Annotated in this window: 59 protein-coding genes; 42 read left to right on the forward strand and 17 right to left on the reverse strand. The window is 70.2% G+C overall.

The annotated features are described in order from the left end of the window. Positions 1-59 precede the first annotated feature (59 nt). On the reverse strand, positions 60-1,964 hold the full coding sequence (locus ACPYOG_RS05525) for a BglG family transcription antiterminator (RefSeq protein ID WP_481293249.1): 1,905 nt from the start codon (positions 1,962-1,964) through the stop codon (positions 60-62). Positions 1,965-2,133: 169 nt separating this feature from the next. Here ACPYOG_RS05525 and ACPYOG_RS05530 point away from each other — a divergent pair, with 169 nt between their 5' ends. The 10 genes from ACPYOG_RS05530 to ACPYOG_RS05575 all read left to right on the forward strand — a co-directional run bounded on the left by ACPYOG_RS05530 (position 2,134) and on the right by ACPYOG_RS05575 (position 11,143). Continuing rightward, a complete protein-coding gene (locus ACPYOG_RS05530; RefSeq protein ID WP_481293250.1) occupies positions 2,134-2,442 on the forward strand; it encodes a PTS sugar transporter subunit IIB in 309 nt (102 codons plus the stop codon). Positions 2,443-2,508: 66 nt separating this feature from the next. Further along, positions 2,509-2,775, forward strand: coding sequence for an HPr family phosphocarrier protein (locus tag ACPYOG_RS05535; protein ID WP_481293251.1), 267 nt, complete (start codon positions 2,509-2,511; stop codon positions 2,773-2,775). A 2-nt stretch (positions 2,776-2,777) separates the two neighbouring features. Next, a complete protein-coding gene (gene ptsP / locus ACPYOG_RS05540) occupies positions 2,778-4,571 on the forward strand; it encodes a phosphoenolpyruvate--protein phosphotransferase (RefSeq protein ID WP_481293252.1) in 1,794 nt (597 codons plus the stop codon). Further along, the gene (locus tag ACPYOG_RS05545) at positions 4,568-6,181 is read left to right on the forward strand and encodes a PTS mannitol transporter subunit IIBC (RefSeq protein WP_481293253.1); all 1,614 of its coding nucleotides are present in this window, start codon (positions 4,568-4,570) and stop codon (positions 6,179-6,181) included. The genes ptsP and ACPYOG_RS05545 overlap by 4 nt, the downstream gene beginning before the upstream one ends. After that, complete coding sequence (locus ACPYOG_RS05550; RefSeq protein ID WP_481293254.1) at positions 6,178-6,615, forward strand: PTS mannitol transporter subunit IIA; 438 nt, start codon at positions 6,178-6,180, stop codon at positions 6,613-6,615. The genes ACPYOG_RS05545 and ACPYOG_RS05550 overlap by 4 nt, the downstream gene beginning before the upstream one ends. Positions 6,616-6,655: 40 nt before the next feature. After that, a complete protein-coding gene (locus ACPYOG_RS05555; protein WP_481293255.1) occupies positions 6,656-7,828 on the forward strand; it encodes a mannitol-1-phosphate 5-dehydrogenase in 1,173 nt (390 codons plus the stop codon). Positions 7,829-7,925: 97 nt separating this feature from the next. Beyond that, on the forward strand, positions 7,926-9,041 hold the full coding sequence (locus tag ACPYOG_RS05560; RefSeq protein WP_481293256.1) for a type III polyketide synthase: 1,116 nt from the start codon (positions 7,926-7,928) through the stop codon (positions 9,039-9,041). Positions 9,042-9,073: 32 nt separating this feature from the next. Beyond that, on the forward strand, positions 9,074-9,601 hold the full coding sequence (locus tag ACPYOG_RS05565; RefSeq protein WP_481293257.1) for an isoprenylcysteine carboxyl methyltransferase family protein: 528 nt from the start codon (positions 9,074-9,076) through the stop codon (positions 9,599-9,601). After that, positions 9,598-10,638, forward strand: a complete 1,041-nt coding sequence (locus ACPYOG_RS05570; protein WP_481293258.1) for an NAD(P)/FAD-dependent oxidoreductase — start codon at positions 9,598-9,600, stop codon at positions 10,636-10,638. The genes ACPYOG_RS05565 and ACPYOG_RS05570 overlap by 4 nt, the downstream gene beginning before the upstream one ends. Positions 10,639-10,807: 169 nt before the next feature. Next, positions 10,808-11,143 (forward strand): ParB family protein, encoded by a 336-nt coding sequence (locus ACPYOG_RS05575; protein WP_481293259.1) that lies wholly within the window; start codon positions 10,808-10,810, stop codon positions 11,141-11,143. A gap of 107 nt (positions 11,144-11,250) precedes the next feature. On the opposite strand, the gene ACPYOG_RS05580 is transcribed toward ACPYOG_RS05575, so the two are convergent. Together ACPYOG_RS05580 and ACPYOG_RS05585 are read right to left on the reverse strand one after the other, a co-directional pair. After that, the gene (locus tag ACPYOG_RS05580) at positions 11,251-12,687 is read right to left on the reverse strand and encodes a chaplin family protein (RefSeq protein ID WP_481293260.1); all 1,437 of its coding nucleotides are present in this window, start codon (positions 12,685-12,687) and stop codon (positions 11,251-11,253) included. Between the two features lie 91 nt (positions 12,688-12,778). Beyond that, positions 12,779-13,705, reverse strand: a complete 927-nt coding sequence (locus ACPYOG_RS05585) for a hypothetical protein (protein ID WP_481293261.1) — start codon at positions 13,703-13,705, stop codon at positions 12,779-12,781. Between the two features lie 116 nt (positions 13,706-13,821). Here ACPYOG_RS05585 and ACPYOG_RS05590 point away from each other — a divergent pair, with 116 nt between their 5' ends. Then, entirely contained in the window at positions 13,822-14,184 is a 363-nt protein-coding gene (locus tag ACPYOG_RS05590; protein WP_481293262.1) for a nuclear transport factor 2 family protein, read from the forward strand. Positions 14,185-14,214: 30 nt separating this feature from the next. Here the strand turns inward: ACPYOG_RS05590 and crcB are convergent, their stop codons facing one another. Genes crcB through ACPYOG_RS05605 form a run of 3 tightly spaced genes read right to left on the reverse strand, consistent with a single transcriptional unit; the run spans position 14,215 to position 15,559 of the window. After that, positions 14,215-14,592 (reverse strand): fluoride efflux transporter CrcB, encoded by a 378-nt coding sequence (gene crcB / locus ACPYOG_RS05595; RefSeq protein ID WP_090035456.1) that lies wholly within the window; start codon positions 14,590-14,592, stop codon positions 14,215-14,217. Continuing rightward, positions 14,589-15,008, reverse strand: a complete 420-nt coding sequence (locus tag ACPYOG_RS05600) for a fluoride efflux transporter FluC (RefSeq protein ID WP_481293263.1) — start codon at positions 15,006-15,008, stop codon at positions 14,589-14,591. Before ACPYOG_RS05600 ends, crcB begins: the two co-directional genes overlap by 4 nt. Positions 15,009-15,034: 26 nt before the next feature. After that, entirely contained in the window at positions 15,035-15,559 is a 525-nt protein-coding gene (locus ACPYOG_RS05605) for a universal stress protein (RefSeq protein WP_481293264.1), read from the reverse strand. An 87-nt stretch (positions 15,560-15,646) separates the two neighbouring features. Between ACPYOG_RS05605 and ACPYOG_RS05610 the strand changes: the two genes are divergently transcribed. The 4 genes from ACPYOG_RS05610 to ACPYOG_RS05625 all read left to right on the forward strand — a co-directional run bounded on the left by ACPYOG_RS05610 (position 15,647) and on the right by ACPYOG_RS05625 (position 18,160). Then, positions 15,647-16,075 carry a phage holin family protein gene (locus tag ACPYOG_RS05610; RefSeq protein WP_481293265.1) on the forward strand — a complete coding sequence of 143 codons (429 nt, stop codon included), beginning with the start codon at positions 15,647-15,649 and terminating at the stop codon, positions 16,073-16,075. Then, positions 16,072-16,350: a hypothetical protein gene (locus ACPYOG_RS05615; RefSeq protein WP_481293266.1), complete on the forward strand. Its 279-nt coding sequence runs from the start codon at positions 16,072-16,074 to the stop codon at positions 16,348-16,350. Before ACPYOG_RS05610 ends, ACPYOG_RS05615 begins: the two co-directional genes overlap by 4 nt. Continuing rightward, complete coding sequence (locus tag ACPYOG_RS05620; protein WP_481293267.1) at positions 16,340-17,386, forward strand: YihY/virulence factor BrkB family protein; 1,047 nt, start codon at positions 16,340-16,342, stop codon at positions 17,384-17,386. The genes ACPYOG_RS05615 and ACPYOG_RS05620 overlap by 11 nt, the downstream gene beginning before the upstream one ends. Positions 17,387-17,503: 117 nt before the next feature. Further along, entirely contained in the window at positions 17,504-18,160 is a 657-nt protein-coding gene (locus ACPYOG_RS05625; RefSeq protein ID WP_481293268.1) for an NUDIX domain-containing protein, read from the forward strand. A gap of 7 nt (positions 18,161-18,167) precedes the next feature. Here the strand turns inward: ACPYOG_RS05625 and ACPYOG_RS05630 are convergent, their stop codons facing one another. Then, positions 18,168-19,220 (reverse strand): hypothetical protein, encoded by a 1,053-nt coding sequence (locus ACPYOG_RS05630; RefSeq protein ID WP_481293269.1) that lies wholly within the window; start codon positions 19,218-19,220, stop codon positions 18,168-18,170. A 236-nt stretch (positions 19,221-19,456) separates the two neighbouring features. Here ACPYOG_RS05630 and ACPYOG_RS05635 point away from each other — a divergent pair, with 236 nt between their 5' ends. From ACPYOG_RS05635 to ACPYOG_RS05660, 6 genes are all read left to right on the forward strand, one after another. Continuing rightward, positions 19,457-20,098, forward strand: coding sequence for a hypothetical protein (locus ACPYOG_RS05635; RefSeq protein ID WP_481293270.1), 642 nt, complete (start codon positions 19,457-19,459; stop codon positions 20,096-20,098). Positions 20,099-20,180: 82 nt separating this feature from the next. Further along, positions 20,181-20,918, forward strand: coding sequence for a YcnI family copper-binding membrane protein (locus ACPYOG_RS05640; RefSeq protein WP_481293271.1), 738 nt, complete (start codon positions 20,181-20,183; stop codon positions 20,916-20,918). After that, on the forward strand, positions 20,915-21,607 hold the full coding sequence (locus ACPYOG_RS05645) for a copper resistance CopC family protein (RefSeq protein ID WP_481293272.1): 693 nt from the start codon (positions 20,915-20,917) through the stop codon (positions 21,605-21,607). The genes ACPYOG_RS05640 and ACPYOG_RS05645 overlap by 4 nt, the downstream gene beginning before the upstream one ends. Before the next feature lie 84 nt (positions 21,608-21,691). Beyond that, on the forward strand, positions 21,692-21,835 hold the full coding sequence (locus tag ACPYOG_RS05650) for a hypothetical protein (RefSeq protein WP_481293273.1): 144 nt from the start codon (positions 21,692-21,694) through the stop codon (positions 21,833-21,835). A 129-nt stretch (positions 21,836-21,964) separates the two neighbouring features. After that, a complete protein-coding gene (locus tag ACPYOG_RS05655) occupies positions 21,965-23,158 on the forward strand; it encodes a MarP family serine protease (RefSeq protein WP_481293274.1) in 1,194 nt (397 codons plus the stop codon). 40 nt (positions 23,159-23,198) lie between these two features. Continuing rightward, entirely contained in the window at positions 23,199-24,218 is a 1,020-nt protein-coding gene (locus tag ACPYOG_RS05660; RefSeq protein WP_481293275.1) for an NADPH:quinone reductase, read from the forward strand. On the opposite strand, the gene ACPYOG_RS05665 is transcribed toward ACPYOG_RS05660, so the two are convergent. Then, the gene (locus tag ACPYOG_RS05665; protein WP_481293276.1) at positions 24,202-25,449 is read right to left on the reverse strand and encodes an MFS transporter; all 1,248 of its coding nucleotides are present in this window, start codon (positions 25,447-25,449) and stop codon (positions 24,202-24,204) included. The genes ACPYOG_RS05660 and ACPYOG_RS05665 overlap by 17 nt on opposite strands. Positions 25,450-25,537: 88 nt before the next feature. On the opposite strand from ACPYOG_RS05665, the gene ACPYOG_RS05670 reads away from it, so the two are divergent. From ACPYOG_RS05670 to ACPYOG_RS05690, 5 genes are all read left to right on the forward strand, one after another. Next, a complete protein-coding gene (locus ACPYOG_RS05670; protein WP_481293277.1) occupies positions 25,538-26,083 on the forward strand; it encodes a TetR/AcrR family transcriptional regulator in 546 nt (181 codons plus the stop codon). Positions 26,084-26,113: 30 nt separating this feature from the next. After that, positions 26,114-26,854, forward strand: coding sequence for an AzlC family ABC transporter permease (locus ACPYOG_RS05675; RefSeq protein ID WP_481293278.1), 741 nt, complete (start codon positions 26,114-26,116; stop codon positions 26,852-26,854). After that, a complete protein-coding gene (locus ACPYOG_RS05680) occupies positions 26,851-27,156 on the forward strand; it encodes an AzlD domain-containing protein (RefSeq protein WP_090035476.1) in 306 nt (101 codons plus the stop codon). Before ACPYOG_RS05675 ends, ACPYOG_RS05680 begins: the two co-directional genes overlap by 4 nt. Positions 27,157-27,224: 68 nt before the next feature. Then, a complete protein-coding gene (locus ACPYOG_RS05685; RefSeq protein WP_481293305.1) occupies positions 27,225-28,154 on the forward strand; it encodes a S1C family serine protease in 930 nt (309 codons plus the stop codon). Positions 28,155-28,275: 121 nt separating this feature from the next. Then, positions 28,276-28,689: a hypothetical protein gene (locus ACPYOG_RS05690; protein WP_481293279.1), complete on the forward strand. Its 414-nt coding sequence runs from the start codon at positions 28,276-28,278 to the stop codon at positions 28,687-28,689. Between the two features lie 184 nt (positions 28,690-28,873). On the opposite strand, the gene ACPYOG_RS05695 is transcribed toward ACPYOG_RS05690, so the two are convergent. From ACPYOG_RS05695 to ACPYOG_RS05710, 4 genes are all read right to left on the reverse strand, one after another. Continuing rightward, the gene (locus tag ACPYOG_RS05695) at positions 28,874-29,971 is read right to left on the reverse strand and encodes a substrate-binding domain-containing protein (protein WP_481293280.1); all 1,098 of its coding nucleotides are present in this window, start codon (positions 29,969-29,971) and stop codon (positions 28,874-28,876) included. Between the two features lie 47 nt (positions 29,972-30,018). After that, complete coding sequence (gene mmsB / locus ACPYOG_RS05700) at positions 30,019-31,359, reverse strand: multiple monosaccharide ABC transporter permease (protein WP_481293281.1); 1,341 nt, start codon at positions 31,357-31,359, stop codon at positions 30,019-30,021. Positions 31,360-31,361: 2 nt separating this feature from the next. Next, on the reverse strand, positions 31,362-32,909 hold the full coding sequence (gene mmsA, locus ACPYOG_RS05705) for a multiple monosaccharide ABC transporter ATP-binding protein (RefSeq protein WP_481293282.1): 1,548 nt from the start codon (positions 32,907-32,909) through the stop codon (positions 31,362-31,364). Positions 32,910-33,056: 147 nt separating this feature from the next. Next, positions 33,057-34,244 (reverse strand): ROK family transcriptional regulator, encoded by a 1,188-nt coding sequence (locus tag ACPYOG_RS05710; RefSeq protein ID WP_481293283.1) that lies wholly within the window; start codon positions 34,242-34,244, stop codon positions 33,057-33,059. 126 nt (positions 34,245-34,370) lie between these two features. On the opposite strand from ACPYOG_RS05710, the gene ACPYOG_RS05715 reads away from it, so the two are divergent. Both ACPYOG_RS05715 and ACPYOG_RS05720 read left to right on the forward strand, forming a co-directional pair. After that, on the forward strand, positions 34,371-35,186 hold the full coding sequence (locus ACPYOG_RS05715; RefSeq protein WP_481293284.1) for a shikimate 5-dehydrogenase: 816 nt from the start codon (positions 34,371-34,373) through the stop codon (positions 35,184-35,186). 153 nt (positions 35,187-35,339) lie between these two features. Then, a complete protein-coding gene (locus ACPYOG_RS05720; RefSeq protein WP_481293285.1) occupies positions 35,340-35,801 on the forward strand; it encodes a MarR family winged helix-turn-helix transcriptional regulator in 462 nt (153 codons plus the stop codon). A gap of 10 nt (positions 35,802-35,811) precedes the next feature. Here ACPYOG_RS05720 and ACPYOG_RS05725 read toward each other — a convergent pair whose 3' ends face one another. Beyond that, positions 35,812-36,036: a hypothetical protein gene (locus tag ACPYOG_RS05725; protein WP_481293286.1), complete on the reverse strand. Its 225-nt coding sequence runs from the start codon at positions 36,034-36,036 to the stop codon at positions 35,812-35,814. Positions 36,037-36,128: 92 nt separating this feature from the next. Between ACPYOG_RS05725 and ACPYOG_RS05730 the strand changes: the two genes are divergently transcribed. From ACPYOG_RS05730 to ACPYOG_RS05740, 3 genes are all read left to right on the forward strand, one after another. Beyond that, positions 36,129-36,527 carry a MerR family transcriptional regulator gene (locus ACPYOG_RS05730; RefSeq protein WP_481293287.1) on the forward strand — a complete coding sequence of 133 codons (399 nt, stop codon included), beginning with the start codon at positions 36,129-36,131 and terminating at the stop codon, positions 36,525-36,527. Positions 36,528-36,662: 135 nt separating this feature from the next. Beyond that, a complete protein-coding gene (locus tag ACPYOG_RS05735; protein ID WP_481293288.1) occupies positions 36,663-36,920 on the forward strand; it encodes a hypothetical protein in 258 nt (85 codons plus the stop codon). 60 nt (positions 36,921-36,980) lie between these two features. Beyond that, a complete protein-coding gene (locus tag ACPYOG_RS05740) occupies positions 36,981-37,541 on the forward strand; it encodes a dihydrofolate reductase family protein (RefSeq protein ID WP_481293289.1) in 561 nt (186 codons plus the stop codon). Positions 37,542-37,548: 7 nt separating this feature from the next. Here ACPYOG_RS05740 and ACPYOG_RS05745 read toward each other — a convergent pair whose 3' ends face one another. After that, on the reverse strand, positions 37,549-38,481 hold the full coding sequence (locus ACPYOG_RS05745; protein ID WP_481293290.1) for a hypothetical protein: 933 nt from the start codon (positions 38,479-38,481) through the stop codon (positions 37,549-37,551). Between the two features lie 152 nt (positions 38,482-38,633). Between ACPYOG_RS05745 and ACPYOG_RS05750 the strand changes: the two genes are divergently transcribed. The 3 genes from ACPYOG_RS05750 to ACPYOG_RS05760 are packed head-to-tail and all read left to right on the forward strand — an operon-like array spanning position 38,634 to position 40,503. Then, positions 38,634-39,515, forward strand: a complete 882-nt coding sequence (locus ACPYOG_RS05750; protein WP_481293291.1) for a hypothetical protein — start codon at positions 38,634-38,636, stop codon at positions 39,513-39,515. Further along, the gene (locus tag ACPYOG_RS05755; RefSeq protein WP_481293292.1) at positions 39,512-39,928 is read left to right on the forward strand and encodes a phage holin family protein; all 417 of its coding nucleotides are present in this window, start codon (positions 39,512-39,514) and stop codon (positions 39,926-39,928) included. Before ACPYOG_RS05750 ends, ACPYOG_RS05755 begins: the two co-directional genes overlap by 4 nt. Further along, positions 39,925-40,503, forward strand: coding sequence for a DUF3618 domain-containing protein (locus ACPYOG_RS05760; RefSeq protein WP_481293293.1), 579 nt, complete (start codon positions 39,925-39,927; stop codon positions 40,501-40,503). Before ACPYOG_RS05755 ends, ACPYOG_RS05760 begins: the two co-directional genes overlap by 4 nt. Positions 40,504-40,612: 109 nt before the next feature. Here ACPYOG_RS05760 and ACPYOG_RS05765 read toward each other — a convergent pair whose 3' ends face one another. After that, positions 40,613-41,932, reverse strand: coding sequence for a GGDEF domain-containing protein (locus ACPYOG_RS05765; protein ID WP_481293294.1), 1,320 nt, complete (start codon positions 41,930-41,932; stop codon positions 40,613-40,615). A gap of 161 nt (positions 41,933-42,093) precedes the next feature. On the opposite strand from ACPYOG_RS05765, the gene ACPYOG_RS05770 reads away from it, so the two are divergent. From ACPYOG_RS05770 to ACPYOG_RS05790, 5 genes are all read left to right on the forward strand, one after another. After that, positions 42,094-43,473, forward strand: a complete 1,380-nt coding sequence (locus ACPYOG_RS05770; RefSeq protein WP_481293295.1) for a ferredoxin reductase family protein — start codon at positions 42,094-42,096, stop codon at positions 43,471-43,473. Further along, on the forward strand, positions 43,470-43,985 hold the full coding sequence (locus tag ACPYOG_RS05775) for an FMN-binding protein (protein ID WP_481293296.1): 516 nt from the start codon (positions 43,470-43,472) through the stop codon (positions 43,983-43,985). The genes ACPYOG_RS05770 and ACPYOG_RS05775 overlap by 4 nt, the downstream gene beginning before the upstream one ends. Further along, positions 43,982-44,734, forward strand: coding sequence for an FAD:protein FMN transferase (locus ACPYOG_RS05780; RefSeq protein WP_481293297.1), 753 nt, complete (start codon positions 43,982-43,984; stop codon positions 44,732-44,734). The genes ACPYOG_RS05775 and ACPYOG_RS05780 overlap by 4 nt, the downstream gene beginning before the upstream one ends. 62 nt (positions 44,735-44,796) lie before the next feature. Continuing rightward, positions 44,797-45,465, forward strand: a complete 669-nt coding sequence (locus ACPYOG_RS05785) for a response regulator transcription factor (RefSeq protein WP_481293298.1) — start codon at positions 44,797-44,799, stop codon at positions 45,463-45,465. 13 nt (positions 45,466-45,478) lie between these two features. Further along, complete coding sequence (locus ACPYOG_RS05790) at positions 45,479-46,690, forward strand: sensor histidine kinase (protein ID WP_481293299.1); 1,212 nt, start codon at positions 45,479-45,481, stop codon at positions 46,688-46,690. Between the two features lie 304 nt (positions 46,691-46,994). Here ACPYOG_RS05790 and ACPYOG_RS05795 read toward each other — a convergent pair whose 3' ends face one another. Next, positions 46,995-47,501 (reverse strand): hypothetical protein, encoded by a 507-nt coding sequence (locus tag ACPYOG_RS05795; RefSeq protein ID WP_481293300.1) that lies wholly within the window; start codon positions 47,499-47,501, stop codon positions 46,995-46,997. Further along, a complete protein-coding gene (locus ACPYOG_RS05800; RefSeq protein WP_481293301.1) occupies positions 47,498-48,106 on the reverse strand; it encodes an RNA polymerase sigma factor in 609 nt (202 codons plus the stop codon). The genes ACPYOG_RS05795 and ACPYOG_RS05800 overlap by 4 nt, the downstream gene beginning before the upstream one ends. A 122-nt stretch (positions 48,107-48,228) precedes the next feature. On the opposite strand from ACPYOG_RS05800, the gene ACPYOG_RS05805 reads away from it, so the two are divergent. From ACPYOG_RS05805 to ACPYOG_RS05815, 3 genes are all read left to right on the forward strand, one after another. Beyond that, positions 48,229-48,816, forward strand: coding sequence for a hypothetical protein (locus ACPYOG_RS05805; RefSeq protein WP_481293302.1), 588 nt, complete (start codon positions 48,229-48,231; stop codon positions 48,814-48,816). Between the two features lie 60 nt (positions 48,817-48,876). Continuing rightward, a complete protein-coding gene (locus ACPYOG_RS05810) occupies positions 48,877-49,803 on the forward strand; it encodes a Ppx/GppA phosphatase family protein (RefSeq protein WP_481293303.1) in 927 nt (308 codons plus the stop codon). 148 nt (positions 49,804-49,951) lie between these two features. Then, positions 49,952-50,383: type IV toxin-antitoxin system AbiEi family antitoxin domain-containing protein (locus ACPYOG_RS05815; protein ID WP_481293304.1), on the forward strand; the 432-nt coding region annotated here is incomplete at its 3' end.

Below are 50,383 nucleotides of genomic sequence, written 5' to 3' on the forward strand. Positions count from 1 at the left end.
TCCGTCGTCGGCAGCGTCAGATGTGTATAAGAGACAGGCGCGGGAGGGTGCGGGAGGGGTCAGGCGTCGATGATGCGGACGAGCTCGTCGATGAAGGTGGTGAAGGTGTCGGAGCGGCGGATGAGGCCGAGCACGGTCTCCCGGTCCGAGAACACCTCGACGAACTGGTCGAAGACGGTCTGGAACGACGCCCGGCCCTCGGCCGAGAACGCGATGAACGCGATCACGTTGACCCGCGCATCCCCCCAATCGATCGCCGTGTCGTTGACCACGATCGCGATGGCCGTCCGCTTCGCGCTCATCGTCATCGCGTGCGGGACGGCGAGGGAGTCGGTGAACGCCGTGGAGGACATCTGCTCGCGCTCCACGCTCTGATCGACGTATTCGCGGTCGATGGCCCCGGCCGCGATCATCCGGTCGCCGAGTGCGCGGATCATCGTGATCGGGTCACGTGCGTAGAAGTTGCGCAGGAACAGACTCTCGTCGAAGTACTCCAGCAGCTCGCTCTTGATGCGCGCCCGGTGCCGTTGGCGACGGATGCGCGACGCGGCCTGCCGGATGTGCTCCACATCCGTCTCGGTCAGGAACGGCTGCACGATCACGGTGTTCTCGCGGCGGACCAGCGGGTCGATCGTGGTGAGCACCAGGTCGGCGTCGATGGTGTCCCAGTCGACGTCCGTCGAGGTGATGACGCTGGTGATGTCGAGCTCGTCGCTGAGGACGCTCTCGAGCCGGTCGCGCAGCAGGATGTGCATGTCGTAGTAGTTGGGACACACGACCGCGCACGTGACCGCGTCCCGGCGCCGGGACTGCTGCTCCAGGTACGCCCCCACGTGCATGGCGATGTAGGCGATCTCGTCGTCGTTGACCTCGATCCCCTCGGCGGCCTGCAGCCGGCTGGCGATGTAGACCGCGAGCTCGTAGATCATCGGGTACGAGCTCTTGATCGACCGGGTGAGGGGGTTACGGGAGAAGGTGTTCTCGTGCGCACGGGCGACGAGGTTCTGCACGTGCAGGGTGAGCCGGACGATGAAGTCCTCGTCGTGCAGGTCGACGAGGTACTCGCTGGAGGCGCGGTCGATGATCCCCCGGACGACGTCGAGGTCGGCGGGACTGACGAACTCCTCGACACCGTCCCTGCCGGCTCCCGGCGCGATGACCCGGGTGCGCATGAGGATGGCCAGGTAGCGCAGCTCCGTGGGGTCGAGTGCGGTGCCGAAGTGCCGTTCGATGAGCTCCCCGAGGTCGCGGGCCAGCGACCGGATGGTCTCGCTCGTCTCCGGCTCCTCCACCGTCGGCAGCACGCGGTTCTTCGCGACCCGGTCGAGCGCCACGGCCATGTGGAGGAGCACGTCGTTGATGCCGTACTCGTTCACGAAGAAACCGCGGGCATCCAGCATCCCGACGAGGTCCGACTTGAACTCGGCCAGTCCTCTCGAGCCGAAGGCCTCCTGGATGCGCGCCACATCCACGACGCTCTGCCGCATCTCGTCGCGGAACAGCCGGCTCAGCAGCTTGCGCCGCGCGATCTCCGGCCCGAGCAACCGCACGACGGCGCCGTGCCGTTCGAGGGACAGCTCGGTGCCCGCGAGGAGGCCGCGCATCCGGGTCAGGTCGGATTCGATGGTCGAGTCGCTGACGAACAGGCTCTCGGCGGTCTCGTACACATCGACGCCGTCGGGCTCGTCGAGCAGCCGCCGCACGAGGAAGACGAGCCGCTCCTGGGGGGAGCCGGCCGTGCCCGCCTCGGATGTCCCGTCGCCCGCGAGGTACGCCGCGTACGCGTCGGGCTTGACGTGGTAGCCGTTCGGCCCCGACTCGACCACCTCGCCCAGCGCGGCGGCGTAGCTGCGGATGCTGCGCGTCGTCACGCCGAGATCGTGGGCGAGTTCAGCAGCCGTCGTCCAGGCAGCACGACGCGCGAGGATGTCGAGCATCCTCGTCTGCTTCGCCGAGAGCGCCACTAGGACCACCTTCCTCGATGAGTCAACCACCCGGGCAGGGCCGGGCGGCGGATTCCGGCGATCTTTCCGCACCCCCGGAAGAAACGCTGCTGGAGGGGATCGCCCGACCAGGGTGAGCATGGTGGCGTTCCTCCCGTCCCACCCAGCGTCACCCGGAAAGGCAAGATCGATGAAGATCGTGGTCGTCTGCGGCGCCGGCGCGTCCAGCACCTTCGTCGCCGTCAAGCTGCGCACTGCAGCCCGGCTGCGCGGCGTCGCCGTCGAGGTCGAACCCGGCAGCGCGAGCCAGCTGGAGTCCCTCGCCGGTGTGGATGTGGTGCTCGTCGGAGGGCACCTGGAGTCCGCGGTCGCGGGCCTCCGTGAGCGCGCCGCCGCCAGCGGCACCGCCGTGGCCGTCCTGCCCGCGGTCTCACCGGCGGCGCTCGACGGGGACGCCGCACTGGACCTGGCCCTCGGCGCGAAGGCGACGAGACTGTGAGCAGCGCCATCGAACGGATGGCGGCGGCCGACACGCGGCCGGCACGGAACGAAGGAGATCGGAACCATGGCTGAACGGATCATCACCGTCGGATCGACGCACGGATTGCACGCCCGCCCCGCGAAGCTCTTCGTCGAGGCCGTGAACGGCTCGGGTGCGGCCGTGAAGCTGACCAAGGAGGGCGGCAGGACTGTCGACGCCGGCAGCATCCTCGGCGTGATCTCCCTGGGCATCGACCACGGCGACAAGATCGTGCTCACCACCGACGCGCACGACGGCGAGGCCGTGCTGGACGACCTGGCCGAGATCCTCGCCACGGACCACGACGCCTGAGCATGAGCGAGCACACCATGAGCGAGCAGAGCACAAGCGGCGACAGCGTCCTGACCCGCACGGGCATCCCCAGCGCGAACGTCGTGCTGACCGGCGCCGGCATCGGCCAGGGCGTCGCCGTGGGGCCCGTCCTGCGGATGTCGGCCCCGCTGCCCGAGCCGACGGACGAGCACAGCGAGCGCACCCCCGACGAGGAGAAGGCCCGGGTCCGGGATGCGGTGGCCACGGTCGCCGCGGACCTGCGCCAGCGCGCATCCACCGTCGAAGGCACCGCGGCTGACGTGCTCGAGGCGCAGTCGATGATGGCCGAGGACTCAACCCTCGCCGACGATGTCGCCTCCAGAATCGACGGCGGCAAGACCGCCGAGCGTGCGGTCTTCGAAGGCTTCGCGGTGTTCCGCGACATGCTGAAGGATCTGGGCGGCTACATGGGCGAGCGTGCGGGCGACCTGGACGACGTCTCGCAGCGCGTCGTCGCCGCTCTCCAGGGAAGGCCGGCCCCGGGCGTCCCACAGTCCGACCGGCCGTTCGTCCTGGTCGCCCACGACCTGGCACCGGCCGACACCGCCCTCCTCGACCTGACCAAGGTCCTCGGGCTGGTCACGACCGAGGGCGGCCCGACCTCGCACACGGCGATCCTCGCCCGTGAGAAGTCGATCGTCGCGATCGTCGGCGCGGCCGGAGCAGACCGCCTCGCCGACGGCGACGAGGTCATCGTGGATGCGGCGGCCGGCACCGTCACCGTCTCCCCGACTGCAGCCGAGCGCGCCGACGCGGAGCGCCGCATCGCGGAACGCGCCGCCGCCCTCGCCGGAGCCGTCGAGCCGGGCGCTCTGGCGGATGGGACGGCCATCCCCCTGCTCGCCAACCTCGGCTCCGCCGATGGGGCGGAGGAGGCCGTGGCTCTGGGCGCGGAGGGCGTCGGACTGTTCCGGACCGAGTTCCTCTTCCTCGACCAGCGGCTGGCGCCGACGGTCGAGCAGCAGCGGGAGCAGTACGTGAAGCTGCTGAGCGCGTTCGGCGGCGGCAGGAAGGTCGTCGTGCGCGTCCTCGACGCCGGCGCGGACAAACCCCTCGAGTTCCTCAACGACGCTCACGAGGACAACCCGGCGCTCGGCCTCCGCGGCCTCCGCTCGCTGCGCGCGAACGAGGACATCCTCCGCGAGCAGCTGACCGCCCTCGCCGAAGCCGACGCGCAGACCGACGCCGACCTCTGGGTGATGGCGCCGATGGTCTCCACCATCGAGGAGACGCGCTACTTCACCGAGCTCGGGCGTGAGTACGGGCTGAAGACCGTCGGCGTCATGGTGGAGGTGCCTTCGGCCGCGCTCCTCGCCGACCGGGTGCTGCAGGTCGCGGACTTCGCCTCGATCGGCACCAACGACCTCACGCAGTACACGCTCGCCGCCGACCGCCTGCTCGGCTCCGTCGCCGGGTTCCAGGATCCCTGGCATCCCGCCGTCCTCCGCCTCATCGGCGAGGTCGGGGCTGCGGGGGTCGCCTGGCGGAAACCGGTCGGCATCTGCGGCGAGGCGGCAGCGGACCCGCTGCTGGCCGTGGTGCTCGTCGGACTCGGCGCGACCACCCTCTCCATGTCGCCGGCGGCACTCGCCGACGTGAGGCTGTCCCTCAAGCGCTACACCCTCGGCCAGGCACGTTCGCTGGCCGAGACCGCCCTGGCCGCCGATGGCGCGACCGAAGCCCGGGACGCGGTCCGTGCGGCCGCCGAACGGTTCACCTCACCAAGTAACCCCGACGGATCGGCACAGGCCGATAGAAACGAGGAAACACAATGACATCGGCGACACTGGAGTCGGCGAAGAAGCCGGGCGGAGCGCGCGTCCACGTGCAGCGCTTCGGCACGTTCCTCTCCAATATGGTGATGCCCAACATCCCCGCGTTCATCGCCTGGGGACTCATCACCGCCCTGTTCATCGCGACCGGCTGGCTGCAGAACACCGATTGGGCCATCAGTCCCATCCTCGGCGGGTTCGGCGACCAGGCGAAGATCGGATGGCAGGGTGCGGCCACCGTACTCGCCCAGGACCCGAGTGGCCACACGTTCCAGCAGTACGTCGGGCTTGTCGGCCCGATGATCACATATCTGCTTCCGCTGCTCATCGCCAACACCGGTGGGCGCATGGTCTACGGCGTCCGCGGTGGTGTCGTCGGCTGCATCGCGACCATGGGTGTGATCGTCGGCTCGACCATCCCGATGTTCATCGGCGCGATGATCCTGGGCCCGCTCGGCGCCTACGTGATGAAGAAGGTCGACCAGCTCTGGGACGGCAAGATCAAGGCCGGCTTCGAGATGCTGGTGAACAACTTCTCGGCCGGAATCGTGGGCATGCTGCTCTCGATCGGGGCTTTCTTCGGGATCGCGCCGATCGTCGAGTGGCTGAGCGCGGTACTCAGCAGCGCGGTCAACTGGCTGGTCTCGGCGCACCTGCTGCCGCTGGCGAGCATCCTGATCGAACCGGGCAAGGTGCTGTTCCTCAACAACGCGATCAACCACGGGGTGCTCACGCCCCTGGGCATCGAGCAGGCGCACCAGACCGGCAAGTCCATCCTGTTCCTGCTCGAGGCCAACCCTGGGCCCGGCTTCGGCATCCTGATGGCCTATTCGGTCTTCGGTCTGGGTATCGCTCGGGCCAGCGCGCCCGGCGCCGCCCTGATCCAGTTCGTCGGTGGCATCCACGAGATCTACTTCCCGTATGTGCTGATGAAGCCGATGATGATCATCGCGGCCATCCTCGGCGGCATGACCGGCATCGCGATCAATGTCACGTTCGGATCCGGCCTGCGTGCTCCGGCCTCCCCCGGCTCGATCATCGCCGTCCTGATCCAGTCGCCAGGCGACAGCGTCGTCGGCGTGACCCTCTCGGTGATCGGTGCGGCGGCGGTGTCCTTCCTCGTGGGATCCATCATCCTGCGCTCCAGCCGCCGCCGTGACCTCGCCGCGGGGAACGCGGGCGACCTGTCGGCCGCCGTCGCACAGACCGAAGCGAACAAGGGCAAGTCGTCCTCGGTGCTCGGGGGCCTCGTCCGAGAGGGCGAGCACGACACCGGCGACGCGCAGGGCGACGCCACGACGCGACTGGTGCAGAACATCGTGTTCGCATGCGACGCTGGAATGGGATCGAGCGCGATGGGCGCCTCGGTGCTGCGGAACAAGTTCAAGAAGGCCGGAGTCGAAGGGGTGACGGTGACCAACCAGGCCATCAGCAATCTCGACGGCACTGCCGACCTCGTCATTACGCAACGCGAGCTCACCGACCGCGCCAAGGGCCAGTCGCCCGACTCGGTCCATGTGTCGGTCGACAACTTCATGAACAGCCCGAAGTACGACGAGGTCGTCCAGCTCGTCGCCAGCCAGCAGAAGACCACGGAGGACGCCACGAAATGACCGACACGATTCTCGACCGGGCGAACGTCGTGGCCGCGGGCTCCGCGGTCACGCGGGAGGACGCGATCCGGGAGGCGGGTGGGCTGCTCGTCGGGGCGGGCGCCGTCGATCCGGCCTACGTCGACTCGATGCAGGAGCGCGAGAACACCGTCTCGACGTTCATGGGGAACGGCCTGGCCATCCCGCACGGCACCAACGAGTCCAAGGACGAGATCAAGCGGTCGGCCCTGTCCTTCATCCGCTACTCCTCGCCGCTCGACTGGGGCGGCGAGGAGGTGCGGTTCGTCGTCGGGATCGCCGGGCAGAACAACGAGCACCTGGAGATCCTGTCGAAGATCGCCATCCTATTCTCCGAGGAGGACGATGTCCAGAAGCTGATCGACGCCCCGGACGCGGATGCACTGTTCGCCCTCCTCGGCGACGTCAACGAATAGGCGGGATCACGATGAGGAGCAGTCGAATGAAGGCAGTCACGTGAAGGCGGTCCACTTCGGCGCGGGCAACATCGGGCGCGGCTTCGTGGGGCTCCTGCTCCACGAAGCCGGCTACGAGGTCGTGTTCGCCGACGTCAACGCCGAGCTGATCGATGCTCTCGCGGCCGCCGACTCCTACCGGGTGCACCTGGTCGGCGAGGAGTCGCAGACGACGACCGTCACCGGTTTCCGCGCCATCAACAGCGCGACCGACGAGGATGCGCTGGTGGCCGAGATCGCCACGGCGGATGTGGTGACGACCGCGGTCGGTCCGCGCATCCTCCGCTTCGTGGCGCCGGTGATCGCCCGCGGCCTGGCCGCACGTGCGGACGACGCTCCGCGCCTCGCAGTGATGGCGTGCGAGAACGCGATCGGCGCCTCCGACCTTCTGGCGGCCGAGCTGATGGATGGGCTGCCGGACGACGAGACCCGCGAGAGACTGGCCGCACGCGCCGTGTTCGCCAGCACGGCGGTCGACCGCATCGTGCCGGCCCAAGCGCCGGACGCCGGAGTGGATGTGACGGTCGAGACGTTCTTCGAGTGGGTCGTCGACCGCACGCCGTTCGAGGGACAGGAGCCCCGCATCCCCGGCGCGCATTTCGTGGACGCGCTCGGGCCGTACATCGAACGCAAGCTGTTCACGGTGAACACCGGGCATGCGACGGTCGCGTACACGGGATTCCTGGAGGGCGCGACGACGATCAGCGAGGCGATCGCCATCCCCGCCGTGCGCGAGGCCGCCGAGGCCGCGCTGCGTGAGACGTCGGCGGCGCTGTCGGCGAAGCACGGTCTGCCGGAGGAGGAGCTGGCCGCCTACCGGGCGAAGATCCTGGACCGGTTCACCAATCCGTACCTGGTGGACGAGGTGACCCGCGTCGGCCGCGAGCCGCTCCGGAAGCTGGGACGCAACGACCGATTCATCGGTCCGGCTGCGGACTATGCGCAGTACGTCGGGGGTGTCCCGGCCGCCCTGATAGCCGCCGTGACCGCCGCCCTCCGCTTCGACGTTCCGGAGGACAGCCAGAGCCTCGAGCTGCAGCGCATCCTGGACGAAGCGGAGGCCCCCGCCATCGTCGAAGAAGTGATGGGCGTGACCTCCGGCGAGCCCCTCTCCGACCCGCTCGCGCAAGCCGTCTCCGAGGTCCAGCGCCTCCACCATCGCTTCCTCGGCTGACCCGCTGACACACCGCCTCTAGCGGGATCGACGCAGGAAGCGACGGCAGGGACGGAAAGCCGTGAGCGCTCCGGGAAGCGGGTGGTACCTTTCGCATGTGAGCCGAATCGTGTCGGTGGCCCCGGTGCTCCCCGCCCGGAGTTACAGCCAGGGGGAGATCACCGCAGCGCTGCTCGCGATGATCACCTCGGACCCGGCGCGGCAGCAGGTGATGCGCCGCATCCACGCGGCATCGGGCGTGCAGACGCGCAGCCTGGTGATGCCGCTCGAACGGTACAGCTCGCTGGCGTCGTTCCGGGAGTCGAACGACTTCTTCATCGCCGAGGGCACCTCTCTCGCCGAGCGAGCGGTGACGGCCGCGCTGGACTCAGCGGGCCTCGCTCCCGCCGACGTCGACTTCCTGCTCTTCACGTCCGTGACGGGGATCGCGGCCCCCTCGATCGACGCTCAGCTGGTCGCCCGTCTGGGATTGCGGCCCGACGTCAAGCGCCTCCCCAGCTTCGGCCTGGGATGCGTCGCGGGCGCAGCCGGCATCGCGCGCGTCAACGACTACCTGGCCGGGCATCCGGACGAGGTGGCGGTGCTGCTCTCGGTGGAGCTCTGCTCGCTGACCGTGCAAGCGCGGGACGACTCGATGGCGAACATCGTGGCGAGCGGGCTCTTCGGCGATGGCGCAGCGGCCGTCGTCATGGTGGGCGATGCCCGCGCGGAGCGGCTCGGACTGGCCGGTCCGGATGTGGTCGACTCGCGCAGCCGCATCTACCCCGACACCGCCGACGTCATCGGCTGGGACATCGGGGGCACCGGATTCCGCATCGTGCTCAGCGCCGGCGTTCCCGAGGTGATCGAACGGAACTTCGCCGGGGATGCTCGCGGCATCCTCGCCGCGCACGACCTGGAGGTGTCCGACGTGGGCGCCTGGGCCGCACATCCCGGCGGCCCGAAAGTGCTGGAGGCGTTCGCCGAGGCGCTCGACCTGCCCGAGGGTGCCCTCGACGCCAGCTGGCGGTCGCTCGCCAATGTGGGCAACCTCTCGTCGGCCGCCGTGCTGCACGTGCTGGCCGAGCAACTGGATGCGCATCCCGCCGGCACCATCGGGTTGCTGTTCGCGCTCGGGCCCGGTGTCACGAGCGAGCTGGTCCTGCTGCGCTGGGCGGACGGCCGGGCGCGCCGCGCGCCGGTCCCGGCTCCGATGATCGAGCCGGCTGCGTAGTCTCGGCAGATGACCATGATCGGGACGCTCGCATGATCTGGTACGGCCTCCTCGTGCTCGCAACCGGGGCGGAGCGCATCGCGGAGCTCATCGTTTCGACCCGCAATGCGAGATGGTCGTTCGCGCGCGGCGGGGTCGAGTTCGGCCGTGGCCACTTCCCCCCGATGGTGGCGCTGCACACCTCCCTGCTGCTCGCCTGCCTCGCCGAGGTGTGGTTCGCGGACCGCCCCTTCCTGCCCTGGCTCGGCTGGACGATGCTCGCCCTGGTACTGGCGAGCCAGGCTCTGCGCTGGTGGTGCATCGCGACGCTGGGCCCACGCTGGAACACCCGGGTGATCGTCGTCCGCGACCTGCCCCTGGTGGCGCGCGGACCGTACCGCTGGTTCACGCATCCCAACTACGTCGCCGTCGTCGTCGAAGGCTTCGCGCTCCCGCTCGTGCACACGGCGTGGATCACCGCGCTGGCGTTCTCCGTCCTCAACGCCTGGCTGCTCGCCGTCCGCATCCGCTGCGAGAACCAAGCCCTCGCGACGGTCCTGGCCGCACCGGAACGGGCATGAGCCCACAGCTCGTCGTGGTCGGCGGCGGTCCCATCGGTCTCGCCTGCGCGATCGAGGCCCGCATGAACGGACTGGAGGTCACGCTGGTCGAGCCGCGTGTCGGCCCGATCGACAAGGCGTGCGGCGAAGGCCTGATGCCGGGCTCGCTGGCCGCCCTGCACCGGATCGGCGTCGATCCGCCCGGGCGCCGGCTGGACGGCATCGCCTACCTCGACCGCGACGCGCGCGTCGAGCACTTCTTCGCCGACCGGCCGGGACGGGGCGTTCGGCGGACGGTCCTGCACCAGGCGCTCGCGGAGCGCGCTGAGGAAGTCGGCGCGGAGCGCATCCAGGCCAGAGTCGCCGGCATCTCGCAGAGCGCGGACGCGGTGGAGCTGAGCCTGAGCAGCGGAGAGACGCTCCTGGCGCCGTGGGTGATCGCCGCCGACGGCCTGCACTCCCCCGTGCGGCGGATGCTCGGTCTCGACGGACGGCCGCAGCCCGGGACGCGTCGGCGCTTCGGACTGCGCAAACACTTCGCCGTCGAGCCGTGGTCGTCGCTCGTGGAGGTGCACTGGTCGCACGGAGCGGAGGCCTACGTGACTCCGGTCGCGGAGCGCATGGTCGGTATCGCCGTGCTCGGCGGGCGTCCCCTCGATGTGGATGAGGTGGTCGCCGGGATCCCGGAGCTCGCAGCCCGCCTCGAGGGCGCGGCGGCGGTGACCGAGCCGCGCGGGGCTGGGCCGCTGCTGCAGCGAGCCCGCTCGCGCTCCTCCGGCCGGGTCCTCCTCGCCGGCGACGCCTCCGGTTATGTGGACGCACTCACCGGCGAAGGGATGCGCGTCGGCTTCGCCCAGGCCCGTGCCGCCATCGCCGCGGTGCGCGCCGGCAGCACGGAACAGTACGAGCGAGCGTGGCGCATCACGACCCGTGACTTCCGTCTGCTCACGTCCGGCCTCGTGATGGCGTCGCGCTCCCGCTTCCGGCCACGGATCGTCCCGACCGCCGCCCGGCGCCCCGAGCTCTTCGGGTCGATCGTGGAGCGGCTCTCGAACTGACGGCTCTCCGTCACCCGAACCTCGTCGAGATGGTTCCTTTTATGCCCTAGTCAGTTATGGCTAGGGCATATAAAGCATGCTTAGGCGCTGTGGACAATGGCCCTGCCCGGGATGGACCGTCTAGTATATGGAATCGAAGATCACAATCGAATATGCCTAAAGGGGAGACATGGAGCGATCCACCGCCGCAGCTGCGGCCGATACACCGGACTCCGAGAACTCCGCGGAGTTCCGGGTGTCCTCCAGAGGCGCCGTGGCCCAACCCAAGCGCACGCCGCCCAAGAAGCGCACGACGGTCACCTTCTACATCACGGATGCCATGCGGAACCGAGCGCGCGCCGCCTACCGCCAGACATCGTTCGGCGAACGCGACACCAGTTGGTCCGAGATGCTGAACAAGGCACTGCTCGCCGAGGTCGAGCGGCGCGAGGCCGAGTACAACGACGGCCGGGTGTTCGTCGGGAACGACAAACCGCTCACGCCGGGCCGGCCGATCGGCTTCTGACCGGCGCCGGTCCCGCCGCCCTGCCCACGCCGGATTCCCGGCACACCGGCGCTGGGGAGCCGGTGTGCCGGGAAGTCGAAGCGCGCGCGGAGCGAACGACGATCCGATCAGCGCGTGTGGTGGCGACGCTCCCGGTTGGCCGAGGCGAAGACCGCAAGCACTCCGAGGAGGGCCAGGAGAGCGCCGAGGGCGCCGACCCCCAGGTTGTCGGAGCCGGTCGAGGCGAGGGTCGCCGTGCCGCTCCCACTGCTCGCGCCGAGCGCTACGACGCCGCCTACGGATGCCACCGTCGTTTCGGGGTCACCCACGGCCGGGGTGATCGGAGTCGCGGGAGGCGTCGGGGTCGACGTGTCGCCGGTGCTCGCACCGACGAGACCGAGGGCATTTCCGCCGATCGCCACCGGGACGCCGAATCCGATCGGCAGTCCGCCACCGTCCAGAAGACCACCACCGAGCAGACCACCACCGAGCAGACCACCACCGGTTGTACCACCGGTCGTACCGCCCGCCGTCGCTCCGCCGGTAGCAGGAGTACTCGGGATCGATCCGCTGGAGGAGGCATCCCCGAGCACCGAGACTGCATTACCGTCGGCCGTCACCGGCGCCGTCGCATCGACCGGAGCCTGCACGCCGGGCAACAGCCCGCCGCTGGACCCGGACGTCGCCGTGCTGCCCGTCCCGGCAGCAGAGCCCCCGGAGGTGGAACCGCTGGAGGAGGCATCTCCGAGCACCGAGACGGCGTTACCGCCCGCCGTCACCGGCGCCGTCGCATCCACCGGAGCCTGCACACCGGGCAACAGCCCGGCGCTGGACCCGGACGTCGCCGTGCTGCCCGTCCCGGCAGCAGAGCCCCCGGAGGTGGAACCGCTGGAGGAGGCATCCCCGAGCACCGAGACGGCGTTACCGCCCGCCGTCACCGGCGCTGCAGCATCCACCGGAGCCTGCACACCGGGCAACAGCCCGCCGTTTGCGCCGGATGTGGATGCGGTGGCGCCCGATCCGGCACCGCTGGGAGCGGTCGCCGACGATCCTGTCGAGGACGCGTTCCCGAGAACCGCCACAGCGTTGCCACCCGCGGTCACCGGAACGGCAGCCGCGACAGGCGCCTGGATGGCGGGTGCACCGGACGATGCAGCCGTCGCTCCAGAGCCGCCGGAGCCGCTCGACGCGGCGGGTGCCGTCGCGGAGCCGGTGCTTCCTGCATCCCCGATCACGCTCACCGCATTGCCGGAGACCGTCACCGGCGCGCTCACGTCGGCCGCCGCCTGTGTTCCGCCGAGGAGGCCGCCGATCGAGCTGGGCGAGATCGAGGCCGAGGGCGCGGGCGCTGTGGGCGCCTGGGCCGTGGAGCCGGAACTCGTCGAGTCGCCGAGGACCGAGATGGCGTTGCCCGAGATCGTCACGGGCGCCACGGCGCCGACGACCGCTTGGGTTCCGCCGGAGCCACTGGAGGTCTCGGCCGCGTTCGCCGCGGCCGTGCCGGCGAGCCAGAGGCCGCCGACGCAGAGGGTGAACCACAACCCTCTGGATACGTACTTATTCATGGGAAAGCCCTTCATGCTGAGTGTCCTCGCCCGGGCACACGTGTGCCGGGCAGTGGTCGCGTGCTGCCACAGGAGGGCAGCAGGGACCCACTCAGTCGGGGCTGATGTCGTGGTCGCCGACCGGACCGGCCGGGAGGAGATCGTCTGCGGACGCGCCGGCCCGCGCCATCCATCCGGATGCAGGCAGAGCGGAGCCGTCGACGGTGGCCGCTGCGGCGGGCACAGCTCCGCCCGAAGCGCTCCCGCCGGCGGCCGATCCGCCGGGCAGACTACCGCCGGGCAGACCGGGCGGAGCAGTGGGTGCGGGGTCCGATGGCCCACTCCCCAGAGGTCCGCCGAGGTCCGCCGACCAGCCGCGCAGACCGAACACGGCCGGCGAAGAGGTGGAGAACGCGACAGTCGGCTCACTCGCCGGAGCCGATTCCGATGCCGCCCCCGCGATGGCCGGACCGCCGGCCGGGCAGGAGCCCGGCTCAGGAGCCGTTCCCGGACCGCTTGCGTCGATCGGCGTCAGCGGCGCGACACCCGTGCCGACTGCGCGGACCACATCCGTCACCGCCTGGTCGACGGAGCCGCTGACCGGCTGCGTCGCCGAAGAGACCGGCGCCGGCGGAAGCACAGCGGATACGACCGCCAGCTGCTCAACGGTCGCATCGACACCGGAGGCCACCGGATCGACCGCACTCGAGACCGGCGACGAGTCGGCCACCTGGTCGACGGTCTGGGTCACGGGCGCGACGACGGTGGAGACGACAGGGGCGACGGCAGTGGCGGCCGGCGCCGGGAGCGCCGCGGCGGCGGCACTCGCGACCGCGCCGACGGCCTGACCGGCCGAATCGGCCGCGCCGGACACGAGTGCACTGACAGGACCATTCGGGGGTGCCGGCTCTGCGCCGGAAGCGGGAGAACCGCCCAGCAGGAAGCCTGCCACGGTCAGCCCCGCTCCAAGGAGCAGAGAACCGAGGAGCACGCGCGCGGGAGTGAACCTGCTCTGCAGCCCATCGGCCGCCTCCAGCACGCGATCACCCCCGACCGTTCGAGATGAAGCAGACTGTACTCCCCCGTCTAGCAGACGGTAAAGGTGTTGGCGAAGGATCGTGGCGCCGCCTCGCACCCAGGGCGTATAACGGGGGCATGGCGGACGCGATCACCAACTGGATCGACCTCTACCGGCGCGCATGGGAGAGCAACGAACCCGACGACATCCGCGCCCTGTTCACCGAGGACGCGAGCTACCGCACGGAACCGTTCGCCGAGCCCTGGGACGGCCACCAGGAGATCGTGGAGGGCTGGCTGGACGCCCAGGACGACCCCGGCGCCGCGAGCTTCGAGTGGAGATTGCTCGGACAGGACGGCCCCGTCTCGTTCGTGGAGGGCGTCACCGACTACCGCGACGGCCCGATCTACAGCAACCTGTGGATCATCCGGCTGGCTCCCGACGGGCGGGCCGAGGAGTTCACCGAGTGGTGGATGGAGCAGGAGCCCGGCCAGCCCTGACCGGCCGGCATGGAGCAGCCGGCCTCGGCATCAGCCGAGTTCGCCGAGCCAGAGCCCGAGGCCGGCAGCGGCGAGTGCGAGGACGAGCATCCCGACGCCGTTGACGAGCGCCGCCCGGTAGCGTCGCTGCTGCGCCAGCCGGACTGTCTCGTAGCTCGCGGTGCTGAACGTCGTGTATCCGCCGAGGAAACCGGTCCCGAGCACCGCCCGCCACTCCGCAGGGAGGCCGTGGGCCAGGGCGAGGCCGGTGACGAGACCCAGCAGGAAGGACCCGGTGACGTTGATGACGGTCGTCCCGAGCGGATACGCGATGCGCACCCGTGCCCGGAGAAGCCCGTCGAGAACGAGTCGCGCGACGGCGCCCACTCCCCCGGCCGCGGCGACGGCGAGGACCAGCAACGCCGTCATCGTCGCCCCCGCTCCGCGCGACGCCGGGCGATCGTGGAGGCCAGCGCGATCCCCGCGACGGAGGCCGCAGCGCCGATCGCGATGGTGGCGACGGCGTAGAGGATGCTCAAGCCGACGCTCTGCGCCGCGATCAGCCCGTCCGTGTCCACCGCCAGCGAGCTGTACGTCGTGTAGCCGCCCAGGATGCCCGTCCCGGCGAACAGGCGCAGATCGCGGCGCACACCCTCATCGGGTCCGTGCAGCGCGAGCGACTGCAGCAGCCATCCGAGCACGAAGGCGCCGGTGACGTTGAGGAGGAGCGTGATCAGCGGGACTCCGCCCACGGGCGGCACCGACAGGCTGAGCAGATAGCGCACGGACGTCCCGAGGGCGCCGCCCGCGAACACGAGCAGGATGGAGCGCGGGTGCAGGTGCACGGGCGCCGGTCCACGGACCGCCGGCACTAGACCGGGGGATCTTCCCACGGGAGCTTCTGCGCTCCCGGCATCGGATTCAGCGGGACGACGACGACCGGCCGGTGCTGGCGGTGCGCCAGGTGCACGGCGACCGACCCGTTGAAGAACTCGCGCAGGCTACCGCGCAGCCCGGCGTCCCGCGTCCCGACCACGATGTATCGCACATCCAGCTCGTCGGCCAGCCGCGCCAGGGCCCAGGCGGGGTCGCCGGCCAGCTGCTTCAGCGAGTACGGGATACCGCGCCCCTCCAGGATGCTCTGGATGTGCGCCTCGAGCTCGGGATCGAACCGTTCCTCCTCGGTCTCGGGCAGGTCGGGGTCGTAGGGGAGCGCGACGACCGTTCCGTCGACGTAGCTCGAGACCAGGTAGCGATCGGGATCGACGTTCGCGCACACCAGCGGCAGGCCGAGGTCGCCGGCGAGACGTGCGGCCGCCTCGACCACGGCGGCCGGCTGCCCGGGGACCACGGCCGCGAGGATGCCACCCCGGCCGTCGATCTCGTTGCCGTTCATGCCCCTAGTGTGCACCATGCGCGGGTTCACTCGTGCCCGGGCGCGGGGTACGTTCGGCCTACCAGCGTCTGAAGGGAGCCCGACTTCATGGCCGACCAGCCACCGCTGCCGCGCGAGCGGCGCCGCACCACCCGAGGACTGCGTCCGCTGCCCCAACTGGCGAAGGACCTCGTGGCCCAGTTGCGCCGGCTGATCGCGTCCGAGCTCGCGCTGTTCAAGGCCGAGATGACCGCGAAGGCGAAGGCCGCCGGGATGGGCGCCGGGCTGCTCGCGGGCGCCCTCCTGTTCCTGTTCTTCGCGTTCGGCGTGCTGGTGACGGCGGCCGTGCTGGGCTTCGCGCTGATCCTCCCCGCCTGGCTGGCCGCGCTCATCGTGGCCGCCATCCTCATCGTCATCGCCGTCGTCATCGGCCTGATCGGCTGGCGCAGCCTCAAGCGCGGGATGCCGCCGGTGCCCGACGACCTCGGCAGCGAGCTCGGCGCCGACTTCCAGGCGTTGAAGGGGGAGCGGCCATGACGACGCACTCGGTACCCTCGGTCCGCCGGGCGGGTCAACGTCCCGCCGGCCGTCCGCCGCTCCCCAAGGGCGCGGGCATCAACATGCTCAAGCTCGACCTGGAGGTCACGCGCGACGAGCTGGCGACCACGCTCGACGACCTGTTCGCCACCTTCAACCTGCGCGTGCAGATCCGGTCGCATCCCGCCTTCTTCACCGGCGTCTTCCTCGTGCTGACCGGAGCCGCGGCCGGCGCCGCCGCCCTCCTCCTGCGGAGGCGCGGGCGTGCCGGCTGACCAGGGCGGTGTGGGCAGCGCCCGGGCCGAAGCGATCCGCCGGATCGAGGACCGCCGCAGCCTCCCCTGGTTCCGGCTGCCGTGGGGTTTCATCCTCAAGCGGACCATGCGCAGCTTCACCACCGACCAGGCGACCGACCTCGCCGCGGGCCTGACCTACTTCGGCGTGCTCTCCCTGTTCCCCGCGCTGCTGGCGCTGGTCAGCATCCTGGGCCTGGTCGGGCAGAGCAAGACGGGCATCGCCGCACTGTTCGGGATGGTCAACGATCTCGCGCCCGGCATGACGGATGTGCTGAAGGGTCCGCTCCAGCATCTCGCCTCCTCTCCCGCGACTGGGTGGGCGCTCGCCATCGGGATCGTCGGCGCCATCTGGTCGGCGTCCGGCTACGTGGGCGCGTTCGGGCGCGCCCTGAACCGGGTGTACGGCGTTCGGGAGGGTCGGTCGGCGCTTGTCCTGCGGCCGGTGCAGCTGGGGGTCACGATCCTCACGCTGGTGCTCGTGTCGCTGCTGGCCATCCTGCTCGTGGTGTCCGGGCCGGTGCTGTCGTTCCTCGGCGGGCTGATCGGACTCGACCAGGCGTTCCAGGTGGCGTGGTCGGTGATCCGCTGGCCGATCGTCGCCATTCTGCTGGTGCTGCTTCTGGCGGTCCTGTACGCCGCGACGCCGAACGTGAAGCAGCCGCGGCTCCGCTGGCTCACGCCCGGGTCGATCGCGGCGATCGTGGTGCTCGCCGTCGCATCCGCCCTGTTCGCGCTCTACGTGGGCACCTTCGCCAACTACGACCGGACCTACGGCACGCTCGCCGGCATCATCGTCTTCCTGCTGTGGATCTGGATCGCGAACGTCGCGCTGCTGCTCGGCGCCGAACTCGACTCGGAGGTGGAGCGGGTGCGCGAGCTCGTGGCCGGCATCGATGCGGACGTCGACCTGCGACTCCCCCTCAAGTCGGACAAGGGCCTCCTGAAGGCGCAGGAGGTGCAGGCCGGCGACATCCTCGCCGCGCGCAAGCTCCGCGCCCGCTACCGCACTCGCTAGCGCTGACGGCGGTGTCGACATTCGTGACGAATGTGCACTCTGGCCGGCTGGAACGCGACATTCGTCACGAATGTTGAGGGCAGGAACGGCCATCGGCGCACGGCCTAGGCTCGGATCATGAGCGACGAGCGGCCCGGCCACGACCTCCCGGACACCCGAGGCCGCACGGGCCTGCACCGGACGGGACGCGACCTGACCGGCAATCCGGATGTGCGCATCCACGACGTCGAGGTGACCTCGGACGGCTGGCACGTTCTCCGCCGTACGACCTTCGGTTATCGCGGACACACCGGCGAGTGGACCACGCAGTCGCGCGAGACCTACGACCGGGGCAACGGCGCGACCGTGCTGCTCTACGATCCCGTCGGCCGCACACTGCTGCTCTCGCGCCAGTTCCGGTTCCCCGCGTACGTCAACGGGCATCCGGACGGCATGCTGATCGAATCCGCGGCGGGGCTGCTCGACGGCGAGTCGCCGGAGGAGGCGATCCGGCGTGAGGCCGCCGAGGAGCTCGGAGTGCCGATCGGTGAGCTCACGCATCTGTTCGACCTGTACATGAGTCCGGGTTCGGTCACCGAGCGCGTCCACTTCTATGCGGCGGAGTACGCTCCGGCGGACGTCTCCGGCGGCGGCGGCGTGGAAGAGGAGGGCGAGGAGATCGAGCCGGTCGTCGTGCCCTACGACGAGGCACTCGGGATGGTCGCGGACGGCCGGATCGCTGACGGCAAGACCGTCATCCTGGTGCAGTGGGCCGCGCTCAACCTCTTCGGCTGAGGACCGGTCAGCCGTAGCGGAGCGTGGCGCCGTCCGACTTGAGGAAGTCGATGTGCAGGTGGTTGCACGTGTCGTCGAACGGCTTGAAGTTGGTGAGGTCCATCGAGGACCGGCACTCCACCTGTCCGAGGCCGGAACCGTCGGGGACCAGCGGGTCGAGGATGCGGATGAGCTGCATCGACTTCGCGTCGCCGCCGGTGAGGGGCGAGCCGTTCAGCAGGTAGAAGTCGACCGCGTGGCCGCCGCCGTCCGCATAGTGCGCGGAGCTGGTTCCTGCTCCCTCGATCTGGCCGGTGCAGCGGCGGTTGATGTCGCTGATGCCCACCTGGTTGAAGTTGTCGAGGGCCACCGAGATGGCCTGGAGCACGCGGTAGTCGACGCCGCAGCTCGGGACGGCCTTGCCCTCGGCGAGGTTGGCGATCTCCGGGATGTGGTTCGGCGTCGAACCGACGAGACGGCCGGAGGCGACGGCGCCCATGAGCTGGACGGCGAGCGCCTGCACCGCTGGAGACACGGACGAGTTGGTGGTCGAATCCAGGGCCTGCGGGCTCTCCTGGATGTTGAGGCCGTCACGCGCGACGACCTGCGTCACGCCACCCCCGGTCAGGGTCTGGACGGCGAGCGCCGTGCGGGCCGCGCCGCCGGTCGACCCCTCGCCGGTGGTGGCGTAGGCGGGGAGGGCGGCGGTGCCGAAGAAGGCGGCCAGGGACAGCATGACGACCGTGTGGATGCCCCAGCGATGACGCCGCTGCCGGCTGGCGCGCGCAGGCGAGGTCGTGACGGCGGCAATCGGGCGTGCGGCGCGCTGCTTCCGAGGAGCGGACGCCGGTCGCGGGGCTGCGGCCTCCGAGCGCTCGGCGCGAGCCGGGCGGGCGACCTCGGCGCGGGCGGCGCGCGTCGGCTTGACGACGATGCGCTCGCGTTTGCGCGGCCGGGCGCGCTCCGCCTCGAGGGCCGCTCGGCGACTCGGGAAGGTCTGCGTCGCCGTCAGCTCCTCGAGCGTCGTGAACGCGCTCACCGGATCGTCGGAGAGTGCCTGCTGCTGATCCACATCCACCACGACGGGTGCCCTGAGACTGCGGCGCGGCCGCGCTGAGGGAGTGGACTGGGGCAAGCTGCTGGTACTTCCTGGTCGAGTCGGTCGGGGTCGACGCACCGGGAGAGGCGCGAAAGGGGTACCGATCATTTCTACAGGATCTCGACTGGATGTTCCATCAATGCAGACGAATGGATCCATTTCCCCAGGGATTCCCCCGCATCCCTAGACTGACTGAGGGGCTTCAGGAGAGGACGCGCATGGGATCGAGGTGGGCTCGCCTGACGCGCGCCATGCTCGCCTCCGGCACCGCCATCCTCGTCTCCTCGCTGTTCCACGTCGCGGGCGGCGGGGCGGCTCCCGGAGCGATCCCCCTCGTGCTCAGCCTGGCGTTCGCCACGCTGGCGTCGGTCGCGCTCACGGCCCGGCGGCTCTCGCTCTGGCGCCTGACGCTCGCCGTGGCGTCCAGCCAGTTCCTGTTCCACGCCCTGTTCAGCCTCGGCGGAGGCGACGCGCACTTCACGAGTACGGGCACGGGCGCGGCCGCGAGCGTCGGCGGGATGACGCACCTGCACGCCGGCGCCCACCTCACTCTCGTCGGGGGCGCGATGCCGGCGTCGCACGGCTCCGAGCTGAGCCCGTCGATGTGGCTGACGCACGCGACGGCCGTGCTCGTCACCGTCATCGCACTGCGATTCGGCGAGCGCGCGTTCTGGGGGCTCTTCGAGACCGCGCGGGTGCGCATCGAGCGCGCCGCAGACCGTCTCGTCGTCGTCCCGGTCGCCGTCGTGGCCTCCGTGGCCGCGCCGGCCGCTGCCGAACCCGCTCGCCTCCGCGACCTGGGGCTCCCTCTGATGCGGCTGCGGCACCGCGGACCGCCGGCGATCGCCTGCGCGCTCTGACTCCGGCACCCGCCCGCTCCGACGGTCGGCGTCGGCCGTGCGCGCACGCGCTCATCGACGATCCGACCATCCAAGGGACCCCATGAAGAAGACCACGTTCGCCGCGTCCATCGCGGCGGCATCCACTGCTTTCCTCCTGCTCGGCGCGCCACTCGCGGCGAGCGCCCACGTGCACGTCGACCCCGATCAGGCCACTCCCGGGAGCTACACCACGCTCACGTTCCGCGTTCCGACCGAGTCGGCGACCGCCGGCACCGTCAAGCTCGTCGTCGACCTGCCGACGAAGACGCCCTTCACGTCGGTCAGCTACCTGCCGCTGGCGGGATGGACGACCACCGTCGACACCGAGAAGCTCGCCCAGCCCGTGAAGACCGACGACGGCACGATCACCGAGGCGCCCATCCGGGTCACCTGGACCGCTGCCAGCGGAGTCCGCATCGCGCCCGGGCAGTTCCAGCAGTTCACGGTGTCGGCAGGCGCCGTGCCGGACACCGGATCCGTGCTGCTCCCCACCCACCAGTACTACTCCGACGGCACCGTCGTGAACTGGGACCAGCCGACTCCCGCCTCGGGCACGGAGCCCGAGCATCCCGCACCGACGCTGTACATCACGGACCCTGCGCCGGCCGCAGACTCCGCGACACCACTGGTGGCGAGCGCAGCGCCCCATCCCCCGGCGGCGAACGCCGGCGCCACCGCGACCGTCATCTCCCTCGCCGTCGGCGTCGGCGGGCTGGTCCTCGGCGCGATCGCGCTCGTGGTCGCGGTCTTCGCGCTGACCCGCGTGGGGCGTGGCCGCGAGCGTACGGTGCAGGGATGAGGAACCGGCTGTTCGCCGTCGCCGCCGGCATCGCTGCGGTCACCGCCCTCGCTCTCGCGCCGGCCGCGGCGGCCGACGCCCACGACTACCTGGTCGGCAGCGATCCCGCCGCCGACGCCACGGTGACGAGCGCCCTGAACACGGTGACGCTCACCTTCAACGACCGGGTGCTCGACCTGTCCGGGGGCGGCTCGACCAATCTGCTCATCGTCACCGGGCCGGACTCGGCGAAGCGGCACTTCGAGACGGGATGCGCGACCGTCGCCGACACGAAGCTCAGCGCCCCGGTCGCGCTGGGGCCCGCTGGGCGGTACACGGTCACGTATCAGATCGTGTCGGCCGACGGGCACACCGTCTCGTCGTCGTACGCCTTCGCCTTCCGGCCCCCGACGGGCGCCGCAAGCGCACCCGGGTCCGACACCGCACCGTGCGGCGGGAACGGCGGTGGCGGCAGCGCAGCGCCGTCGCCCGGTGCCAGCGCGGGCGGTGGAGCGGCCGCGCCCACCGCATCCACTCGGCAGCCGACCGTTCCGGCGTCGGGCGGCGTGGATCTGGGCCTCGTGATCGGCATCGCGATCGCCATCGTGGTCCTCGCGCTGGTCGGCGTGGTGATCGTGCTGCTCACCGCAAGGCGCCCTGCGGGCAGCACGCCGGGGACGGGCGGACACGACACCGACACCGACACCTGATTCCGCCCTGCGATGCCCGCGGCCCGGTCGCGAACGGTCCCGACAGGACTATTCCTTCCGGGCTCGCGGGCGTAACGTTCGCGCATGGCCAGACAGAGCAGCGACCAGGAGACCGCCGACTTCCCGGACGTCGTTCCGGAGGAGCAGCTGGATCCGGACATCGTCCCGGTGCGCCAGCCCGCCCCCGACTCGGTCGACGACGGCGACGAGGAGGACGGCCGCCTCTAGACCCTCCGCCGAAGCTGGCGGCGGGGCCTGGACCGACCGGCGAGCCGTCCGTTCCTGTGAATCACAGAGGCACCGGCCAGCGGACGTCCACCCGGGGTTGAGCCATCGCCCAGTCTGGTGGTGGAAGGTATGGGCGTGGAGATCGTGGTGGACGTCGTGCTCATCGTGCTCGGCATCCTTGCGGTCGGGGCGGGATGGAGCAAGGGCGCGATCCGGTCTGCCGGCACTCTCGTGGGCCTCGGCCTCGGTCTCTGGCTCGGCCTGACCCTCGCGCCGGTCGTCGTGGGATGGTTCGCGGCTTCCGGGTTCGGAGGGGTCACGCAGCGTTCCGTTGTGGCGGCCGTGGTCGTCCTGGTCTGCGCCGGGGCCGTCTACGCCATCGCCGGAGCACTCGCGAGCATCCTCGCCAAGGTCTTCCGCCACGGCCCCATCCGCTGGCTCGACTCGCTGGTCGGCGCCGCATTCGGCCTCCTCACCTGGGCGGTCGTCGTCTGGCTGGTCGCGGGCTTCGCCCTGGCGACGAGCCTCGCCACCGTGGTGCAGGCGGCGAACTCCTCGCGCGTCGTCGCGACTCTCAACGGGATGGCGCCCCTCCCGTCGTCGACCGTGCTCGGCGCCGTCGACGACGCCCTCGCCGGAGCAGGACTCCCGAAGGTGTTCGAGGGCGGCGAGGCGATCAAGCCGGCGCCGGCGCCGGACGGGTCCGTCCCGGCTTCCGTCGCGCAGTCCGAGCAGTCCGTCGTCACGGTCCTCGCCTCCAAGCCCGCCTGCGGCGTCGACTCGGAGGGCAGTGGATGGGTCGTGCAGCGCGGACGTGTCGTGACCAATGCCCATGTGGTGGCCGGGGCATCCTCCGTCGTGGTCCGCGAGGCCGGAGGCGGCGATGTCGAGCGGGCCACCCTGGTCGCCTTCGACCCCTCCCGCGACCTCGCCGTGCTCGACGTCACCGACCTGAACGCCCCGGCGCTCGACATCGGACCGGACCTGACGGCGGGTGCCGCCGCCTACGCCGCGGGCTATCCCGGCGATGGACCGTTCACGATCTCGCCGCAACGCGTCCGTGACCGGTTGCAGGCCCGCGGTACCGACATCTACCAGAGCGGCAGCGTGGAGCGGGACATCTACTCGCTGCGCGGCGTCGTGCGACCCGGCAACTCGGGCGGACCGCTGCTCGACGCCCAGGGCGACGTCGCCGGAGTCATCTTCGCCCGGAGCGCGACCGACGGCGACACCGGGTATGCGCTCACGCTGGCAGAGCTGCGACCCGTGCTCTCGTCCGTGGGCGCGGCGCCGATCAGCTCCGGCGCCTGCTCGGCGGGCTGACACGCTCGCACGACGCCGCCGCGCATGGTTGGCTGGTGCCATGAAGGCTGTCACGTACTCCAGCACCGGCGACTCCGGCGTCCTGACTCTCGGCGAGCGCCCGGAGCCGCATCCCGGCCCGGGCGAAGTGCGGGTGCGCATCCAGGTCTCGGGCGTGAACCCGACGGACTGGAAGGCGCGGGCCGGCAGCGGGCCGGCGGACCTTCCGCGTCCTCAGGTGCCGAACCAGGATGGCGCCGGCATCGTCGACGAGGTGGGCGACGGCGTCACCGATCTCCGCGAGGGCGACCGCGTCTGGGTATGGGATGCCGCCTACGAGCGCCCGGACGGCACGGCTCAGGAACTCGTGGTCCTGCCCGCCCGTCAGGCCGTCCGCCTGGCCGACGGCGTGAGCTTCGACGAGGGGGCGTCGTTCGGCATCCCGGCACTCACCGCGCACCACGCGCTCACCGCTCACGCGGGCGTGCCTGTGGAGCTCACTCCGGGAGCGCTGGAGGGCCGGACGGTCCTCGTCGCGGGAGGCGCGGGTGCGGTCGGCCATGCCGCCATCCAGCTCGCCGTCTGGGCCGGCGCCACCGTCATCGCGACGGTGAGCAGCCACGAGAAGGCCGAGCTCGCCCGCGCCGCCGGGGCCCACCACGTCGTGAACTACACGGAGCCGGACACCGCCGAGGCGATCGGAGCGCTGGCTCCCCGGGGCGTCGACATCGTCGTCGAGGTGAACGCCACCGCGAACGCGGAACTGGATGTGAAGGTCACCGGCCGCAACGCGACCATCGCCAGCTACGCCAATGCGCCGGGCGCGAACGAGGTCAGCATCCCGATCCGGCCGAGCATGAGCAAGAACCTGCGGTGGCAGTTCCTCCTCACCTATACGGTCTCGAACGAGACGAAGGAGGCCGCCGTGCGCGCGGTGGCCGCCGCGGCCGGCGCCGGCGCGCTCCGCGTGGGGGACGAGCACGGCCTCCCGATCACGCGGTTCCCGCTCGATCAGACGGCGGCCGCCCACGACGCCGTCGAGAACGGCGCCGTGGGCAAGGTGCTCATCGACGTGGTCTGACGGCCTGCACCACGAGCGCCACCGTGGCCGCGGCGGCGATCGCGACCGTGTATCCCAGCGCGGTCGGCAGCAGGCCGATCGTGCCGATCAGCTCGCCGGCCACCAGGGCGGGCACTCCGTAGGCGAGGTAGCTGACGAGGAAGATGCCGGCGAAGAGCTCCGCCCGCTTGTCGTTGGGAGCCAGCGGCGCCAGGATGCGGAGCGGCGCCGAGAAGCCCGCGCCGAACCCCGCGCCCGCCACGATGGCCCCGGCGAACAGCAGGGGCAGCACCGCACCGGCGATGCCGATCGCGGCGAGGAGGACGCCCACCACGAGCACGGCCATCGACCATACCGCCGTCGTCCGCGCGGGCGCTCTCGTCAGCAGGAGGCCCGCGAGCGCGCCCACCGCGGGCGGAACCGCGACGATGGCACCGTTGAGCAGACCGCTGTCGAGGTGGAAGACGCCGTGCACGATGGATGGTGACAGGCCGATGAAGAGCCCGGCGAGCATCCAGGTCGCGATGAACACGGGGATCCCGCGGACGAACTCCGCACGCGCCTCGCGAGGCACCACCAGGCGCGGGATGAGCGAACGGATCGCACCCGGTCGCCGTTCGACGGTCTCCGGTGCGGCGAAGACGACGACGAGGCCCGCCGCGAACAGCAGCGCGAGGCTGACGAAGACGAGGGTGGTCGGCTGGGCGATGAACTGCACGGCGAGTCCGGTGAGGAACGCGCCGATCGCGAGGCCCCCGACGGGCGCGGTGCTGCCGATCGTCGCTCCCAGCTTCTTCAGGCGTTCAGGCGCGAGTTCCACCAGCGCAGCGGTGAAGGTGCTCATCGCCGCGCCGGTGCCGATGCCCTGGACTGCGCGGGCGCCGATGATCCAGCCGATGTCCGGCGCGAAGAGGAACACCAGCATGGCCACGATCTGCAGCGCGAGCGCGCCGATCAGCACCGGGCGCCGCCCGATGTGGTCCGACAGCGAGCCGGCGATCAGGAGGGTGATGAGCAGGGTCACCGCGTAGATCGCGAAGGCGACGGTGAGCAGCCACGGCTGGAATCCCCACTCCTGCTCGTAGAGGACGAAGAGCGGACTGGGCGCACCGACGGCGAGCGCGACCGCCAGGAAGGTGAGGGCCGTGCCGACGAAGGCGGCGCCGCGGCCGAGGCGCCACGGACGATTGATCCGCGTCGGCCGGAGGGCGAGCATCCCACCGGTCGGGAGAGTCTCTTCAGCTGTCGTCATATCGACTCCTTAAAGCAACGAAGATTGCTTTAGCGACTATAGGGAGGATGGTGATAGAAAGCAACAACATTTGCTTTAAGCTATTCCCATGGAAACCAGGACCACACCGTCGAAGCGGACGGGAGGACGCAGCGCCGCGGTCATCCACAACGTGCGGACCGCAGTCGAAGAGCTCGTCGAGGAGAAGGGCCAGGACAGGGTCACCGTCCCGATGATCGCCGAGCGCGCCGGCGTCAACCCGACGAGCATCTACCGGCGATGGGGCGACCTCCCCACGCTCATCAACGACATCGCCACGTACCAGCTCGATCCCGAGCGGCCCCTCCCCGCCGGCGGCGACCTCCGCGGGGACCTCACGGCGTGGGCGCGGGAGCTCGTCGAGCACTACCGCAACCCGGTCAACGCGGCACTGCTCCGTGGCGGTGCCTCCGCGGCGGGCGAGCGTCAGTCCAACTGCCTCCGGAACCGCCGGACGGAGGCCGGTCTGCTGCTCGATCGGTACCCGGACACCGAGGTAACGGCGGACGACATCCTCGATCTGGTCGTCGCCCCGATCATCTACCGGGTGATCTTCCTGCCGTGGACGCTCGAGGACGGCACGGCGGAGCAGCTGGTCGGCCGCTTGTTCCGCTGAGCCCGCAGCCCGGAGGTAGGGTCGGAAGGGATGCGCCAGGAACGGACCAGCGAGGAACGCTCCGCGGCCCGCTCCGGCTGGGCTGTCGGCCTCGCCACGGCCGCGTACGGCGTCTCGTTCGGAGCCCTCGCCACCGCATCCGGCCTCGACATCTGGCAGACCTGTGTGCTCAGTCTGATCATGTTCAGCGGGGGCTCGCAGTTCGCCCTCATCGGCGTGCTGGCCTCGGGCGGGACGGCGGCCGGCGGCACCGCGATCATCAGCGCTGCGCTCCTCGGCGTCCGCAACTCCTTCTACGCTCTGCGCCTGTCGCGCATCATCGGCCCGGGGTTCTGGCGGCGAGCCGCAGCCGCACAGCTGACCATCGACGAGTCGACCGCCGTCGCCGTCGCCCAGACCCAGCCGCGCGCACAGCGCATCGGCTTCTGGGTGACCGGCCTCGTCGTCTACGTCGGCTGGAACCTCACCACGCTCGCGGGCGCCCTCCTCGGCGACCTCATCGGCGACGTGAAGGCGTACGGATTGGATGCGGCCGCCGCTGCCGCCTTCCTCGGCCTGCTCTGGCCGCGGCTCAAGGCGCGCCAGACCCAGGCTGTCGCTGTCGCGGGCGGCTTCGTCGCGACGTTGCTGACGCCGTTCCTCATGCCGGGGCTCCCGGTCCTCGTGGCGGCACTGGTGGCCATCGTCGTCGGCGTGCTCAACCTGTTCGGGCGGCGGAGCGACCCGCCGCATCCCGAAGCGGTCCCGATGGAGCGGGAGGTGAAGCCGTGACGACCTGGCAGGTGATCCTTCTGGCCGCCATCTGCGTCCTCGGCCTGAAGGCCGCCGGCTGGATGGTGCCGCCGAAGGCTCTCGACCATCCGACCATCGCACGCGTGAGCGACCTGCTGACCGCGGCGCTCCTCGCAGCCCTCATCGGTGTCCAGACCCTGGGCGCGGGACAGTCGCTGCAGCTCGACGCGCGCCTGCCGGCGGTCGCGATCGCGGCCGGCCTGTACGCCCTGCGGGTGCCGTTCATCGTCGTGGTGCCCGCCGCTGCGGTGGTCGCCGCGCTCATCCGGCTGTTCACCTGAGTCGTCCGCCCTGCGCGAACCGGCTGCCATGGGACGACGGCGAGGGTGAGACTGTCCCCGTGAGCGAGATGGACGAGCGGGACGACGACGCAGCCCTCGACGCCTACTCGGCGGTCGTCACCCGCGTCGCGGAGGCTGTGCTCCCCTCCGTCGCCGCGGTCTCGGTGCGCACGCGGATGGGCGCGGGCGCGGGCAGCGCCTCCGTCATCACCGCCGACGGGCACCTCCTCACCAGTGCGCACGTCGTGATCGGCGCCTCGGCCGTCGAGCTGTCGTTCGGCGACGGCACCTCGATGGCGGCCGATGTGGCGGGGACGGACGCCCTCTCCGATCTGGCCGTGCTGCGCGCCCGCGCCGGCACCCCTCCTCCCCTGCGGCTCGGGGACGCGTCCCGGCTCAAGGTGGGTCAGCTCGTGGTCGCCCTCGGAAATCCGCTCGGCCTCGCGGGCAGTGTCACGGCGGGGATCGTCTCGGCGCTCGGCCGCTCGCTCCCGACGGCGTCGGGCCGCGTGATCGACGAGGTGATCCAGACCGACGCCGCACTCAATCCCGGAAACAGCGGAGGGGTCCTCGCCGACAGCGCCGGCCGCATGATCGGGGTGAACACCGCCGTGGCGGGCATCGGGCTGGGCCTCGCCGTGCCGATCAACGCGAGCACGCTCGAGATCGTCGAGGCGCTGAAGAGCAGCGGCCGGGTGCGGCGCGCCTGGCTGGGTGTGGCCGGGGTCAAGGTGCAGCTGAGCCCGGAGGCGGCCGCGAAGGTGGGCGCACCACAGGGGATCCGGATCGCGAGCGTCGTGCCGGGAAGCCCGGCGGCGGAGGCGGGCGCACGGGCGGGCGACATCGTGATCTCGCTGGACGGCATCCCCGTCTCGGACCCCACCGGGCTTCAGCGCCTCATGGTCGAGCGTGCCATCGGGCGGCGGATGGAGCTCACCCTCTGGCGAAACGGCGCGCTCGTGGATGTGGTGGTCCTCCCCCAGGAGCTCGTCGGCTGACCCCCGCACATTCGTCACGAATGTGCACTTACACGCGAGTGAAGCGACGATTCGTCACGAATGTCGGCGCTCCGTGCTCGGGCCCCCGGCGCGTGTCGGCGGCCTCGCATACCGTGACGCCGTGAGCGCATCCTGGCATCCCGTGGCGAATGCGCAGCCCAGCGAGTGGCTGCTCCGCCAGGGGTCGCTGGGAGCGCCGTACGGGGTGATCCGGCGCTTCGCCTTCGGCGATCCGAACAAGCCGGACGTGTGGTTCCGGGTGGTGACCTGGGCCCAGAGCTCCGCCGAGCGCGAGCTCATCGGCTGGTGCCGCACCCTCGAGGCGGCCGCCGCCGCGGCCTGGGACCACCGGCGCGCGACCGAGTCGTGGCGGCACCACCTGGCGTCCCGACGAGTGGATGCGGCCACGATGGCGGCGCAGCGCCCGACCGCTGCAGACCTTGTGCGGTTCTACCGCGCGGCACTCCGCCGGGACGCGAGCACGGCATCCATGTCGTCCCCGATGCCTCCGACCAGGCCGGCGCGTCCGCGGTGACGTGACGAGAATGCACGCACGCCGGATCCGTGCTGCCACCGATGCCCGGGCCTCAATGCCCGCAATACCCTGTCATCAGGCTTCGGCCAGGGGGAACCGGTCCTGTCGGGGGACGGACCGGGAAAGGGCCCGGAGCGTCTGACGCTCCGGGCCCTTTCATCGCGCACGAGGTGCGCTGTGCTCGCTACTTGGTCAGCGGCTCCAGGGTCGGGTCGTTGGCGTATGCCGCGGCCGCGTTCTCCTTGGTGACGATGACCGGCTTCAGCAGGAACGCCGGGACCACCTTGGTGCCGTTGTTGTACGACTTGTCGTCGTTCACCGGGGGCTTCTTGCCGGCCTGCAGGTCCTTGACCATGTCGATGGCCTGCTTGACCAGGTTGCGGGTGTCCTTGTTGATGGTCGAGTACTGCTCGCCCGCCATGATGGACTTGATCGACTCGGCCTCCGAGTCCTGACCGGTGACGACCGGGACCGGCTTGCCTGCACCCTTCACCGAGGTGATGATGGCGCGGGCCAGGGTGTCGTTCGGCGAGAGGACGCCGTCGAGCTCTGCCGAGCCGTAGGAACCGGCGAGCAGGTTGTCCATGCGGGTCTGCGCGTTCTGCGGGAGCCAGCCCTGCGTGGCGGTCTGCTTGATGTCGGTCTGTCCGGAGACGACCTTCAGCGTGCCGTCCTTGATCTTCGGCTCGAGCACCTTCATGGCGCCGTTGAAGAAGACCGCCGAGTTGGCGTCGTCGGGCGAACCCGAGAACAGCTCGATGTTGAAGTTCTTCTTGCCCGGGTACTTCTTCGCCATGCCGTCGAGCAGCGCCTGGCCCTGCAGCTCGCCGACCTTCTCGTTGTCGTAGGCCACGTAGTAGTCGACGTTCGGGGAGTTGAGGATGAGGCGGTCGTAGGCGATGACGGCGGCGCCGGCGTCGTGCGCGGCCTTGGCCTGGGCGGCCAGCTGGCCACCGTCGACGGCGCCGATGATGACGACCTTCGCACCGTTGGTGATCATCGACTGGATCTGCGACTGCTGGTCCGCGACGGCACCGGAGGCGCCGGCGTACTGCACGTCGCCCTTGAATCCGGCCGCCTTCAGGCCATCGGTGAAGAGGCCACCGGCGAGGACCCAGTTCTCGGAGGTCTTGGTCGGGAGGGCGACACCGATGGTCGCGCCCTTGTCGAAGCCGGACGCGGCGCCGCTGCTGTCCGAGCCGGAACGGCTGCCCGAGCAGCCGGTCAGTGCCAGCGCGGCGGCAGCAGCGACAGCCACTGTCGCGAGTGCGATTTTGCGCATTGCGTATCTCTTTCTGTGTTGTGTGGTGCAGGAGGGAAGGAAAAGAACTAGGACGTGAGCGACCGGGAGGAGTCCTCGGCGGAGTCGGTCGCCGGCAGGACGGCGGGCTGCTCGGCAGGGAGCGCCTCGGACTCCTGCTTCTTGCCGGGGAACATCCGGCCGATCAACGACGGGCCGCCCCGGCGCTTGGAGTAGACGTCGATGCCGACGGCGATCAGCAGGACCAGGCCCTTGATGATCTGGACCTTGTCGGCCGTCACCCCGAGGAGCTGGAGGCCGTTGTTCAGGACGGCGATGACGAGACCACCGACGATGGATCCCGCGACCGTTCCGATGCCGCCCGAGACCGCGGCGCCACCGATGAAGACGGCCGCGATCGCGTCCAGCTCCCAGCCGAGCCCGTCCTGCGGGCCCGACGCGACGGAGCGGGCGACCGAGATCATGGCGGCCAGCGCGGCGAGCACGGACATGTTCATCATCACGAAGAAGTTGATGCGCTTGATCTTGACGCCGGAGAGTTCGGCCGCGTGCCAGTTGCCGCCGACCGCGTAGATGTGCCGGCCGAAGATCGTGCTCCGGGTGATGAAGGAGTACAGGATGATCAGCACGCCGAGGATGACACCGGCCACCGGGAACGATGTGCCGACGCGGCCGCTGCCGAACAGGACCGCCGCGTAGACCACCACGGCGTCGAGGATGACGACCTTGAACACGCTGACCCAGAGCGGCGCCCGCTCGGAGCCCATCCGGGCCTGGTTGCGGCGGGTGCGCACCTCGATCAGCACGATGACCACGGCGATGATCAGGCCGAGCAGCAAGGTGGAGTTGTTGAAGCCGGTGTTCGGGCCCCACTCGGGCAGGAAGCCTCCTCCGATGAAGGTGAACGCGTCCGGGACCGGGATGGTGTTGGCGCTGCCGATCAGCTGGTTCAGGCCGCGGAAGATCAGCATCCCGGCCAGGGTCACGATGAAGGCCGGGACGCCGACGTAGGCGACCCACCATCCCTGCCAGGCGCCGATCGCGACGCCCACCAGCAGGCCGAGGACGATCGCGAGCGGCCACGGAAGGTGCCACTCGGTCATCGACTTCGCCACGATGATGCCGACGAGCGCAGCCACCGAGCCGACGGACAGGTCGATGTGCCCGGCGATGATCACCATCACCATGCCGATGGCCAGGATCAGGACGTAGACGTTCTGGTTGACCAGGTTGATCAGGTTCACCGACTCGAGCGTCTTGCCGCCGGTGAGCGCTTCGAACAGCAGGATGATGACGATGAGGGCGAAGAGGATGCCGAACTGGCGACCGGTGGACTGGCCGCCGCCGAACATCTTGCCCAGGTCGCGGAGGCCGCCGGACTTCTTCTTCTCGGGGATCTGTGTGGTCATGGCTATCGGGCAATCCTCTTCTTGGCGGATGTCATGCTTTTCAGGAGCGTCTCGGGGGTCGCTTCGGCGATCGGCAGCTCGTCGGTGATCTGACCTTCGAAGATCGTGTAGATGCGGTCGGAGATGCCGAGCAGCTCGGGCAGCTCCGAGGAGATGACGATGACGCCCTTCCCCTGCGCGGCGAGCTGCTGGATGATGCCGTAGATCTCGAACTTGGCGCCGACGTCGATGCCGCGCGTCGGCTCATCCAGGATGAGCACGTCCGGGTCGGTGAACATCCACTTGGCGAGGACCACCTTCTGCTGGTTGCCGCCCGAGAGCGTGCTCACCCCGCGGTCGACGTCGGGCGTCTTGATGCGGAGGCTCTTGCGGTACTCCTCGGCGACCGCGTGCTCCTTCAGGTCGTTCACGACACCGCGGGAGGCGATCTTGCTCAGCTTCGCGGCGACGACCGACTGCTTGATGTCGTCGAGGAGGTTGAGGCCCAGCACCTTGCGGTCCTCACTCACGTAGGCCAGACCGTTGTCGATCGCCTCGGAGACGTTGCGCAGCTGGAGCTGCCGGCCGTCCTTGTAGATCTCGCCGGAGACCCAGGTGCCGTAGGAGCGGCCGAAGACGCTCATCGCGAGCTCGGTGCGTCCGGCGCCCATGAGGCCGGCGAAGCCGACGATCTCGCCACGGCGGACGTAGAAGCTGGAGTTCTTGACGACCAGCCGCTCGGGGATCTGTGGATGCTGGACCACCCAGTCGCGCACCTCGAAGAACGGTTCGCCGATGTTCGGCGTGCGCTCGGGGAAGCGGCTCTCGAGGGTGCGGCCGACCATCCCGCGGATGATGCGGTCCTCATCCACGCCGTCCGCCTGGACGTCGAGCGTCTCGATGGTGCGGCCATCGCGGATGATCGTGATCTCGTCGGCGACGCGCTCGATCTCGTTCAACTTGTGGCTGATGATGATGGAGCTGACGCCCTTGTGCTTGAGGCCGACGATCAGGTCGAGCAGGTGGCCGGACTCCGCCTCGTTGAGGGCTGCGGTCGGCTCGTCGAGGATGAGGAGCTTGACCTCCTTGTTGAGCGCCTTCGCGATCTCGACCAGCTGCTGCTTGCCGACGCCGATGTTCTTGATCTGCGTGTCCGGGTCGTCGGAGAGCCCGACGCGCGCCAGCAGTTCGACGGCGCGGCGCTTGGCCTCGCCCCAGTTGATGACGCCGCCGCGGCCGGGCTCGTTGCCGAGGAAGATGTTCTCGGTGATCGAGAGCTCGGGGATGAGCGCGAGCTCCTGGTGGATGATGACGATGCCGCGCTGCTCGCTGGACTTGATGTCCTTGAAGCGCATCACCTCGCCCTGGTAGACGATGTCTCCGCTGTACGTCCCGTAGGGGTACACACCGGAGAGGACCTTCATCAAGGTGGACTTCCCCGCGCCGTTCTCGCCGCAGATCGCGTGGATCTCGCCGGCGTGAACGGTGATGGAGACATCCTCGAGCGCTTTGACCCCGGGGAACTCCTTGGTGATCGCCCGCATCTCGAGGATGACTGCGTTCGAGGGCATCGACGCTCCTTGGCTTGCTTCGAATGATGTGCCTAAGTAGTAAACGCTATTCGCGCGCTTGTCGTCAAACAATGAAGACAACAAAGCGATAACGACACCGGCAACTAATAGGACACCCGCGTGCGGATTCCGTGACGCGCGCAGCGCTCAGTCGTTGCCCGCGAGGGCTCCCTGGATGACGATCGCCGCGGCGCCCAGCGACTCGGCGCGGTCCCCGAGCGAGGACACGCGCACCGTCGTCGTACCGGCGATGATCGGGATGGCGTTCTGCCGGATACCATGCCGGATCGGGTCGAGCAGCGCATCGCCGAGGCCGACCAGCGGACCGCCGATGAGCACGATCTCCGGGTTGATGACGTTCGCGACATTGCCGATGGCCTGGCCGATCGCCGTACCCGCGTCGCGCACGACGCGCAGCACCGCCGGGTCCCTCTCGAGCCCCCGCCGGAGGATGTCGGCCGTGGTCAGCGGCCCGTTCCCCCGTCCGAGCGCGTCGAGCATCACGCTCGTGGACGCGATCGTCTCCAGGCAGCCACGGTTGCCGCAGCGGCAGATCACGCCGTGCTCGACGAACGGCGTGTGTCCCAGTTCTCCCGTGATCCCGAGGAACCCGTAGTAGGGCTGGCCGTTCAGGATGAGCCCGGCACCGATCCCCGTGCCGATCTTCACGAAGATGAGGTTCCGGTGACCGCGATTGGCGCCCCAGGTCACCTCGGCGAGTGCGCCGAGGTTGGCGTCGTTGTCCACGGTGACCGGGAAGCCGAAGGCGTCCTCGAGGTGGCGCCGGGTGATCCCCACCCATTCGGGAAGGATGGCGCCCTGCAGCACCGTGCCCGTCCGCCGGTCGATCGGACCGGGGATGCCCACGCCGACCGCCAGTACCGACTCCCGGTCGTGGCCGCAGCCGACGAGCATCCTCTGGAGGAGATCCGCCGCCTCCTGCACCGCCGCCAGCGCGTCGTAGCCCGGCTCGAGGGCCACCTGCTCCTCGGCGACGACCTGATAGCCGAGCGTGGAGAGCACGATGCGCACGTGACGGCGGCCGAAGTCCACGCCCACCGCGATGTCGCCGGTGTCCGTGAGCTGCACCAGGAGGGCGCGGCGCCCGCTGGAGGTCACCGGAGAGGTCGACACGACACCCTTCGTCGCCATGTCGCGGACGATGTTGGACACGGTCGCCGTGGACAGCCCGGTGCCGCGCGCGAGCTCGGCCTGGGTGGACGGTCCGTTGGCCAGCAGGAACTCGACGAGACGTTCCTGATTCAGGTGCCTCAGAGCGCCCTGGGACCCGGGATTCCGTACGCCGAAAGGGGTCGGCCCGGGAGTGGCGGTCATAGCGATAACAGTGAACGATCCGCGTGTTGGAGTCAAGCTGTGAACGCGGCGTCACACCGCGACTGTGCGGCGAACGAAATCACCGGGCGCGTCATGACGTGCTGAGGGCGCTGCGATGATGGAGGCATGCCCATCCTGAACAAGGACATGCAGGTCTGCATCTCTCTCGCCGGTCGCCCGAGCAACATCGGAACGCGCTTCCACAACTACCTGTACGACGAACTGGGTCTCAACTTCGTCTACAAGGCGTTCACCACGGACGACCTCGAAGGCGCGGTCCGAGGCATCCGCGCTCTGGGCATCCGCGGCTGCTCGGTCTCCATGCCGTTCAAAGAGGCCGTCATCCCGCTGGTCGACAACCTGGAGGCGTCGGCCGTCGCCATCGAGTCGGTCAACACGGTGGTCAACGAGGACGGGCTGCTCACCGCCTCCAACACCGACTACGAGGCCGTGGCCCGGTTGCTGGCCGAGCACGAGGTCGACCCCGCTCAGCGCGTCCTCGTCCGCGGTTCCGGAGGGATGGCCAAGGCCGTGGTCGCCGCCTTCCGGGGTGCCGGCTTCGAGGATCTCACCGTGCTCGCCCGCAACGCCGAGGCCGGCCCTGCGTTGGCCGAGCGCTACGGCTACACGTGGCTCGCCGCCGGCCCCGAGCCGGGGTTCGACGTCGTCGTGAACGTGACTCCGCTCGGGATGCGCGGAGATGCCGAGGGCGTCCTCGCTTTCGATCCCTCCGTCATCGAGCGCGCCTCGACGGTCTTCGACGTCGTGGCGTTCCCCTCCGAGACGCCGCTCATCGTCGCAGCGCGCGCGGCAGAGAAGCAGATCATCACAGGGGCCGAGGTGATCGCGCTGCAGGCGGCACGGCAGTTCGAGCGCTACACCGGTGTGGCCCTCACCGCGGAGCAGGTCGCGCGGGCGTCGGACTTCTCCCGGGCGGAGTGATCGGGCGGGCGCCGCCAAGCCGTCCGTGTGCTGCGCGCGGACATCTTCGAGGAGTAACTTGAAGGCCGGACCTGAGGAGAGGACGCATGGGCAGCGAAGGCGGCATCGTCAGCGGCGAGCGGGTCGGGCGCCGGACCGATGAGTACTGAACGGATGCCGCGGACCCAGGACGAACGGAGGCCGGATGACCTCCTCGCCCTCGAGAACCAGGTGTGCTTCGGGCTCGCCGTGGCCGCGCGCAGTGTCATCGCGCTGTACCGGCCGGTGCTGGAGCCCCTCTCGCTGACCCATCCGCAGTACCTCGTGATGCTCGCGCTCTGGGAGCGGGAGCCGCGCTCGGTCAGGGACCTCAGCGAGACGCTCGCCCTGGAGCCGGCAACGCTGTCGCCCCTCCTGAAGCGGCTGGAGGCGACGGGCTACCTCGAGCGGCGACGCAGCACGGCGGACGAACGCGCGCTCGAGGTGCGGCTCACGCCGGCGGGGCGGGAATTGCGCGCGGAGGCAGAGAAGGTCCCGCGGAGCATCGTCGCGCAACTCGGACTTCCCATCTCCGAGTTGGAGGAGCTGCGCGACAGCCTGCAGCGGATCACCGCTGCGGCCCTCCGGGACGACTGACCCGGCCGCTTCAGTCGACGGTGGACGCCGGGCACACCAGGCGCGTGGCCTCCCGCTGGCCTCCGGGACGCAGCACTTCGTGCTCGGTCATCGGACGGCCGCACATCGGGCAGGGCGCGGCAGCGGAACGGTGGTCGGGAGCCTCCGCGTGGCCGGCGCCGAGCTGTGCCGGGCCGGCGATCCGGATCAGCTTCTCATTCCACCGCGCATACCAGCCGGCGAAGCGTCCCGCCATCATTCCTCGATTCGTTAGTGCACTAACCAACAGTCTAGCCGAGCTGGACCCTGCCCCGGAGGTCACGGTTTACGCTGGGAGCGGAGGATCGAATGCGCATCAGTGAGCTCGCCGAACGTGCGGGAGTGACCGTGAAGGCCGTGCGCTACTACGAACGGCTCGGGCTCCTCTCCCCGGAGCGGCTCGGCAACGGCTATCGCGAATACCGCGACGAGCATCTGCGCGCCGTCCGGGAGATCCGCGAACTGGCCGCGACGGGCATCCCGCCGGGCAAGGCGAGGCCCTTCATCGACTGCCTCGGATCGGGCCACGCCCACAGCGACGAGTGCCCGGCCTCGCGCGATGCCTACCGCGACGGACTTGCGGAGCTGGATGCGGCGATCGCCCAGCTGGAACGTCGCCGCGAGCTCCTCGCCCGGCGGCTCGTGGGAGCCGAGCACCGCATCCCGGAAGCCGCCGAGGGTTGCGGTTGCACGGTCGCGTCCATCTGACGCGTACGCCGGATCATCCCGGGGGATGACCCCGTCGCGACCTCGGGTCGATGCCCGGGGAGGTGCGTGAACGGTTGACTCGACAGCGTCGGCCCGGGCATCCCGCTCGGGACCCCGACGCGAAGGGGGAGACCGATGACGACGCTGGGCCACGGACTTCGAACCGCACCGGCGTTCGGCACGGCATCGGTCCCGGGACGGCGGCGGGCGCGGGGGTTGCTCGCCGCCGTCACCGGCAACGCCTACCTGCAGTTGCTGGTGACCCTCGTGCTCCTCGCAGCCGGCGCCGTCGTGCTCCTGCTCGGGATCGGGCTTCTGCTGAACGTCACCGTCCCGTGGATCTTCGACGACGAGCTGCGTGCGGTGAAGACGTTGCTGCCCCAGCTCGGCTGACCCCGGCCCGGGCTGGTCCGCCCTGGCCATCACCCGCCCGCAGACCATAGAGTCGCGAGCATGGCTCGACTCCTCTTCTCCGCCATCGCCTCCCTCGACGGCTACACCGTGGACTCGTCCGGTTCGTTCGAGTGGGCGCACCCCGAGCGGGACGTGCATGCGTTCGTCAACGACCTCGAACGCGACGTCGGTACCTATTTATACGGCCGGCGGATGTACGAGACGATGCGCGTCTGGCAGGACCTTCCCGGCGACTCGCCGGAGCCGGTGATCGCCGACTACGCCGAGGTCTGGCAGAGCGCCGACAAGGTGGTGTTCTCCTCGACGCTGACCGAGGTGAGCACGCCGCGGACGCGGCTCGAAAGCCGGTTCGACCCTGCGCGGGTGAGGGAGCTGGTGGAGGGTGCCGACGCGGATGTGTCGATCGGCGGCCCGACACTGGCCGCCAGCGCTTTCGCGGCCGGTCTCGTCGACGAGGTGACGCTCATCCTCGTTCCCGTGTCGGTCGGTGGAGGGACGCCGGCACTCCCCCGCGACCGGTTCGTCCGTCTCGACCTGCTGGAGGAGCGCCGCTTCGAGGGCGGGACGGTCGCCCTCCACTATCGCGTCGACAGGTCCTGAGAACAGGTCAGGCGGCATCCCACCAGCGCAGCACGCGCAACGCGCGAAGTGTGACCCATCGGCTCTGATCGCCCTCCCGCTCGAACTCGAGGATCACCGAGCCCTCGTGGATGTTCTCCAGCGTCCAGCGACCGTCGGCGTCCGCCTTCCCGCGGACCAGCTCGACGGCCTCCGCGAGCCGGGGATCGCGCCGGTCCTGCCTCCGGAAGTGCTCCAGGCCGCGCAGGATGTCGTGGAACCAGCGCACCGGATACGAGAGCATCGTCATCCGCGGATCGGGCACCGATCCGTCCGAGCGGCGACGGTAGAGCTTGCGCTCGAGCAGATACTCCTCGCCTGCGAGGGCCGCCGCCTCCACCCTCGGATCGGAGCCGCCCGCGCGCTGCCAGTCCCGCAACCCCTCCACCGCGCAGATCGTCGAGTGGAAGGATGACACCTGAGCGCCGTATTCGGCCCAGCAGTTCCAGCCGCCGTCCGCCAGGCGGGAGCCGAGCAGGCTCTCCACGATCGTGTCGCCGCCTTCGCCGAAGTAGGAGGCGATGGTCAGCGTCACCCCGTTGATGCAGGGCTCGGTCTCGCCCTCGAAGTAGGGCTCGCCGTCGTGCTCCCACTGCACGTTCTCGCGCACCCGGCCGATCGCGAGCCGGGCTTGCGGGCTCTTCGGATCGAGGCCGAAGTCGGCCAGCTGCTGGAGGCTGAAGTGCGTCCCGCTCCAGGCGTCGAAGCCGTCCCGCTCGGGAGGGATCCATCCCGGCCGGTAGGTGCCTCCGTCCCAGAAGCCGTCCTCCGCCTGCTCGCCGAGGAATCTCGCGCCCCATCCCTCGGTGGCGACACGCGCGCGCTCGGCGGCGATCTCGTCCGGGGACGCGCCTACGAGGTCGCGCAGCACCTGCCAGCGAAGAGCCGGATCGGAGTCCAGAAGCCAATCGGTCACATCCATGCGCTCCACGCTAGTGCGCGGTGTTGCCCGCGGACAGAGCTGTCCGTACTCCCGGGACGCAGGCCCGTCAATCGCTGGACCCGCCTCTCTGCGGTGTCTTCAGTGGACGGCACATCGCAACCGGACACATCCATCGAAAGGAAACGTCAGTCATGACCATGTCAGACGACCCGTCCGCCGAAACGCCGATCTTCGACAGCAGGCGCGACGCTCTCGACCCGGAGGCGGGACTGCCCGAAACCGTGCTGCCAGGGGGCAGCGGCGGGCAGCCGAACGGGGGCTACAGCGGGGGCACGAGCGGGGACTACAGCGGGGGGACCAGCGGGGACTACAGCGGGGGCACGAGCGGTGGTGAGTCCAGCGGCGTCCGCGAAGAGGCGGGGCGCGTCGCGGATTCGGCCGCCGAGGCGGGCAAGGACGTCGCCGCCACCGCCGCGGAGCAGGCCAGGAACGTCGCGGGCGAGGCGAAGTATCAGGCCAGAGACCTGTACCGCCAGACCCAGCAGGAGCTGCGCGAGCAGGCTGCGCAGCAGCAGGAGCGGGTCGCCAGCGGTCTCCGCTCGGTGGGCGACGAGCTCCAGCAGATGGCCGCAGCATCCGAGACCGACGGAGTGGCGAGCGACCTCGTCCGGCAGGCGGCGCAGCGCACGCATGCGGTCGCCGGCTGGCTCGATGCGCGCGATCCCGGCTCGCTGATCGACGAAGTGAAGTCGTATGCCCGGCGCAACCCGGGCACGTTCATCGCGGCCGCGGCCATCGCCGGCGCACTGGCCGGCCGCCTCACGCGGGCACTGGCCAGCGGAGGCGACGGAACGGGCGACAGGACCGGGCGCACGACGGTCGGCACCACTCCCGCCACCGGCATCACCGCCGCCGGCACGACCGGCACGACGCCGATCGGCGGCGCCACCGCAGGAACACCGACGATCGGCGGCACGACCACGGGCGCGGCCGGCGCCGGCACCCTCTACGGAGAACCCGGCGACGAACTCCCCGACCTTCCGGGGGCGGGCTACACCGGGGGCCGGGCATGACCGACCAGCCGACCCCGGCGGAGGAGCGCGCGGCGAACACCTCGCTCGGCGAGCTGCTCGGAGAGGTCAGCCGTGACCTCTCCACCCTGATCCGCCAGGAGATGGAACTCGCCAAGGCCGAGATCCGGCAGACCGCCACCCGCGCTGGAAAAGGCGCCGGGCTTCTCGGCGGCGCGGGCTACGCGGCCCTCATGGCGGTGTTCTTCCTGTCCATCGCCCTCTGGTGGGCGCTCGGCTACCTGGTGGGCAACGCCTGGTCGGCGGTGATCGTCGCCATCATCTGGGCGATCGTCGCGCTGATCCTGTACCTGGTCGGGCGCAGGCAGCTGGAGACCGTGAAGGGCGTCCCACAGACCGTCGCGACGGTCAAGGAAATCCCAGAAACTCTGAAACCGAACGGAGAGAACCGATGACCGATGACCCCGACGCCATCCGCGCCGACATCGAGGCCACCCGCCGCAACCTGAGCGGCGACGTGGACGCACTGGCCGACAAGGTCACGCCCAGCAAGATCGCCCAGCGCCAGACCCGCCGGGTGAAGGGCGCCTTCCATTCCCTCAGCGAGAAGATCATGGGCTCGGCCGAGGACGTGGCGAGCTCCGCGGGAGGAGCGGTGTCCGACGCAGGCGACACCATCGCGGACGCCGGCCGCACCGTGGTGAACAAGGCGCAGGGCAACCCGCTCGCCGTCGGCCTCATCGCCTTCGGCGTCGGAGCGCTGATCGCCTCCCTGATCCCGCCGAGCGAGAAGGAGCAGGAGCTCGCATCCGCCGCCAAGGACGCCGCGCAGCCGTTGCTGCAGGAGGCTGCCGAGGTGGGCAAGCAGATGGCGAGCGACCTGAAGGAGCCGGCACAGGACGCCATGCAGTCCGTGAAGGAGGCCGCGCAGGAAGGGGTGGCCACCGTGCAGGAGGAGGCCACGGCCCGCGCGGGCGATGTCGCCGACGACGCGCGCGAATCCGGGCAGCGCCTGCAGTCCGGCCAGTAGCGCATCGACTCGACGCGGCGGAGGGACGAGCCCGACGGCCCCCGCCGCGTCGCTTCGCGTCCAGCCGCCAGTGCCGCAGACTCCGGGGAGTAGCCGCGGTGCCGACGCGTCAGACCAGCGGCGCCCCGACCACACGGTTGCCGCCGGCGTTCTTCGCCGAGTACATCGCGTGGTCGGCCTCGCGGATCAGCCGGTCGGGGTTCCAGTCCGGGTCCGCGGTGCGTGCGACGGACATCCCGATGCTGGCGCTGATCGGGAAGCCCTGCGGGAGGTCGGAGAACGGCTGCTCGATGGAACGCCGGATGCGATCCGCCACCTCCTCCGCGGAGACGGCGTCCGGCACTTCGCAGACCACGACGAACTCGTCGCCGCCGTAGCGGGCGACCAGGTCCTCCTGCCGGACCGCCGCCTGCAGCCGCAGGCCGACCTCGCGCAGCAGCAGGTCACCCGTGTGGTGGCCGAGGTGGTCGTTGACCCGCTTGAAGCCGTCCAGGTCGATGAACAGGGTGGCGACGAGCGTCGAGGCCGAGCTCTGGTACTCCAGCAGTTCCGTCTCCAGCCGGCGCCGGTTGGGCAGTCCGGTCGTCTCGTCGTGCATCGCCGCGTGCTCCAGCTGTCGCTGCAGCCGCAGGGTGGTGATCGCCTGTGCCGCCTGGCCGGCGAGCGCGTCCGCCAGCGGCGCCGCCTCCGAGTCGAACTGACGCGGGTGGAGGAAGAACGCCACGAAGACCCCGAAGAGCAGATCGTCGTGCTGGATGGGCGACACGAGGACCGCGTCGACTCCCGCATCCCGCATCGCCTGCCCGAGCACCCGCGCTATGGCGTCCGCGGCTGCGACGCCACTGATCGTCACCACGCGCCGAGGAGCGGCGGCCTGAGTGAGGAGCGAGTCCGTCTGCTCTGTGGAGCGCAGGGGGTTGCTGCCCGACGCCTGCGTGAACCCGCCGGTCTCGTCGAGGAGGTAGACCGCGGACTGCTCGGCTTGATACGCCTTCGCGACGGTGGTCGCCAGGATGTCCACCAGCGCCTGCTCATCGGTGGCGGCGGAGAAGGCGATCGACGAGTCGATGATCAACTCGAGACGGTTCCGCGTGCGCTGCTGGAGCGTCTGGGAGCGGACCAGGGCCTCTTCGCGGTCGGCGCGCTCGGTGGCATCCACCAGCGCGAGCACTTCGCCGCCGTCGATCCGGCGGCGGCCGACGACCACGGCGCGCGATGTCCCGTCGACGTTCGCCAGGCGAACCAGGCCGTCGGAGGTGCCGACGAGAGCGGAGATCCGGTTTCGGAGCGAGGTGAAGGCGCGGCCCGCGAGCTCCTCCATCGAGAGTCCCGTCCACGAGACGAAGAGGGCGTTGGCATCGCGGATGCGGCCCTCGTCGTCCAGCTCGACGAGTGCGCAGGGCAGGTCATCCGCTGCGAAAGGCCGCACCGCACTCTCCTTCGGATGGCTGGGCCGCGTGGCGGCGGGTCGATACATCAAGAATTTACCGCACCGGCGAACGGAAGAGCCTGCCCGATCCATACGGTACCTTCAGCCGGCGCACAGGCCACGTAAGAATCCATCAAGAATGCGAATGCATCGTTATCACTATGGATCCCACCCTGAGCGTTCCGGCACCGGCCGTCCGGCCGCGGATCCGGCCCCGCCCGACGCCGTCGCGCGCCGGGTCGCGCGCAGTGCGAGCGGCTCTCGTGCTGGGAACCCTCGTCGTGCTCGGGATGTGGTGGTTCAGCGTGCCCGCGGGATTCGCGGCCACACCGGCCGATGCCCTGACCTCGCTCGGCGAGCTCAGCGGGATGGTCGGCGCGTTCCTGGTCTGCGCGCAGGTGCTCCTCATCGCCCGGGTCCCCTGGTTCGAGGACGCGGTCGGGCTCGACAAGCTGGTCTCCTGGCACCGCTCGCTCGGCGCCTCCGTGGTCTTCCTCATCGTCGCGCACGTGCTGTTCCTGGTGATCGGCGGCGAGCTGGCGGACCGCAATCCTCCGTGGACCGAGTTCGTGTCGATCCTCCAGGACTATCCGGACATGCTCACCGCCCTCGTCGGGACCATCGCGTTCCTGGTCGTGGGGCTGAGCAGCGCGCGTCTTCTCCGCACGAAGCTGTCGTACGAGATCTGGTACTGGCTGCACGTGACGACCTACGTGGCGATCTTCCTGACGTTCTCGCACCAGCTCAGCGGCGGCGCGCATTTCGTCTCCCACCCTCTCAACCGGGTGATCTGGATCGCCCTCTACCTGGCGACGGCCTCAGCCGTGCTGACCTGGCGCTTCATCCTGCCGACCCTCGACGCCTGGCGGAGGAGGATGCGGGTCGTCACCGTGGTCCCGGAGGGCGAGGGCGTGAACAGCGTGTGGCTGACCGGGCCGCACGTCGACGAGCTCGGCGTGCGCGGGGGCAACTTCCTCCTCTTCCGCTTCCTGAGCTGGGGCCATCTGGCTACCGCGCATCCGTACTCCGTGTCCGCCGTCCCGGCGGACGGCTACCTCCGGATCACCGTCGGTGCCCTCGGAGACCACTCCAGCCGCCTGCCCGCTGTGAAGCCCGGGTCGCTGGTCTTCGTCGAAGGCCCGTTCGGCCGGTTCACGGCCGACCGGGCGAGCCGCGCACGCATCCTGCTCATCGCGGGAGGGGCGGGCATCGGCCCGATCCGCGCCCTGACGGAGGAGCTCGTCCGCCGTGGCGCGAGCCCGGTCGTCCTGTACCGCGCGCGGTCGGCACAGCGCCTGGCGCTGCTGGGCGAGCTGCAGTCGCTTCCGGGCGTGACCGTCATCCCGCTCGTGGGCCGGCGCTCGGAGCTCGGCTACGACCCCCTCGACCCGGAGGCGCTGCGCCGCCTCATCCCTGACCTCCACGACTGGGAGGCGTTCATCTGCGGCCCGGAGGGCATGGGCGAGACGGCCGAGACGTCGCTCCGGGCCCTGCGGATGCCGAAGCGATTCATCCACCGAGAAGAACTGAGCATGTCATGAACAGCAGATCCTGGCGCGGAACCATCCTCTTCACCGTGATCCTCGTCACGATGGGCGCGACGGTCGGCCTCAAGCTGTACGGGATCGGCGAGCAGGTCACCGCATCGGACACCTCGGTGCACGCGGCCACCTCCGCGGCGACGGCAGGGACGTCGGGCGCAACGAGCACGCCCACGCCGTCCGCCTCGGCATCGCTGTCCCCCTCCGCCACCGCGACGCCCGCGCCCGGACAGGCCGCCGCGACGAAGACCGTGACCGGCTCGGCCATCGACACCCAGTACGGCGCGGTCCAGGTGAAACTCACCTTCACGGGCAACACGATCACGGCCGTCGACACGGTCCAGGCTCCGGACGGCAACGGCCGCGACCAGGAGATCAACCAGCAGGCTCTCCCGATCCTCCAGCAGGAGGTGCTCTCCTCGCAGTCCGCGAACATCGACACAGTGTCCGGCGCGACCTACACCTCGGAGGGCTACATCCAGTCGGTGCAGTCGGCGATCGACAGACGATGAGGTTCCTCGAGACGGTCATGGGCATCCCCATGTCGATCGACATCCGCGACGACGTGGATGCGGCCCCGGCCGCCGAGCGTGCCTTCCGGGTTGTGCGCGAGGCCGACGAGCGCTTCAGCGCCTACCGTCCTGACAGCGAGGTGAGCCGGGCGAATGCAGCGGGCGCGGCCGGCTTCGAGCACAGCACGGACTTCCGCGAGGTCGTCGCCATCGGGGAGGCGGCGAGCGCGGCGTCCGGAGGCGCCTTCCGGATCCGGCGCCCCGACGGCACGTGGGACCTCGATGGCGTCGTGAAGGGATGGGCTGCCGCCCGGGCCGCACAGGAGCTCGCCGTTGCGGGTCTCCGCGACTACTGCCTGAACGCCGGCGGTGACGTCATCGTGGCGGGGACGCCGGGAGAGGGCAGGCCGTGGAGCGTCGGCATCCGTTCGCCGCACACGCCCGACGAGATGCTGGCCGTGCTCGCCGTGACCGATGCGGGCGTCGCCACCTCCGGGGCTTACGAACGCGGATCCCACATCGTCGACGGGCGCGACGGCTCTGTCGCGCGCTCACTGCTCAGCGTGACCGTCGTGGCCGACGACCTGACCACCGCAGACGTTCTCGCGACCGCGGTGTTCGCCCTGGGTCCGAGCGGAATCCCGTGGGCGATCGGCGCGGGCGCACGCGGGGTGCTGGCCGTCGACGCCGACGATCACATCCTCGAAGCCGGCTGGCTCCCCTTCGCACAGCCGGCGAGCGTGGAATGACGGCCATCGCTCCGGCGGCGGACGGCCCCGGCCACCGGGAGGGCCAGCCCTATACTGCGCAGGTGACCGAGAACCAGCGCGTGCTGATCGCCGAGGACGACAGTCGCCTCGCGAGCATGCTCGACGCCCTGCTGGGATCGGAGGGGTTCGACGTCGAGGTCGCCCGCGACGGCCAGCGCGCACTCCACCTCGGCCTCACCTCGCCGTTCGATGTCCTGGTGCTCGACCGGGGACTTCCCGCCGTCGACGGCCTCGATGTCCTGCGCCGGCTGCGGGAGAACGGGATCACCACGCCCATCCTGGTGCTCTCGGCCCTCGGAACCGCGCCCGACCGCGTCGACGGCCTCAACGCCGGCGCAGAGGACTACCTGGCCAAGCCGTTCGACATCGACGAGCTCGTCGCCCGGGTGCGCGCACTGACGCGCCGCGCCTCCTCGACGGTCCCGACCGTCCGCTTCCCCGGTGGACGCCTCGACACCGACAGCAGGACCGTGACACTGACCGACGGCAGCAGAACCGTCCTCTCGGAGCGCGAGTCGGCCCTGCTGGAGTGTCTCGCCCGCCGCCCGGCCCAGGTCTTCTCGCGGGCGCTGCTCCTCGAGGACGTGTTCGCAGACGCCGATGACCCCGGCGTCGTCGACACCTACGTCCACCATCTCCGCCGGAAGTTCGGCCGGACGCTGATCGAGACCGTCCGCGGCGTCGGCTACCGGATGGGCTCGCTCTCGTGACGGGAGGCCGATCGTGATCGGCTCCGACGAGCGGGAGCTGCACACCGCATCCCTCCGGCTGGCCGCCCAGTTCGCGCTCATCATCGTGGGCCTGTTCGTGGCTCTCGGGGTCGTCGTCTTCAGCGTCGTCTCGGCGGGACAGGTCGAGGCGGCCCAGCGGGCGCTGTCCGACGCCTCCATGGTCGACTCCGTGCACGACGCCCCGCGCGACCTTCTGGTCACCGTCGTGAGCCCGGAGGGGCGGGACAGTTCGCCGAATCTGCCCGAGGGGCTCCCGGATGAGGCCGCGCTGCAGCACGTCCTCCAGCGCGGCGGCTCGCAATCCGGCATCGTCGAGGCCGGCGGCCAGCGCTACCTGACCGAGACGGATGTCCGCCGCGGCAAGGTCGTGCAGGTCTCCTACGGCTTGGGCGAGCAGCAGGAGGAGTTGAGTCGGCTGCTGGTGGCCCTCGTCGTCTCCGGCTTCATCGCCACACTGGCCGCGGCGGGGATCGGGTTGGTGGTGGCGCGCCGCTCGCTCCGCCCGATGGCGGAGGCGCTGGCCCTGCAGCGGCGATTCGTCGCCGACGCCGGACACGAGCTCCGGACACCGCTGACCCTGCTGAGCACGCGCGCCCAGCTGCTGCGCCGACATGTCGCCCGGGAGTCGTCGACCGAGGACGACGAGCTCCTGTCCGGGTTGGACGAGATCGTCGACGACAGCCGGGCGCTCACCGAGATCGTGCAGGACCTGCTCACCGCCGCCGACCCGCGCCAGACGGCCGAGAGCGAGGGCGTCGACCTCGGCGAACTCGCCACCGCCGTCGTGCGCTCGGCCGAGGGCAGCATTCAGGAGCGCGGCGTCCGGGTCGAGGTCACGGCCGAGCCGGGCGCCATGGTCACCGGTGCCCCGGTCTCGCTCCGGAGGATGATCGTCGCGCTGCTCGACAACGCTCTCGACCACGCCCTCACGCACGTGCAGGTGACCGTGGCCTCCACCGGGGACGCCGTCACGCTCTCGGTCGAGGACGACGGACCCGGCTTCTCCGCCGGAGTCGAGAGTCGCGCGTTCGAGCGCTTCGCCACCTCACGGGATGCGCAGCCCAGCACGGAGCGCGGCCGCCACTACGGGCTGGGCCTGGCCCTCGTCGCGGAGGTGGTGACCCGCCACCACGGCACCGTGGACGCATCCAATCGCCCGGCCGGAGGCGCCGTGGTCACGGTGCGGATCCCCCGCCGCAGCTGAGCAGGCGCGCAGGACGCGCGCTGGACGCGTCAGCAGCATTGATCGAGCGAGTCGTCAGTGCCCGCGGTCGAGCACCTGCTGGATCAGGATGGTCATGTCCACGGGCTCCGTGGGCGGCAGCTCCAAGGCGGCCGGATCGATTGCGGTCATGCCGTCTCCTTCCTTTCTTCCGGTGCGCCACACTGGGTGCATCCGGTCCGGTCTTCATCTATCGGGTCGGTAGGTGCCCGCCGCCGCCATCCCCCGGCGTCCGATGCGGCGGGCACCGTCCCTTATCCCGCACGTGGTGGACTACCCCTGTTCATCACTCGTGCGGGATGGTGAGGCCCAGTCGCGAGCACAGCTCGCTGAGGGCCTGGTCGGAGGGGAACACCGCGAGCCGCCCGTCGGGCAGCTGACAGGTCTCCAGGTGGGGGACGGGGTACTCGGCCGTGCTCGAGGACCCCTCCGGGGAGAAGGTGCCGATCCGCCAAGTGGCGGCGCAGACGTCCTCGGCGTTGCGGATGCGCTCGCTGAGGGGCGTCGGGGTCTTCTCGCCGAGGTCGGCGGTCACCGGCACTGAGCTCCCGTGGCGCGACCCCAGGTCGGCGGCCGCGTAGCAGTCGGTCTCGTAGTTGATCCGGCCCTGCGACGCCAGGGCGATCGCGATCGCGGCGCCCGTGGTGCCCGCGACGATGGCGCCGGCGACACCGATGGCGATCAGCCGGTGCTTCCGGGTCCGGCGGCGGTCGTCGGCGGCGACGACATCGAGCAGTCGCTCCTTGATCTGGTCGAAGCGCTCGTCGGTGGGGAGGAGGTTGTGGTTGGTCATGGCGTCCCCCTGAGGGTGCGGAGTTCATTCCGGAGCCGCGCGCGGAGGCGCGAGAGCCGGTTCCGCACGGCCCCCTCGCTCAGCCCGACCTGCGCCGCAGCCTCCTCGTAGCTCCGGTCACCGCGGATGCACAGTTCGAACACGGTGCGGTCCGGCTCCGGGAGGGTCGCCACCACGTCTTCCACATAGGCGAGGAGCTGGCCGCGTTCGGCGAGCTCCTCCGGCCCCGGACGGGAGTCGGCGAGCGATCCGTCCACAGGACTGTCGCTGCGGCGCTTCTCCACCACCTGGAGGGAGCGCCGCCGGTTGGCGATCAGGTTGCGGCTGGTGACCAGGAGCCACGGCAGGGCGGAAGCGCCGGCGATCGAGATCGTCGCCCGCTTCCGCCAGAGCGTGACGAACACGTCCTGGCTGATCTCTTCGATATCCTCCCGGGACGAAAGCCTCGCGGCGGTGTAGGCGTAGACGACGCGGCTGTACCGGTCGTAGAGCGCCGCCAAGGCGGCCTTGCTGCCGTCGGCGAGTTGACGCAGCAGGTCGAGGTCCGCCGGGACGGACCTCTCCCCCTCGTCGGCCGCGGGATGCGGCTCCGCCAACTCGCTCATACTCAGGTAATGTCTCCCCCCGTCGAATCCTCTCAACGAAGTTTCGATTTCCTGTTCCGAAGCGCTTCGTGGTGCAGAATGGGCGTGCTCGGCAGGGGGCCGGGCTTCAGGGGGAGCGACCAATGGGATTCTCGAAAGCTGTTCGTGCGCGCGTTGTGATGGGGACGGTCGGCATGGCCACCCTGCTCGCCGCCCTGCTGTCCGGGCCGGGAGCCGCGATGGCGGCACCGACGGACGGAGTGCTGGATCCACGGGCGGCCGGCGCCGTCGACTCCTGCTCGTACGACCTCGGCACCGCCACCCTCGTCTGCGTCCACCCGGGTGAGGATCTGAACCGCGCCGTGCTCGACCGAGCCCATCTCCGGGTGGTCGCGCCCCTCGACGCGCGAGGGGCGGTCGTCGATACAGTGACACCCGCCGGCGTGCAGACCACCTTCGTTCAGAGCCAGTTGTACGACGACGTCGGCTACGGCGGCGCATTCTTCCAGATCACCAACTCGAGTTCCTGCAACGGCAGCACGGTCTGGTACTTCGGACCGCTGGGTAACGTCGGCTGGTCCGGCCGGGTCAGCTCGTTCAAGAGCTTCTCGGGGTGCAGCACCAAGCTCTGGCAGGGCACCAACTACTCGGGCGCTTCATACGGGTACGCCGTCGACGCCTCCAGCCTCGGCTCGATGAACGACCAGGCGAACTCGGTCACGCTGCGGTAGCGCGGAGGCGGCCGGAGGCGGCCGGAGGCGGCCGGAGCCCTCCGCCGCCAGTAGTCTCTGATGGTGCGCCTCGGAGTCCTCGATGTCGGTTCGAACACCATTCACCTGCTCATCGTGGATGCGCACCCCGGCGCACGCCCCATCCCCGCCGCCACGCACAAGTCGGTCCTCCGGCTCATGCGGTACATCACGACGAGTGGCGCGATCAGCGACGACGGATGCGACGCCATCCTCGACGCCATCTCGTCCGCGATGCGGGTGGCCGAGGAGGAGGGGATCGAGGAGCTGCTGCCCTTCGCCACGTCCGCCATTCGCGAGGCGACCAACGGCCCGGCCCTGCTCACGCGGATCCGGGAGCAGACCGGTGTCGACCTGCAGGTCCTGTCCGGCGCCGACGAGGCCCGGCTGACGTTCCTTGCGGTGCGCCGGTGGCTCGGATGGTCGTCCGGCCGCATCCTGCTCTTCGACATCGGAGGCGGCTCGCTCGAACTCGCGACCGGCACGGACGAGTACCCCGACACCGCGGTCTCCGTCCCGCTCGGTGCCGGCCGCAGCACCATCAGCTTCCTGCACGAGGACCCTCCGCGCGACGAGCAGGTGGATGCCCTGCGCGACCACGCGCGCGGGCTGCTGCAGACCGCCGTGTCCGGCTTCGACCGGACCGGCGACGAGCACGTGATCGGCACCTCCAAGACGATACGCTCGCTGGCCCGTCTCGCCGGCTCGTCCACCACGCGCCCGGGCGGGGCGGACCGGCTGACCCTCACCCGCTCGGGACTGGCGGACTGGGTGCCGCGGCTCGGCAAGATGCCCGCGGACGCCCGCACGGCCCTGCCCGGCATCACCCCCGACCGCACCTTCCAGATCGTCGCCGGCGGGGTCGTGCTCCGGGAGACGATGCGCGCGTTCGGCGTGGAGGAGCTCGAAGTGTGCCCATGGGCCCTGCGCGAGGGCATCATCCTGCGCTACCTCGACCACCTGGGCTAGGGGTTCTTCTCCGCCCACGTCCTCGGCGAGCCGACATCTGCATCTAAATGCTTACAGATCGCATTATCTGTATACAGTTAGATGCAGACGTCGAGGTTGGCCCGCCGCACCTAAATGCTTACAGATACCCTTATCTGTAAGCAGTCAGATGCAGGAGGAGCTCGTGAAGTCAAAAATCGACATCATCGACGCCGACACCTTCAGCTTCCAAGAAGCGAGGGCGGCCGGCCTCCAGACCAGAGACCTTCAGGACCTCGTCGGCGGAAAGAACCTCATACGCATCGGTCGCGGCGTCTACAGGAAGGCGAACGCGGGGGTCGCTGATCTCAATCTCATCGAAATCGCGACTCGCGCCCCTCGATCCACGATCTGCTTGACTACCGCGTTGGCCCGATACGACTTGGTCGACGCCATCCCGTCCGCGCTTGAGATCGCGCTACCGCGCGGATCGCGATCTCCGAAGACGACAGCTCCGGTCCGCTGGCACTCGTTCGACCGGAGCACTTTCGACCTCGAACGTCAGGCGGAGATGATCGAGGGCACCCACCTCACCATCGGTATGTACAGCCCCGAGCGGTGC

It is taken from the genome of Leifsonia sp. HAY1-4F (assembly GCF_056755275.1).

Excerpts from the sequence above, each read along its gene's own strand:
- ACPYOG_RS05535 (WP_481293251.1), top strand. The coding sequence starts at position 2,509 with ATGGCTGAACGGATCATCACCGTCGGATCGACGCACGGATTGCACGCC.
- ACPYOG_RS05725 (WP_481293286.1), bottom strand. The coding sequence starts at position 36,036 with ATGGCGGGACGCTTCGCCGGCTGGTATGCGCGGTGGAATGAGAAGCTG.
- ACPYOG_RS05665 (WP_481293276.1), bottom strand. The coding sequence starts at position 25,449 with ATGACGACAGCTGAAGAGACTCTCCCGACCGGTGGGATGCTCGCCCTC.
- ACPYOG_RS05575 (WP_481293259.1), top strand. The coding sequence starts at position 10,808 with ATGGAGCGATCCACCGCCGCAGCTGCGGCCGATACACCGGACTCCGAG.
- ACPYOG_RS05720 (WP_481293285.1), top strand. The coding sequence starts at position 35,340 with ATGCCGCGGACCCAGGACGAACGGAGGCCGGATGACCTCCTCGCCCTC.
- ACPYOG_RS05755 (WP_481293292.1), top strand. The coding sequence starts at position 39,512 with ATGACCGACCAGCCGACCCCGGCGGAGGAGCGCGCGGCGAACACCTCG.
- ACPYOG_RS05580 (WP_481293260.1), bottom strand. The coding sequence starts at position 12,687 with ATGAATAAGTACGTATCCAGAGGGTTGTGGTTCACCCTCTGCGTCGGC.
- ACPYOG_RS05800 (WP_481293301.1), bottom strand. The coding sequence starts at position 48,106 with ATGAGCGAGTTGGCGGAGCCGCATCCCGCGGCCGACGAGGGGGAGAGG.
- ACPYOG_RS05565 (WP_481293257.1), top strand. The coding sequence starts at position 9,074 with ATGATCTGGTACGGCCTCCTCGTGCTCGCAACCGGGGCGGAGCGCATC.
- crcB (WP_090035456.1), bottom strand. The coding sequence starts at position 14,592 with ATGACGGCGTTGCTGGTCCTCGCCGTCGCCGCGGCCGGGGGAGTGGGC.
- ACPYOG_RS05695 (WP_481293280.1), bottom strand. The coding sequence starts at position 29,971 with ATGCGCAAAATCGCACTCGCGACAGTGGCTGTCGCTGCTGCCGCCGCG.
- ACPYOG_RS05730 (WP_481293287.1), top strand. The coding sequence starts at position 36,129 with ATGCGCATCAGTGAGCTCGCCGAACGTGCGGGAGTGACCGTGAAGGCC.
- ACPYOG_RS05655 (WP_481293274.1), top strand. The coding sequence starts at position 21,965 with ATGGGCGTGGAGATCGTGGTGGACGTCGTGCTCATCGTGCTCGGCATC.
- ACPYOG_RS05615 (WP_481293266.1), top strand. The coding sequence starts at position 16,072 with ATGACGACGCACTCGGTACCCTCGGTCCGCCGGGCGGGTCAACGTCCC.
- ACPYOG_RS05685 (WP_481293305.1), top strand. The coding sequence starts at position 27,225 with ATGGACGAGCGGGACGACGACGCAGCCCTCGACGCCTACTCGGCGGTC.
- ACPYOG_RS05650 (WP_481293273.1), top strand. The coding sequence starts at position 21,692 with ATGGCCAGACAGAGCAGCGACCAGGAGACCGCCGACTTCCCGGACGTC.
- mmsA (WP_481293282.1), bottom strand. The coding sequence starts at position 32,909 with ATGCCCTCGAACGCAGTCATCCTCGAGATGCGGGCGATCACCAAGGAG.
- ACPYOG_RS05715 (WP_481293284.1), top strand. The coding sequence starts at position 34,371 with ATGCCCATCCTGAACAAGGACATGCAGGTCTGCATCTCTCTCGCCGGT.
- ACPYOG_RS05610 (WP_481293265.1), top strand. The coding sequence starts at position 15,647 with ATGGCCGACCAGCCACCGCTGCCGCGCGAGCGGCGCCGCACCACCCGA.
- ACPYOG_RS05795 (WP_481293300.1), bottom strand. The coding sequence starts at position 47,501 with ATGACCAACCACAACCTCCTCCCCACCGACGAGCGCTTCGACCAGATC.
- ACPYOG_RS05645 (WP_481293272.1), top strand. The coding sequence starts at position 20,915 with ATGAGGAACCGGCTGTTCGCCGTCGCCGCCGGCATCGCTGCGGTCACC.
- ACPYOG_RS05530 (WP_481293250.1), top strand. The coding sequence starts at position 2,134 with ATGAAGATCGTGGTCGTCTGCGGCGCCGGCGCGTCCAGCACCTTCGTC.
- ACPYOG_RS05605 (WP_481293264.1), bottom strand. The coding sequence starts at position 15,559 with ATGAACGGCAACGAGATCGACGGCCGGGGTGGCATCCTCGCGGCCGTG.
- ACPYOG_RS05775 (WP_481293296.1), top strand. The coding sequence starts at position 43,470 with ATGAACAGCAGATCCTGGCGCGGAACCATCCTCTTCACCGTGATCCTC.
- ACPYOG_RS05670 (WP_481293277.1), top strand. The coding sequence starts at position 25,538 with ATGGAAACCAGGACCACACCGTCGAAGCGGACGGGAGGACGCAGCGCC.
- mmsB (WP_481293281.1), bottom strand. The coding sequence starts at position 31,359 with ATGACCACACAGATCCCCGAGAAGAAGAAGTCCGGCGGCCTCCGCGAC.
- ACPYOG_RS05545 (WP_481293253.1), top strand. The coding sequence starts at position 4,568 with ATGACATCGGCGACACTGGAGTCGGCGAAGAAGCCGGGCGGAGCGCGC.
- ACPYOG_RS05745 (WP_481293290.1), bottom strand. The coding sequence starts at position 38,481 with ATGGATGTGACCGATTGGCTTCTGGACTCCGATCCGGCTCTTCGCTGG.
- ACPYOG_RS05805 (WP_481293302.1), top strand. The coding sequence starts at position 48,229 with ATGGGATTCTCGAAAGCTGTTCGTGCGCGCGTTGTGATGGGGACGGTC.
- ACPYOG_RS05740 (WP_481293289.1), top strand. The coding sequence starts at position 36,981 with ATGGCTCGACTCCTCTTCTCCGCCATCGCCTCCCTCGACGGCTACACC.
- ACPYOG_RS05675 (WP_481293278.1), top strand. The coding sequence starts at position 26,114 with ATGCGCCAGGAACGGACCAGCGAGGAACGCTCCGCGGCCCGCTCCGGC.
- ACPYOG_RS05550 (WP_481293254.1), top strand. The coding sequence starts at position 6,178 with ATGACCGACACGATTCTCGACCGGGCGAACGTCGTGGCCGCGGGCTCC.
- ACPYOG_RS05750 (WP_481293291.1), top strand. The coding sequence starts at position 38,634 with ATGACCATGTCAGACGACCCGTCCGCCGAAACGCCGATCTTCGACAGC.
- ACPYOG_RS05660 (WP_481293275.1), top strand. The coding sequence starts at position 23,199 with ATGAAGGCTGTCACGTACTCCAGCACCGGCGACTCCGGCGTCCTGACT.
- ACPYOG_RS05760 (WP_481293293.1), top strand. The coding sequence starts at position 39,925 with ATGACCGATGACCCCGACGCCATCCGCGCCGACATCGAGGCCACCCGC.
- ACPYOG_RS05590 (WP_481293262.1), top strand. The coding sequence starts at position 13,822 with ATGGCGGACGCGATCACCAACTGGATCGACCTCTACCGGCGCGCATGG.
- ACPYOG_RS05625 (WP_481293268.1), top strand. The coding sequence starts at position 17,504 with ATGAGCGACGAGCGGCCCGGCCACGACCTCCCGGACACCCGAGGCCGC.
- ACPYOG_RS05810 (WP_481293303.1), top strand. The coding sequence starts at position 48,877 with ATGGTGCGCCTCGGAGTCCTCGATGTCGGTTCGAACACCATTCACCTG.
- ptsP (WP_481293252.1), top strand. The coding sequence starts at position 2,778 with ATGAGCGAGCACACCATGAGCGAGCAGAGCACAAGCGGCGACAGCGTC.
- ACPYOG_RS05735 (WP_481293288.1), top strand. The coding sequence starts at position 36,663 with ATGACGACGCTGGGCCACGGACTTCGAACCGCACCGGCGTTCGGCACG.
- ACPYOG_RS05640 (WP_481293271.1), top strand. The coding sequence starts at position 20,181 with ATGAAGAAGACCACGTTCGCCGCGTCCATCGCGGCGGCATCCACTGCT.
- ACPYOG_RS05635 (WP_481293270.1), top strand. The coding sequence starts at position 19,457 with ATGGGATCGAGGTGGGCTCGCCTGACGCGCGCCATGCTCGCCTCCGGC.
- ACPYOG_RS05710 (WP_481293283.1), bottom strand. The coding sequence starts at position 34,244 with ATGACCGCCACTCCCGGGCCGACCCCTTTCGGCGTACGGAATCCCGGG.
- ACPYOG_RS05780 (WP_481293297.1), top strand. The coding sequence starts at position 43,982 with ATGAGGTTCCTCGAGACGGTCATGGGCATCCCCATGTCGATCGACATC.
- ACPYOG_RS05770 (WP_481293295.1), top strand. The coding sequence starts at position 42,094 with ATGGATCCCACCCTGAGCGTTCCGGCACCGGCCGTCCGGCCGCGGATC.
- ACPYOG_RS05570 (WP_481293258.1), top strand. The coding sequence starts at position 9,598 with ATGAGCCCACAGCTCGTCGTGGTCGGCGGCGGTCCCATCGGTCTCGCC.